We start from the raw sequence: 57,671 nt of genomic DNA, 5'->3' as shown, positions 1-57,671 counted from the left end.
TTCCTGGATAAGTAAAGCTAACATTTTCAAATCTAATTCCGTCGTCTAGCTCCACTCCCTTGGTGGCTTTACCTATTCGCGTTGGCACTTCCGCTTCCAAAAATTCGTATAAGTTAGATAGATATAAATTATCTTCGTACATTCCGCCTATCGATGTTAAGGCGCCGGAAAAAGTTGCTTGTCCTTGGCGAAACACAGTAATATACATCGTCATATCTCCCAAAGATATTCGTCCCGCTACTGTTTCGATAACTATCCACGCATAAGTTATATAAAAAGTAATGTTACTCAGTAACCCTAATAAGTACCCCCATAACCCTCGTCGCAACGTTAAATCTCTGTCTTCATAGAAAAGTTGATGGAAGTTATTCCTATAACGTCGCAGCAACATGTCTCCCAACTGGTACAATTTTACTTCTTTGGCAAAATCTTCGCGAGCTACCAGAGTTTCTAAATAAGATTGTTGCCTAGTTTCGGGCGCCCTCCAGCTAAAAAGGCGAAAAGCTTGAGAAGCGAATTTAGTTTCACCAATAAATGAAGGAATAGCGGCAATGACTAATATTATTACAGCCCATATCGAAAACTTGACTAATAAGGCGCCGAAAGTTAGTAGGGAAAGAGCATTTTGAACTAACCCAAAAGTCCGAGTCACCAAAGATAGCGGACGCGATGAAGCTTCACGACGCGCATTAGTCATCTTGTCATAAAACTCTGAATCTTCAAACTGGGGTAACTCTAAAGTTAGAGCCTTACTTAATATAAGCTCATTAACCCGTTGTCCAAGCATTGCCCGTAACAAAGACTGGCAAATACTTTGTCCACGTTGACTTGCTGCCAGCAATATAACAGCTATAGCTTCCAACCCAACAAACATCAACGGACGATAGATATCATTATTTGACTGTGATGCTGCGACTACTGCATCTACAATAAACTTACCAATATAAGCCATTGCAGCAGGCAATATACCTCCAGCCAGTGTCAACACTCCAAAAATAATAGTAAGATTTCTGCTCGTCGTCCATACCAAATTTACAGCACGCCCACTATAGCGAAAGACACCCAGAGACTGCCGCAGCACGTTCCCAATGTTACTATTTCTCATATCTCTAATTGTAGTACAAAACTTCAAAGAAACCGGGTTTCTACCCAAAATCCGCGTTTTTATTACAATTTATCAACAAAAACCCGGTTTCTGGGATTTAACCATTTGTTAGAAAAAATTTACAAAAATGAAAATATTGACTCAGTTTTTGTTTTATATTATTAATATATAAGCCTTAGTTTTTGACACAAAACTTCAAGTTTTAAGAATTTCACGAAATTAGTATCAGTTCTATAATAAAATAATTCAGTAATACTTAAACAAAAGTTGAATTTAAAATTCCTAATTTACAGAACCAAGCTTGATAATTAAAACCTTTTTTAGCTAAAAATGATGAAGAATATGTAATTATAAAATCTGCGGTAATTATCGATGTTATTTTTACACGGCAAATATAAAACAGAGATACAGACAAATTAGGGTCAATCCAAATGATTAACAAAATATTTAAATATTCGAGTTGTGATGTAGTTGTGAAGTATGTACTCGATGATTTAGGAGCAACTCTAGACCACACTAATATGACTTCTCGAACCAGCGATATGCTAGCTAAAGAGTTTGAGTTGTTTGAAGAAATCAAGCCAGAAGAGCGGTGTACTTGTTATCACATTATTTTTTCAATAGATTCTCGTGACCCTGAACATCATTTAGGAGAATGCAATCAGCACCTAAGTGAATATGACTACTATCAACTCGCACGCAGATATTTAGAACAGATGGGTTTTTTGAGCGGAGATGGAATGCACAAAAGTCAATATGTAATGGCACGAACACAAAGCGTGGATGAACAAGATATACATATTGTTGTTTCCCGTGTTCGCATGAATGGCACAGTTGTCTCGAATTATTTAGAAGAGCAGCGTAATGAATTTGTTGTAAACCGACTAAATCACGAGTTTGATATGCAAGATTTAACACACACATGTTAACTCTTTATTGTGTGATGCTTCTTGTGGGATGCTTCTTGTGGGATGCTTTTTGTGGGATGCTTTTTGTGGGATGCTTTTTGTGGGATGCTTTTTGTGGGATGCTTTTTGTGGGATGGGCATCCTTGCCCGTCCATAATACTAATATTTAAATTGCTCTTAGTACAAGTCAGAATTATTTTTAAAAAAGTAAAGGTACTTATTGACAATTAAAGAGCTTGTAAAGCTTGTTTTTGCGTAGGGTGGGCAGTGCCCACCTTACCCTTATTGATAAGGTGTATTGCGGTCAGGTAATTTAAAATCTAGCTCATTGAATCTAAATCTAAAGAACTCATTCCGCGTGTTTCAACGAAGGTCATCATGCTGCCAAGCTGTACCCACATAAGTAAACATGTCAACAGCGCAATAGGTAAACCTATAGCTAAAGCGAGACTTGGAGGAAACCCAAATATTTCTAAACCTGACACTAAAAACGACACTAAACCAATGGTTACACCCAAAAATGGGAATAATAAAGCTTTTTTCGATAAAGTAGTACCAGACTTCTCGGCGCCACTGCTTTGCCATTTAGTCACAACTGTTTTTAGAGTTCCAGCGAGTGCTGCACCCGATGTTATAGCCGCAAATAATCCAAATACAAGTACAAAATATGGCGGGTAGGTTGGATAATAGTACACGCAGGACTCCTGTTTAAATTCTGAACGTTAAATAAATTATGCCTTTGTAACAATAGTTTACTCTACAACCGACAACTTCACAAAAACCTGCCGTCACTCTTGTTACATCTCTATATTGCTTGGGCATACTAACAGCAGAATTTGTTATATAACTATGCTGCGTACTAAATTGGTGGCGCCACACCTTACTAAGCTATATAACAACTGGGTTGTAATAACCGTAATGCTTACAGCAACCCACTATGTTTTAGCTAATCTTTCTCAGTTTGTATCGTTCAAGGATGGAGCATCTGCTATTTGGCCCTCGTCAGGGTTTTACTTAGCAATGGTTTTACTACTCGGTAGACGAGTTGGACTACCTATTTTTTTGAGCGAACTTACCGTTAACTCCCTTTTATTCTATAAAGATATTCCAACAATTCTTGGTATATCTTTTATTAGTACTATAGAACCATTAATTACAGGATGGCTACTGAGTCGTTTTTTGAATAGTAACCGCTCAGGGAGGCGCCTGTTTGAAAGTTCACGAAATGTATTCAAGTTTCTGATTCTAATTCTGCCAAGTCCGATGATAACAACTAGCTTTGCTGTAGCTGTGTTGTGTCTGACTGGAAAAGCTTCTTGGGAATTTTATGGGGTAATTTGGCAAACTTGGTCTATTAGTGTAATTACTGGTAGGTTAATTATTACACCCTTTGTATTAGTTTGGGTAAGTCAATTTTGGCGCCGTATACAATTCAAATCCTCATCAGTAGCAGAATTTGCAGTGTTACTGATTTTACTCTTAATTATCAGTAGGTTTGCTTTTTGGGTTGGTAATCCTGTGGAATATATGATGATTCCACTATTATTATGGTCGGCTTTCCGGTTTGGAGCAGCACAGTCAACGCTGCTTGTAGTTGTAATTTCTGCTGTCGCTATTTTTGGAACTGCTCGTGGTTTAGGAGCATTCGTCCAATCTTCAGTCACAGAATCTTTAATGCTACTACAATCTTTTATTTGTGTAATTGCGTTGACGAGTTATTTTCTCTTGGCTGTTATTCATGAAAACCGCACGGCACAATTTAAACTAAAGAAAGCAAATGAAGAATTAGAACAGCGAGTTACAGAACGTACAGCAGAACTACAACAAGCGAAAGAAGTTGCTGATAGTGCAAACCATGCGAAAAGCGAGTTTTTGGCTAATATGAGTCATGAGTTAAGAACCCCGCTCAATGGTATTTTAGGATATGCTCAAATTTTGGCACGTTCTAAAGCTTTACCTCAAAAAGAGAAACATGGTGTTGATATTATTCATCAATGCGGCGCCCATTTACTGACGTTGATTAATGATATTCTAGATTTATCTAAAATTGAAGCTCGTAAATTAGAGTTATATCCTCAATCTTTTTACTTCCCGTCATTTTTACAAGGTGTCGTAGAAATTTGTCGTATTCGTGCTGACCAAAAGAATATTGAGTTTATTTATCAACCTGATGCTAGTTTACCAGAAGGTATTCAAGCCGATGAAAAACGCTTGCGACAAGTACTAATTAATTTACTAGGTAATGCTATTAAGTTTACTGATAACGGCGCCGTTACTTTCAAAGTAGATGTTATAGAATCAAGAGGAAAACACAGTAAATACATTAAATTCCAAATTATAGATACTGGTGTGGGTATTGCCGCAGACCAAGTTGGCGCCATATTTCAAGCATTTGAACAAGTAGGAGACCAAAAGCGTCAATCTGAAGGTACAGGTCTGGGACTAGCTATTAGTCAAAAAATCGTTCAGTTAATGGATGGAACAATTCAAGTTACAAGCCAGTTGGGTGTGGGAAGTAACTTTTACTTTGAAGTAGAATTACCTATTGATTATAACTGGGTACAACAAACTAACAGGTGCCTGCAAAAAATTATTGGCTATACAGGACAAAAACACTCCGTTCTAATTATAGATGACCGTTGGGAAAATTGTTCGGTAATTCGCCACCTATTAGAACCTATTGGTTTTGACGTTATAGAGGCACCGAACGGACAAGAAGGATTAAATAAAATGTGCTCCCAACAGCCTAACTTAGTTATTACTGATTTAGCAATGCCTGTTATGAATGGGTTTGAAATGTTAAAACAGGTGCGTCATTCAGAAGATTTAAACAACTATATAGTAATAGTATCTTCTGCCTCAGTTGCAAATATTGATAGACAAATGAGTTTAGATGCAGGAGGAGATGATTTTCTTCCTAAACCTGTACAAGCAGATGAATTATTCGCCATCTTAGAAAAATATCTAGATATAGATTGGCAATATGAATCTGAAGACAAGGGAATTTCCAATACCCTAGAATTAAATGATATAGCAATAATTACACCTCTAACCGAAGAATTACAGGTATTACTCAAGTTAGCTCAACAAGGTCGCTTGAAAAAAATCACTGAAATGCTTGAAGAGTGGGAACAACGTGATATTTCATATCAACCTTTTGCAAATTTGATTAAACCGCTTGCAAAACAATTTCAAGCCAAGAAAATAGAACAATTAATTGAATCTTATTTAAATCAGGGGGATGTATGATAGATAATGGATTAATCTTGATTGTAGATGATACACCAACAAATTTAGAAGTATTATCAGAAACTTTGTATGATGCTGGGTTTGAAGTCGCAATCGCTCTAGATGGAGAAAGTGCATTAGCACAAGTGCAAGTTGGCGACTTTGATTTAATTTTACTTGATGTTATGATGCCCGGTATCGATGGTTTTGAAACTTGTCGGCGCCTAAAAGCTGACTCAGTAAATAATAATATTCCTGTAATATTTATGACTGCTCTTTCCGATAATGAAAGTAAAATCAAAGCATTGGAAATAGGCGCCGTAGATTATATTACCAAACCCTTCCACGAAAAAGAAGTACTAGCAAGGGTAAAAACACATCTAAAATTACACAAGCTGACCCTGAGCTTAGAACAAAAAGTTACAGAACGCACCACTCAACTAACCGAAGCATTAGAAAACTTGAAAACCTCTCAACTTCAACTAGTAAATAATGAAAAAATGTCCGCACTTGGTAACTTAGTAGCAGGAGTCGCACACGAAATCAATAATCCAGTCGGCTGTATTAGCGGCAATATAAACCACACCGAAGCATATAGTAAAGACTTATTCCAAATAATTAACATTTATCAACAAGCTTGTCCCCTACTTCCCCAACATCTTCAACAAGAACTAGAAGCATTAGACTTAGAATTTTTACACGAAGACCTGCCAAAAACAATTCATTCTATTCAACTCAGCACCCAACGCATCAAAGAAATAAGCAACAGTCTCAGAACATTTTCCCGTGCAGATAGTGACCATCCTATTCTATGCAACATCCATGAAAGTATAGATAGCACAATTTTAATTCTCAAACATCGACTCAAAGCCACAGAAAACAGACCAGAAATTCAAATCATTAAAAACTATGGTATAATACCTCAAATTGAATGCTACGCTGGACAACTAAATCAAGTATTCATGAACCTGTTAGCCAACGCCATCGATGCATTAGAAGAGTCAAACACTGGACGTAGCTTTACCGAAATTGCAACCAACCCCAATTGTATAACCATCACCACCAACATCAGTGATGAAAAATTAATAATTAGCATTCAAGACAACGGTAAAGGAATAACAGAAAATATCAAAACACGTATATTCGACCAACTATTTACTACCAAAGAAGTTGGTAAAGGTACAGGGTTAGGACTAGCTATCGCACGACAAGTGATCGTAGAAAAACATCACGGAACCATAAATGTACATTCAACCCCTAAAGGTGGCGCCGAATTTACAATTACAATTCCACTATCTTAGAATTTTAGAAACCGGGTTTCTTTGTCAAGATTGTAATAAAAATGACTATTTGTCTGCGACAATGAATGCGTAGAAACCCGGTTTCTTGTTTATTTGCGTAAATTTCATAGGCGCCACTGTATATAAATATATGACAGGGTGCATAAACACAACAAGCCAAACATATAGAGAAGTGAATCCAAACAAGTACGTACAGTATCTAAAAATACAAGGTACCTAATATATGATTAAACAATTTGCAATAGGAATAGTTGTACTCCTGGGAAGCGCTACAGTAAGTTTTGCTGGTGAAGTTGCAAAAACCAATACTTTGCAGCAAGTACAAAAAGTCAATGTTGAGACCCATGTTAATGTTCCCATATCTACAGGCGCCAAGCTAGGTGGTGGAATATCAGATACAACAAGACCAAAACCACCTGGTCCAGGTGGAAGTGATGCATTACAAACACGACCAGGAATAGATTCAAAGATTAATACACGAGTACGTCCAAGACCAAAAGGTCCTGGTGGTACTGAAGCATTACCTCAAATTAATTCTATTATTAATCAGACACGATAGAACCCAATACTGCTCGGTTAAGAAAATTCTATAAACCCAAAACCTTGTAGAGACACGATTAATCGCGTCTCTACATGTCGGTAATCATTGCAAAAAATCCTTAAACGAGCAGTATTGCGATAGAACCTATATGGTGCGTAAAAGCAGCTTAATTTGCATTTTATTGATGAATAGTAAAGGCTTTTACGCACCCTACCAATTACCAATTCCGCAATCAGCGACGACATTGAGATTATATAATGATATATAATAATAATCCGTTACATCCGTTTTATCCGTTGCAAAGTTTATCTTCCAACATAACCTTAGAATTACTGCTTAAATAATCTTTGACCCATTCACAACCATTATCAATTAGCTGATTAACTTCTAAAGTCTTTATTTGATTATTATCAAACTGCCAAATTCTCACGCTATTATCTATACTACCTGATACTATTGTTTTATTATCAGGACTAAAACTTACGTTCATAACTCCGGCGCCTTGTTCTGGTAATGTAGTTATTAGGTGCCCATCGATATGCCAAAGTTTGATTGTTTTATCTTCAGATGCTGAGGCTATAGTTTTACCATCAACAGAAAAGTCTGCTTTATATACTTCTGCTGTATGTCCTCTGAGTGTACGAAGCAATTTTCCATCGGCACGGCGCCACAATTTTATCGTTTTATCTGCGCTCGTTGAAGCTATAATTTTATTGTCTGGACTATAGGTGACGCTATACACCCAGTCTTGATGACCTGAAAGCGTATTTAATAATTTACCATCACTGCGGCGCCACAATTTTATCGTTTTATCTACACTCGCAGATGCGATATTTTCTCCATCTCGACTAAAGCTAACTCCATATACTTCTGCTATGTGTTCTAATGTATGAAGTAATTTACCTGTACTAACTTCCCAGATTTTTACAGTGTTGTCTTTACTCGCAGAGGCAATTAATTTGTTGTCTGGACTAAAAGTTATATGATTAATTTCTGCATTGTGAGCGTTGATGCTTTGAATTAATTTATCATTTTGCCATATCTTGATGGCGCCGTCACTACCTGCGGTGGCAAATTTATCTTTACCAACAGCTATACTATATATTTCTTTACTATGTGCAGCAAAACTTTTTAATAATATTCCATTACGGTTCCATACTTTGACGTATCCATCACCACTGGCTGATATTATTTTACTACCGTCAACACTATAAGCAACTGCATAAACTCCATTATTGTGTCCACTCAATACATCTAATAGTGAAATGTCTCGGCGCCGCCATAGTTTTAGTGTATTATCTAAGCTAGCGGATGCGATATTTTTTCCGTCTGGACTAAAGACTGCATTATAAACACCGTTATTATGTCCTTTGAATTCTTCTAATATACTGCCGTTACGGTTCCAAAGTTTAATCGTTCTGTCCCGACTTGCTGAAATTATCATTTTATCATCAGGACTGAAACGGACACCCCAAACTGAAGCTGTATGTCCTGGTATGGTTTTAATTAACTTGCCGTCGGCAACGTTCCACAGGATAATATTTTTATCGGCACTTCCAGAAACAAGATTTTTACCGTCTTTAGTATAACTAAGACTATTTACCCATCCTTGGTGTCCTAATAACGTTTTTAGCAGGCGCCCATTGTTAATATCCCAGATTTTTATCGTTTTGTCTTCACCACCCACAGCTATATTTTTACTATCTGGACTAAATACCACGCTGATAATGGGGAAATTATATCCTGTAATCGTTTTGAGTAGTCGCCCATCTTGACGACTCCATATTTTTATCGTTTTATCTGAACTCGCAGATGCAAGAGTTTGTCCCGAAGGACTAAAAACCACATTATTAACGTTTTGAGTATGTCCTTTTAGGGTTGTTATCAAACTTCCATCTTCGACATTCCATAATTTAACCGTTTTATCAACGCTACCCGAAGCGAGAATTTTACCATCGGGCGCCAAGCTGACACTGTATACTGGTTCGGTATGTCCAGTTAAAGTTCTGAGAAGTTTACCGTTAATGCTCCACAGCTTTATCGTTTTATCTAAACTGCCACTCACGATAATTTGACCGTCGTTACTAAAAGCAATGCTGATAACTCCGTCTTCGTGTCCCTCAAAACGGTTTCGTTCTTGCATTTGCGAAATAGATTGTTCAAGTGTGGTGATTGTCGCTACTCTAAGATGAGATGGTAAGGCAAAAGTATTTTTTAACTGTTTTCCTGCTTTAATACTGGCAACTAATGCTTCTAACTGTTGATTCAATAACAGATTTGCTTTTGATGATTGATTTAATGCTTGAATTTCACTTATCCGTGCTTCACGACGTTGCCAGTAAGCTAAACCACCAAAACTACATGCGATAATACCTAATATACTGAGGGCAATTACTGCTCTTTGTGCTTGTCGCAGTCTTCTTTTTTCTTGATATTGCAGTCTTTTACGCTCAACTAAACAAGCTTCGATAAATCTTTGAATATCAAACGAAAGTTCCGAGGTATACTTAATATAAATATCTTCAGCTTCTGCTAAACGTACACCTTGCAGTAAAAAGTCATTATTTTCGTGATTCTGTAACCATAATTTTGCAGCTTGTTCAATTTGACGATGAATTCTAATTCTGCTGCGATTTTCTTCTAACCACCATCGTAAAGTTGACCAGTGACGTATTAATATTTCGTGGATAACTTCAACACTTGGTTGTAAGGACATTATATCTGGTTCGGCGCCTAATGATTCTTCAACATTTACAACTACTAATTTTGCCGTCGTTAAAGCTTGTAAAGTACTCTCTACCAAAGCTTGCGAAAACTTTTTCACTACTAACTCAGATTTTAATACACGTCGTCGCGTATCTTCGGTACCTTCACCCAACTGAGTTAAAGCAAGAAAAATCCATTTAGCACATTGTTTACTTTCATCATCTAAACCAGCATATACGGAATTGGCTTTTCTTTCTAGGGCGCCTGCAATACCTCCCAAGTGTTGCTGATATGCTGATAAAGTTAATTTACCTTCACAACGATGATGCCATAATTCTTCCAAGACAAATTCTAATAAAGGTAAATCTCCTGCTGAATGTTGAAGTTCTTGTAATAAAACTTCAACTAAGCTGGGTTCTACTTGTAGTCCCACTTTTTCTGCTGGGTGAATAATAACGCTACGATATTCGTCGTCATTGAGATGTGGGGGTACAAATACGCTCGATTTTTGGAGTAATGTAGCAAGGGTGGGAATTTCTAAGCTTGACCCGATAAAGTCAGCACGCAGTGTAATTACGAGTTTAAACTTATCGCTGGCATATTCCAACGCTCCCAAGATTAATTCTATAAAATGCTGTCTATCTTGATTTGGCGCCAGTGTAAAAAGTTCTTCAAATTGGTCTATAACTAAGACTACCATTGCTTCTTTACTTCGCAACCAGTAAACAAAACCTTCGACACCTTGATAAAGTAGTGCTTCGAGGATATTATTTTCGTTTTCTAACTTTTTGACTAAAGTATCGAGAGGATTGGCGCCGGGACGTATACTATAAATAAGCCAGTCACTAGAAGCTAAATGTTTACCTTGTCGTAGTTGTGCAATTAACCCAGCTTGAACGACCGAAGACTTTCCACTGCCAGAGGCGCCGACGACAGCAAGAAATGATTGCGATGCGATATGATTGAGTAGCTGCTGCGTTAAAGCTTCACGACCATAAAAGTATTGACTATCGTTTTCACTAAAAGCATGTAAACCTAAATAAGGACAAATTCCTAAGTCTGTATTTTGAATTAAACTATGTTCTTGTACGGGGACAACTTCGATAACACCCTGCATACCAGATAACCATATATATAGTGGAGCAGTGCTAATAATTTGTAATTGTGTCAACCATCCTGCTGCGGTTAACCCAGTGTAAGAGTCAACTGAAGAGAGAGTTTCGATTAAAGAATTGGCAAAATCGTTATTGCCAGAGGCGCCTGCTATAATACATAAACCTTTGTCTGTGTCCATCTGTAAATCATCGACCCAATCAGAAATATACGTTTTACTATCAGGACAATCTAAGATAATAATAAGATGTAAGCACGAAGAATGACGTAACTGTTGCCGTAACCAGTCACGACTCAAACAAATATTTTCCCCAACCGTTAATATTGCATCCTCTAACTTACCCCGTAAATATAATAGTACTGTAGTATTGAGATTATTTTGTAAACAAGCTTGGATAGAACTGGTTATATTTGTGGGCGCCGAAGAGTGTGTAGTATCATGTGCAGATAGATATTCAATATCGAAACTACCTTGAGTTCGTAACAGTTTACTCAAAGTCAACGTTGTATTACTCGTCAAACCTTCGATAACCAAAGCAACTCGACGAGAGTTTTCGATAATTGATTTTTTCCCTAAAATAATTTCTCCCACACCTTCGACTATACGCTTTGGTGTTTGCAGAGGATATTCACTATATAAATGTGTGTCTCCCTTGCTGCGTCGTTGCTGGTTAATTAAACGTAACTGTTGATTAGTCTTATCTATATATCTTAGAGTTTGATGATAAACGTAGCGATAAAGTCCATCTGCTGTCACAATACCACGATTATCTGCGGCTTCACCTCGTAACCCCCGCATCAGGTAGTATGTAAACACACCATGTCCTAACTCTGGAAACTCCCAGGACTGCTGATTATTATCGCACGAAAGCATGGCATAGAAACCATTACTAGCAGCAGCAGCGTTTTGTAAAACTTGTAATAACTGAGATGTCGGGTTTAAAGTACTTCCTCGTAGTGTCATTCCTCCACTATGACAAGCATCTAACCAAACAAGTTGATGACGTGCAGACGAAGTTTCTAGAAGCTGTAATAATTCGTGAAGTGCAAAAGCGGTATTTTCTAAATTATCCTTACGAGTATCGCGTAAACACAAATAAGTTTGTTGTGTCGCGGCATCTATTATACCATGTCCAGAGAAATAAAATAAAATAGTGTCAGCAGCTTTGGCGCCTTTGCTTATCATCGTTAAAGACTGTCGGACATTTTCTAAAACAGGTAACTGACCAAAGTCGTGATAAGTCGCAATATAAATATCAGAAAATTGTCGTGTCGCAGTTTCTAACGCTTCAGCTAAACCTTGACAGTCGAGTGCAGGATACCGCAAAGAAAGTAATTCATCCATGTACTCATTAACCCCCACTAACAACAGCCATATTTTGGGAGTTATATTTTGCTTACGCTTAGTACTGGCGCCTACACTTACGGGAGACATATTGAGTTAAATATTTGGTTTTACGTCTAATATATCTCTCTGTGAACTCTGTGTCTCTGTGGTAAAAATAAATTTTTATAGTTTTTTAGTACTCTATAGTAAAATTGATGCTTATAACTCCGGCGCCTAGTTCTGGTAATGTTGTTAGTAGGCGCCCATCAAAATGCCAAAGTTTGGTGGTTTTATCTTTTGATTTTGAGCATTAGTAGATTGGTCAATTTTATTTCAGTTTGCTTAACTTATTTAATAATTGAAAATTTTTGTCACCTTCATTAAGCTGATATTCTTCAATTAGCTTTCCATCTTCAGCCCATTCTTTTTTACTAACAATAATACCGTGCTTATATAAACATTCTATTTTTAATTGCCCACTTTCATACCATTCTTTACATAAACCATCTAAAGCTCCTGATTCATAGTAATATTCGTAGTGTAACTGTCCATTGGTATACCATTCCCTTACACTTTTAAGATTATTTCTTGAATATATTCTCACACTGAAAACAAAGCGTCAAGTCTTATCAACCTGATTTCTTGCTACGTTTATCAAGGAGGCATCTATTTATTAGTATGCAAGTACTTTTGCAAACTTTTGCATCACAGAAGTAGTAGAAACCCTACATTTTCGGAAATAACGCATTTATTGCCGCAGGCAAATCGTGAGAATGAGGGGTTATACCATTCGCTCTTCTGTATCCTTGCAGGAGAGTGGTTGGGGAGAGGTTTTTAACATGCAAATAAATTGACATTGCCAAAAGTAAGTATTTGAGTATTTGCCTAGAGGTAAATACCTATAAAAATAAAACCCCTTGTTAAGGGGGTTCATTATGAGCTATTAGGTTTTTGGTTTATCAAACACGGCAAACATCGGCGCCTTTGGTAAAATAGCAGCAACACCTTCGCGTGAAAACTCTGTTAACACTCCAATTGCTGCGCTCAATATTTTGTCAGGTTGTAAATCATCCTTGACTAAATTCCATAAACGTTGTACTTCTTCGGTATGTAAACGGTCGTCTTCGGTTAATGCTAACACCAACTGGCGCCGTAAAAACTTACCTTCATCCGACATTAAATATCGGATACCAAGTTTTGCTGTGGGTAATACGTCAAAGTTGTTATCAGTACGGGCAATACTAATTAAGTTTTCTAACCGTTCCCACTGGAATTTACCGTCTTTAAATAGTATATTCAACAGACGGCGCCGTAGTTGAGGTGATTCACCCGTTAATAATCTGCGTGCGACATATGGATATGCAACCTCGACTATTTTGAAGTTAGTATTGAGACTGAGAGCTATACCTTCCTGCGTTACTAACGAACGAATAATTAAAGCAAACTTCGCAGGAACTCGGAAGGGATACTCATACATCAACTCAGAAAACTGGTCGGTAACAGTTTTAAAGTTGAACTCTTCGACGTTTTTACCTATAGCATCTCCCAATACTGCTTCGAGTGCAGGAATAATTGGACGAATGTCTGTATCGGGTGTTAAGAAACCTAAATTAACAAAATCTATTGCTAAGTCAGTGTATTCTTTATTAGTTAAATGTACCACCGAATCAACCAGCGTCTCTTTTGTGGTTTCATCAAGTTGGTCCATCATCCCAAAGTCAATATAAGCCATACGACCATCGGGAGTTGCAAACAAATTACCTGGGTGAGGGTCTGCATGGAAGAAACCATGTTCGAGTAATTGTTGTAACCCAGCAGTTACACCTATTTGAACTATTGCCTCTGGGTCTAAACCAGCTTCACGAATAGATTTTGTATCGTTTAATTTAAACCCATTTATCCACTCTAGAGTTAAAACACGGTTAGTTGTTTGGCGCCAGTAAATTTTGGGAACCTTTACAGTGGGTTCGTTACGGAAGTTAGCAGCAAACTTTTCAGCGTTGCGTGCTTCGTTGAGATAATCGATTTCTTCAAATAACTTAGTGCCAAATTCATCTACTATTAAAGTTAAATCGTGCCCAAGGTTGAGAGGCAACCACGGAGATAGCCAACCTGCTGCCCACCGCATTAAATATAAGTCAAGCATTAGTGTGGGACGAAGGTTGGGACGCTGCACTTTTACCGCTACTTCTTCTCCTGTAGAAGCAAGGCGCCCACGGTATACTTGACCTAGAGAAGCTGCTGCAACAGCAGTTGGTGATAACTCACTATAAATTTTAGATATTGACTCACCAAGTTGAGCTTCAATAATACGATAAGCGAGATTACTGTCGAATGGTGGTAACTGGTCTTGCAGTTTTATCAATTCTTCGAGAAAATCCTTACGTATCAAGTCAGGACGAGTTGAAAGCGCTTGACCAACCTTGATAAAAGTTGGACCCAACTTTGTCAACATCATTCTTAACTGGGTTGCCCGCTTCAACTTATTTTGTTCAACACGGTCAAACCATTCATCGGACTTTAAACCAAGAATAAACCCAAGCATATTCCATATTATCTTGATTGCCCTTGCCCAAACGCGCCAAGGACGGAAGCGATAATAACTAGCTACAGCATCCGGACTGTAGCGAATAAGCTGAGTAGGTTGATACTGACCCACAAAGACCTTTGCCTCTCAAACCAATAAATTGACAATTAACAAAACGTACTAAACAAAATGCACGCTTCTCCCGAAGGATACTCGCTGCTTTTTTTTAAAACAACTTGAATATGTACATTTCCGGGTAATATACAAGAGGTAAGTAACAAAAATTAACTACCTACGTATATATATCTTCATTCTTAATTATACTTCATAAAAGTACAACTAATGCAGTATTGACAAAGGCTTTAAGTACAATTAAAAATGGCTTCAACTTAGCATCATCAAAAACCCCAAATGTAATCACTGAGGCATTTTTGAGTTTTGTGGCAGTAGTTGTTATATGCTGGAACTAGGCGCCTTACCATAAGGTAAGTATTTGTAATGTAAAGAAATATTTTTAACTTTTCTTAATATTTTGGGATATTAAAACAAACAGGATGTGAATTAATTTACTGTCAGCATAGATTTTATCTTATGGTATTATCATCAACGGACACAAATCCACCAATTGAATACGTACCAAACTTTTTAACACCAAGTCAGGCTTTGGAACTTCATAATCATTGCGAAACTTTAGCATGGCGCCAAAATACAATTAAAATTTTTGGTAAAACTATGCCCGTACCGCGATTAGAATGTATGTACGGTGATGAAGGATGTGATTATCTCTACTCAAAATCAGTATTATTGCAGCCAATTGCTTGGACACCAGAGCTTCAACAACTACGATTACATATTGAATCAAGTACAGGTTATCGATTTCATATAGTGCTATGTAACCGTTATCGAGATGGTCGCGACTCGAATGGATGGCACGCAGACAATGAGAAGAGTATGGGTGAGTCTCCAGCTATCGCATCAATAACGCTTGGGCAAAAGCGCAAATTCCAAATGCGACAAGGAAAAAAAGGTAAACCAGTAGATATTTGGTTAAAACATGGGAGTTTATTGGTGATGCACCCAGGATGTCAGGAAAGCTGGGTTCATCAGTTGCCTAAAACTACTCGACCTGTAGAAGAGCGTATTAACTTGACTTTTCGACCACATATAAATGGGAAAATTTGCAACGAAGAGACTGATTTGAAGTAGATTACACCCAAAACCTTGTAGAGACGCGCAAGCGTAAACGAAGTTTTCCCGAAGGGTAGCTTCACCGTAGGAAAATTTACCTTCGGTACACTCCGCTCTGCGCGTCTCTAAATGCCCGAAATCCTTGCAAAAATCCTTAACCGAGCAGTATTGGGAGCGATGGTTACTTGAGTTTGGCTAGATCATTCATCGTCACTCGCAGAAGAGAATCAGCGTCAGGACCCATTTTTTTGTAAAGCTGGATGGCGTTTTGCAGATCCTTAATTGCGGCAGCTTTATTCTTCAAGGCAAGGTAGCTATCAGCACGATAACGATGAATATCAGCGCTTTCCGGACTCTGAAGTTTTATGTCTACTGTAAAGTCAGCGATTGCCTTCCGATGATCGCCAACTTTTTGATACAGGCTACCACGCCAGAAATACAACCCTTTACTATTTTCTGATGTAGCCCCAAAACTAATGCGACTTCGCGTAGTCGTCTTGCGGTTCCACTGGGTTTTAAGTAAGCGTTCTCCTATTTCTGCTTTACTGGTAGTAGATAGTTCTAAGCGTTACTATCTATTACCTGTTCTTTGTATAATAGATATTTACCACAGAGGTACATAGTTCACAGAGAGAAGAGTAAGGAAAAAGTTCATTTTTGATTCCAATCCGTGCGTGGGAACGTTTATCCTAGGAAAAAGATGATAAAACTTTTATTCCTCGGAATTTATAAGCACAATGGCTAGCGGAAATTTATCAAGTTCACAGTCCGATGCACACAGTCTCCCAAAAGTCGATATTTTAACGATGTTTCGACTGGGCTTTTTTCAAATGGCTTTGGGGATAATGTCGGTTTTGACGTTAGGTGTGCTTAACCGCATCATGATTGATGAGTTGAAGGTTCCAGCGTTTATAACTGCACTGGCTATTGCAATGCATCAATTTGTTGCTCCAGTTCGCATATTGTTTGGACAGATTTCTGACTCAAAGCCATTTTTAGGACATCATCGCACGGGTTATATATGGTTAGGCGCCGCTTTATTTACTTCTTCAGCATTTTTAGCAGTACAAGTTGTTTGGCAGGTAGGTAATAGTTTAGAAAAAGGCGCCTGGACAAGTCAAACTACAATGTGGGTGGCACTGCTAGGGTTAGTATTTGCCATATATGGAGTTGCATTAAGCGCTAGTTCTACACCTTTCACTGCACTATTAGTAGATATCTCAGACGAAGATAATCGCTCCAAAATAGTTGGTATTGTTTGGTCGATGTTGATGGTGGGCATTATTATCGGCGCCATAACTAGTAGTGGCTTACTTAGACAAATTCAACTAAACGCACCAATTGAAGTTATTCAAACTCAAGTCAACCGCTTATTTACCATAATACCTCTTGTTGCATTTTTACTGTGCCTGATTGGGACAGTTGGTGTTGAGAAAAAATACTCGCGTATGAGTACACGTTCTACACCTAGTGTTAGAGAAGATAAAATTACCCTAGGTCATGCGTTGACTATATTAACAGCCAGTCGCCAAACAGGAATATTTTTTACCTTCTTACTGGTAATGACCATCAGCTTATTTATGCAAGATGCAGTAATGGAACCCTACGGTGGCGAAGTATTTAAAATGACCATTGCCGAGACAACTAAGTTAAATGCATTTTTTGGAACTGGGACACTGCTTGGCTTAGGACTAACAGGTATTTTAATCGCACCACGTATTGGTAAAAAAACTACTACTAAACTTGGATGTATTGGCGTTGCTATTTGCTTTATACTACTAATTTTTGCTGGAGTAACTGCTAACCCAAAAGTGCTGCAATTGTGTTTAGTATTATTTGGGTTTGCTTCAGGTGTCACCACAACAGGCGCCCTTAGTTTAATGTTAGACTTAACCGCCACCGAAGCCGCAGGAACATTTGTAGGCGCCTGGGGTTTAGCACAAGCAATGTCACGGGCATTAGCAACAGTATCAGGAGGGGCAGTATTGAATTTTGGGAAATACTTATTTAATACACCCCTAATGTCATATGGCTTAGTCTTTACAGTCCAAGCAGTTGGTATGATAGTAGCGCTATCATTTTTAGCGCGCGTCAACGTCAGTGAATTTCAACGCGACGCAAAAGGCACAATGGTGTCAATTTTGGAGCAGGAATTAGATTAAGATTTGCAACGGATGTAACGGATGTAACGGATGGTTTATTCGTTACAAACAAGGCTTGGTTTATTTAATCCATAATTATCCCTCTATCCGTTACATCCGTTGTATCCGTTGCCAGTTTTCTCCGTCGCATCAACCCAGCAAGTGCAATAACACCCAATGCCACAATTAAACCAGGTTCAGGAACAGAGATAGGTTTGACAGATGCACTTTTTGTAGGAATCCCTGTTACCTGACTGCTGCGCGCGATATTAATTCCAGACGAACCAGGCAAAACATCTATTTTTACACTCAAATTATCAACAACATCAGCTAATTTATAATCAAACCCAAATGCTGTAGGAATGGGTTTTGTAAGTAAATTGCTAACGAGGTTTTTATTGAGAATTTCCCAAAAATCGGTTTCGTTAGGGTATTGTACCAAGAATTTATCGATGTAGTTATAAATTTGCGTAAATTCAGGATATTCAAATGGGTCTGTTTTACCAATACCATCCTTATAGTCATAACTCACGTCCAAGTTGATAACTGCCCCACCTTGGTGTTGAATTGGATAGTTTTTAAAGGCAAAATTCCATGATTCATCAAGTTGAACTGTTGAACCTGGAGTTCCCGTAACTGTACTGGAGCGAGGAATATTAATTCCTGATGAACCTGGTTTAACGTCGATGTCAACAGTCAAGTTATCAACAACATCAGCTAATTTATAATCAAACCCAAATGTTGTAGGAATTGGTTTGGTAAGTAAATCAGTGACTAAATTCTTATTGAGAATTTCCCAAAAGTCGGTTTCATTGGGGTATGTGACGAGATAATTATCAATATAATTGTATAACTGCGTAAACTCTGGATATTCAAACGGGTCTGTTTTACCGATGCCATTTTTATACTTGTAACCAACGTTCAAATCAATAACGGCGCCTCCTTGATGTTCAATCGAGTAGTCTTTGAAGGAAAAAGACCATGATTCATTCAAACTTGGTTCAGATATGACGGTTAGTGCTTTTGCAGGTGCGGCGCCAACAGCAGCACCTAGGCTTAAAACAGTACCAAAGATTAAAGAAGCAAATCGATTCACACTATTATTAGCCATCTTAGTTTATATGTATTTATACTGTGCCAGTTTTATCAATTGGATTCAGTATACCAATATATATCTAAATATTTGTAAAGATATTATGCGATTGAACCTTACTATAGGTTTTATTCCCAACTCCTGTAGAGACGCGACATCGTCTCTATAACTCCTAACTTTAAAAAGATGATAGATTTTTGGACAACGGTTCTCGAATTCGCTGGAACAACCTGTGAAAAAGTTGGCAGTCAACTTATTCAAGATTTTGGACAAGTAAGCTCAGACCAAAAAGCTGATGGTAGCTTGGTTACGAAAGCTGATAAATGGGCAGACCAAGCTATCCGTGATACTATTATTGCTAATTTTAACGGTTACGGTATTTTAACTGAAGAAGGTAATAAAGTATTGCCTGATACTAATTGGTGCTGGGTAGTTGACCCGTTAGATGGTACTACAAACTTTGCGCGTGGGCTTCCACTTTGGTCAATTTCACTAGGGTTACTGTATAAAGGCACACCTATTTTTGGATTTGTTTATGTTCCAACATTGAGGGAATCATATCATGGATTTTACGCAGGTAATTCTGGATTAGATACACCTACAGGCGCCTTTCGTAATCATCATCCTATACATACAAGTAATGATGTACCAAGCGGCAATCATTTTTTCAATCTTTGTTCGCGCAGTACTTCTGTTATTCAAAAAGACTTCCCATGTAAAATTAGGATGCTAGGGGTAGCAAGCTATAATTTTCTTACTGTTGCAAAAGGCGCCGTGTTAGGCGGTATTGAAGCAACTCCTAAAATTTGGGACATCGCAGCAGCATGGGTTATTGTTCAAGCAGCAGGTGGAACCTGGATATCCCTAAAATCTGAACCTTTCCCCGCTGAACCAGGAGTTGATTATAGTAATATTTCTTATCCAACTCTGGTTTTAAGCCGTTCAGAATTATTGCCTACTTTTGAACCGTTTTTAAGCAAATAACCGTTCGTTGGGTAGAGGCTTTGCGGAACAAAACTTATGTACTAACTTTTGTTGGGTTCCGTTCCTCCACCCAACCTACTGGGCTACTGGGCAACATAACTCACATCTTGCACCAGTCCGAGAAACCGGGCTTCTGTACGATAAATTAGGGGTTTATAGCGAAAATTTTGTCAAGAAGCCCGGTTTCTTTTGGCTTGTTGACAATGCTGCAAGATGTGAGATAACCACCATCAATATTTAATGTGTGTCCTGTAACAAAAGATGATTGGTCTAAAAGTTGCTGCTACTACTATGGCACCTGCACTTGCTAAAGCTACTGCACAAGCTCTTCCAATTCCAGAACTTGCGCCTGTTACTATGGCAACCTTATCTTTTAAATTCATAATTTTAAATCATTTGTAAATACCGTATATTGTAGAGACGCAATTAATTACGTCTTTACATACATGAAAATTTAATAATCTGCTAGCTGATTATTTTTATCTAATAAGTTATTTAGCAGTATAAATACTTCTAAAGCAATAGTCCTTACGGTAGATACAATTATGAATTATGGATGGTTTTATTATTTAAAATATAAGTCTTAATGAGATGTGGAGTGAACGGGCAAGGATGCCCATTCCACAAAGTTAACCTCCGAGTTGTCGCAATGTTGCGTCAATACGGGTGACGTTTTCTTGTTTCCCTTGTTTTGCGTATATTTCGCGCGCTCTTCTAAACAAGGTGACTGCATCTCCTCGTTTACCTTGTTTCATTAAGAATGTACCGCGTAATTCAAAGACTTGAGGATTGTTTTTATCTAAGTTCATTGCTTGCTCGGTTGCCCACATTGCGTTAGTAGTTTCCCCTAAACGCAGTAACACTGTTGCTAGTCCTAAATAAGCATCAACACTATTGCGGTTGAGTTGAATAGCTTTACGATATGCATCCTTTGCTGTACGGTTATCGCCTAAGTTACCACTAATGTAAGCTAATGCATATTGATAATCACCGTTATTGGGATTGAGTGATACTGCTCGACGATAAGATGATAATGCAGCTTGGAGATTTCCTTGTAATGCTTGTAGGTAACCTATTCCTGACTGAATTGAGGCATTTTTTGGTTCTAAGCTTGCTGCTTGCTGATAAACGCTTATTGCCCCATTGTAGTCGCCCGAATCAACCATCCGGCGCCCATCCTCTAAAAGCTGTTTAACTTCTTGGTTGGTACGTTGCGCTACAACAACCTGCGCGGAAGCTACCGTGGGTACTGTTGCCGCAATGCTTCCTAGTAAGAGAACACTTAAAATAAATGCTGTTCGATTATACACAGTAAATTTCCTGAAAGTTTTTTGCCAATGTTATAATTCAAAATTTCCGTAATTGCTTGTACATTAAAACAAAAATATTCAGTTTTGAAAACTCCATTACTCAACTTTTACAAAAGATTTACTATTGAGACAGTATGTTCCCTGTTTCCAAATCTTAAATAAACGTTTGGGGAGTTACATGTTATACGGATGTAACAAATACTGATTTTCAGATTTTGAGTCAATTTGACTTAAAACCCAGCCTTATTTACATTTTCGAGGATAATGCGATGATTTTAACGACTACAGATGTCATCCAAGGTACGGTTGTTCAGTCTTACCTGGGTGTCGTTACTGCACAGGTTGTTTATGGCAGCAATTTCCTACGCGATTTTTTTGCTGGCATTCGCGACATTATTGGTGGACGCACTGCTAGTTATGAGAGGTTGTTTGAAGAAGGACAACAAAAAGCTCTGAATGAACTTGAACAACGAGCTAGGCGCCTGGGAGCTAATGCTGTTGTTGGTATAGAAATTGACACGGGTACTATTAATGTTGACCAATCTGGGGTTCTTTTACTTATAACTGCTAGCGGGACTGCGGTTAGAGTTTGATTGGTGGAATGATTTATTAATATTAATTAAGATGGTAAAATGGTGCGTGACGCTATAAGGTTATTTGCTTCGTTGTTCGGTTTTAATGGCGTCAGGCACCCTACGTATTAATTTTTTATTTTAATTTAATCAATTATTTTTTCTAACTCTGGATAGATTACATAAGTATTTCTAGTGATAGATTTGTTTGGACTTAATATAGCTTTAAATCATAGACATCATCGGAAAACAAGACAAAAAATTTACTTTAGAGGTAAGGAGAAAGGCGATGTCATATGTAAATCGAGTTGGTGATGATGTTATTCAGGAACCCGCTGTGGTAGGTCGTGTGGCCGATTATCATGACCGCGTTCGCTGGGGTCCTATCATATCTGGTTTATTGGTCGCATTAGCTACTCAGTTGATTCTAAGTGCGATGTTTTCTGCTATTGGCGCCGGTACTGTTGAAGGTTCTGGCAGACCTAGAACAATTGCAGGAGATGTTGCTGGTAATGTTGGTATTTGGTCTACTATTGGTTTATTAATTTCTTTATTTACTGGTGGTTGGGTAACAGCACGCGCTTGTGGTCCCATGAATCGTAATACTGCGTTACTTAATGGCGCCATTCTTTGGGCAACTACTTTGGCTGTTAGTTCTTGGTTGCTAGCAAGTGGTGTTTCTGGTGCTTTTGGTGTTGCTGCTTCAAATGCTGGCGAAGTTATTAACCAAGTGCAGCAACAAGGTGGTGTTAATGTTCCTCAAGCTAACGTCAGCGCACAACAAGCTCGCGAAACTGCTGCTGCTGTACGTCAAGGTTTATGGTGGTTCGTGTTTGGTTCGCTGCTTGGACTTCTCGCTTCTATGATAGGCGCCGCAGCTGGTACACGCAGTCCACGTACTAATAATTACACTTAAATATTTCTCTACAATCAGCAATCACTTCCTTAAAGCACCCGTTTGGGTGTTTTTTATGTTGTGGGAGTTAAAGATAGTGATTACCATTGTAAATACGCTGCTTCGATTCCTTGTTCGCGACGGATTTTTCCATCTTTTTCAAACCAGGCTATTATTTGCTGTGTGGTTAGTTCTTCAACGGGGATACCGTTTTCTTTGGCTATGTGTATGAGTAGTTTGTGGGAGGAGAGCGTTATGCGTGCTAGGAATTTTTCTGGCGAGGATAGTAAGGCTGCGTCTACTTTGCCGGAGTCTTCTAGCGTTAGAAATTGCGCTCCTGGTTGTGGTGTGTTCATGAATGTGTCCTTTAAGCACTGAAGTGCTTATTACGAAAGGGGGTAGGGGTGGGAATACGCAAAAACTGATGAGTGTAGTCAATCTGTAACCCAGATGACTAATTACTCAACAATCTTCACCTAAACTAAATATTTAGTAATGAATCTTAATTTATTTTATTTCATTTTATCTTTCGTGACTGTACTAAATAGCCACAGCGATGTTCACCATTGATTATCCAGTGGGTACGCTCGACTGTACAGTCTGGCAAAACTGCGGCAAACATTTCTAATTCGTGACCGCATACGCTGGGGAATGACTCTGCGACGTTCGATATGGCACAATTATGTTCTGCGATTATAAAGCGTTCATCCGATGAGTCATTTGATTCTACTGGATGCCACTCTGCCATATAACCTTCGGCTTTTCGCAACGTAACCAGCATTGCTACCCGGTCTTGTAATGGCGCCATCCCTAATTTTTGATGATATTCGACTGCTTTACGCTGCCACTGTAAGCGTAATATTGTACTTACTTGCTCGTGTCCCACTGTTTGAGCTAAGGTGTCTAACAGTGATACGGCAAAGTCCCCATAGCTATCGACAAATTCCTTTCGTAAGCTATCGCGTCCCTGCTGACTTAACTTATATATATGTTGCGGGCGCCCTGTTCCAGTTTGTACTGACGCTGAATTTACTATCAACTCCAAACCTTCTAAATCCTTTAAATGGCGCCTAACCGCTTGGACACTAATCTCCAACGCATCGGCAAGTTCTAGTGCGGATGCTTGGGTATGCTTTAAAAGATACTCTAGGATATCTTCCTTAGAGGACTGCTGCGCTGTTTGCATTGTCGTCCTGGTTGAGTTCAAAAATAAATTTCAGAAAATTGATCCAGAAAATTTGACTTTAACAACATTGTTGTTGTTAATTTAGCGTAAAATAAAGATATATTAAACAACAAAGATGTTGTTTTACTCTTAAATCTATTCTAACAGCCCTGTTGCCCCGTGGTAACAAAAACCTAAAAACAGCCTTAATAAAGCTGATTAGCCCGTCGAACACCCTTGAATAGAACGCATAGGACAAGAGAACTACCAATGAGTGCTACTGTCAAAACCCTAGTCAACCAACCCTACAAGTATGGCTTCGTTACCGATATAGAGGCGGACACTATACCGCGTGGGTTAAGCGAAGACATTGTCCGCCTCATCTCCGAAAAGAAGAATGAACCGGAGTTCATGCTGGAGTTTCGTCTGCGAGCGTATCGCCAGTGGTTAAAGATGACTGAGCCAGATTGGTCTGGTCTAAATTACCCACCCATCAATTACCAAGACATTATCTATTACTCGGCGCCAAAGCAAGCCAAGAAGAAATTAAATAGTTTGGATGAGGTAGACCCAACGTTGCTAGAAACGTTTGAAAAGTTGGGTATTTCTTTGACCGAACAGAAGCGTTTGGCGAATGTAGCAGTAGATGCAATTTTTGATAGCGTATCGGTTGCAACTACTTTTAAAGATAAGCTTGCCAAAGACGGTGTAATATTTTGCTCCATTTCTGAAGCACTACACGAGCATCCCGAACTTGTGAAGAAGTATTTGGGTAGCGTCGTTCCTCCTGCTGACAACTATTTTGCAGCTTTGAATGCTGCTGTGTTCAGTGATGGTTCGTTTGTATATATTCCGAAGGGTGTAAAGTGCCCAATGGAACTATCTACTTACTTCCGTATTAATAGTGGTGACACTGGACAATTTGAGCGTACCTTAATTGTTGCCGAAGAAGGTAGCTATGTATCGTATCTCGAAGGTTGTACGGCGCCGATGTACGACAGCAACCAATTACACGCCGCAGTAGTGGAGTTAGTAGCTTTCGACAATGCCGAAATTAAATACTCCACCGTGCAAAACTGGTATGCAGGAGATGTTAACGGAAAAGGTGGTATTTACAACTTCGTTACCAAGCGCGGTTTGTGTCAAGGTGTTAACTCCAAAATTTCTTGGACACAAGTAGAAACAGGTTCAGCCATTACTTGGAAATATCCAAGCTGTGTATTAGTTGGTGATAACTCCGTTGGAGAATTTTACTCTGTAGCATTAACCAACAACATGCAGCAAGCTGATACTGGTACCAAAATGGTTCACGTTGGTAAAAATACCCGCAGCACAATTATCTCTAAAGGAATTTCTGCCGGAAAATCTAGTAACAGCTACCGTGGTTTAGTCAAAGTTAACCCCACAGCAAAAGGCGCCAGAAATTATTCACAGTGCGACTCAATGCTAATTGGTGACAATGCCCACGCGAATACTTTCCCATACATCCAGGTACAAAACCACACCGCTAAAGTCGAACACGAAGCATCGACATCGAAGATTGGAGAAGACCAACTATTTTACTTTACACAGCGCGGCATTTCATCTGAAGATGCAATATCAATGATGATAAGCGGCTTCTGTAAAGACGTATTTAACCAGTTGCCAATGGAGTTCGCCGTCGAAGCAGACAAATTACTCAGCCTCAAACTTGAAGGTAGCGTCGGCTAAATTTTATCTCTTGTGGGGTGGGCATCCCTGCCCGCCCACAGTTCAACATCAATCACAGGCAGGGATGCCTGTTCCACAAGACAAGACAACAACAGGAAACATGATTATTGAAAACAGTGAAGTAGTGCTGTCAGTGCGTGACTTGACGGCAAGCGTTGATGAAACTCCAATCCTCAAAGGTGTAAATTTAGAAGTACGCGCGGGCGAAATTCACGCCATAATGGGACCCAACGGTTCCGGAAAAAGCACCCTCTCCAAAGTACTCGCAGGACACCCAGCATACGAAGTCACAGGTGGAGAAGTAATTTTTAAAGGGCAAAACCTACTAGAAATGGAACCGCAAGACCGCGCACGTAGTGGTGTATTTCTTGCTTTCCAATATCCTTTAGAAATTCCAGGTGTCACAAACTTAGACTTTTTGCGCGTAGCATACAACTCAAAGCTTAAAGCACAAGGTTTGGAAGAATTAGAACCTTTTGACTTTGAAGATTTGGTTCACGAAAAGCTAGATGTCGTCAAAATGGACGCAGCATTTTTAAACCGCAGCGTTAACGAAGGGTTTTCCGGTGGTGAGAAAAAGCGTAACGAAATATTACAAATGGCGCTTTTAGAACCAGCAGTAGCAATTTTAGATGAGACAGACTCAGGTTTAGATATTGATGCCCTCAAAATTGTATCAAGTGGGGTAAACCAATTAGCCAAACCAGAAAACGTCACAATTATGATTACTCATTATCAGCGCTTGCTTAATTATATAGTTCCTGATTATGTGCATGTCATGGCACGTGGAAAAATTCTAACTTCTGGTGGTAAAGACTTGGCATTGGAATTAGAAGAACGCGGTTACGACTGGGTTTTAGAAGAATTTGCTGAAACTGTGGGGGTGTAAGATGATAACACAAGTTTCTCCTAGTCCGATTCCAAATTCCAATGTTGTCAGTCTAACCTCTACTTTGTTAGATAGAGATAATTATTTAACAGAGTTATTAAACAACGTTGTCGTTGGGGAGACGCAACATTGGTTACAAGAAATTAAACAGCGTGCAGCAAATTCGGTACGTCATTCAACTTTACCAACCAACCGTGACGAAGAATGGCGTTTTACAGATTTATCCAAATTAAAACAGATAAATTTCAAAAATGCTGCTGTAGAGACGTTACATGTAACGTCTCTACAACCCCAAATTCTACCCGAAGCCCAAAACAGCCGTTTGGTCTTCATTAACGGTATATACGCACCAGAATTATCAGCAGTATCAGATTTACCCGAAGGAATATTAGTTACAAATTTAGTTAATCTACCTGAAGAATATACTGTAAAAGCACAAGAATACTTAGCGCAAGCGGAAGGCGCCTTGGAGGTATTTACAGCTTTAAATACTGCGGGTATGCAAGATGCAGCAGTTATTTGGGTATCGAAGAATGTAGTCGTAGAAACACCAGTACACTTGGTATATATTACTGCTGGTGAGGGTGCTATTTCTTTGCCGCGTTGTTTGGTGGTGGCTAATACTGGCTCACAAGTGAGTTTTGTGGAAGAATATGTAACAGGCAAGATGCCTGTTCCACAAGAGGGCAGTTATTTCACCAATGCTGTTACGGAAATCTGGATTTCTGATAATGCTAGTGTGAGTCATACTAGAGTGCAGAAGGAAGATTTTTCAGCTTTTCATGTTGGTAAGACTGCTGTTACTCAAGCACGTTATAGTCGTTATACCTGTAATGCTATTAATATTGGTGCGAGCTTAGGGCGCCATAATTTAGAGATTTTACAAACTGGTGAGCAAACAGAGACTACCCTGAATGGGTTGGCGATGATAAAAGGTATACAAGTAGCGGATATGCACAGCGCTATTGCTTTAAATCATCCTAATGGTGTTTGTAAACAGTTACAAAAGAATATTGTCGGTGATAAAGCGCACGCTATTTTTAACGGGAAAGTATTTGTTCCTAAACCAGCACAGCAAACCGATGCAGCACAACTAAACCGTAACTTAATGTTAACGAGTAAAGCACGAGTTGACACAAAACCTCAACTTGAAATTACCGCCGATAACGTTAAATGTGCCCACGGCGCCACAGTTAGTCAGTTAGAAGATGATGAAATCTTCTACTTACAAAGTCGAGGTATTGATGAGAATAGTTCGCGTCATCTTTTAATCAATGCATTTGCTACTGAAATAATCAACAACATTTCCGTTACCTCTTTACGCGATAATCTTTTAAACGAAGTCAAACAATTTTAAACACACAACTAGGAGTTACACACAAACAACCAATCTTAACTCCTAACTCCTAACTCCTAACTCCTAACTCCTAACTATTATGACTCTTGCAAAAGACATTACCATTGCCCACAGAGTACGTCGTGACTTTCCTATTCTCCACCAAGAAGTTAACGGCAAGCCTCTTGTTTACTTAGATAGTGCAGCTACTTCCCAAAAACCGCTATTTGTTCTTGATGCATGGCGCCACTACCACGAAGGTTACAATTCTAATGTTCACCGTGGTGCCCATACTCTCAGCGCTAAAGCAACAGACGCTTACGAAGCAGCACGTGATAAAGTAGCAGCTTTTGTAAATGCTAACTCGCGCAACGAAATCATTTATACCCGCAACGCTTCCGAGGCTATTAACTTGGTAGCATATAGCTGGGCAATGAATAATTTAAAAGCAGGGGATGAAATAATCCTCTCAGTAATGGAACACCATAGCAACTTGGTACCCTGGCATTTTGTAGCCCAAAAAACGGGCGCCGTACTCAAGCATGTGGAATTAACACCCGAAGAAACCTTTGATTTTGAAAATTTTAAAACATTAATTTCAGAAAAAACTAAATTAGTATCGGTAGTTCATGTTTCTAACACCTTGGGATGCATTAACCCCGTCCAAGAAATTTCTGCGCTCGCTCATAAATATGGCGCCAAAGTTTTAATAGACGCTTGCCAAAGTGTACCTCATATGCCTGTAGACGTACAAGAAATAGACTGTGACTGGCTAGTAGCCTCCGGTCATAAAATGTGTGCCCCTACTGGTATCGGTTTCTTATACGGAAAAGAAGAAATACTCAATGCTATGCCTCCTTTCTTGGGTGGTGGAGAAATGATAGCCGATGTATATTTAGACCATTCCACCTACGCGGAACTACCACACAAATTTGAAGCAGGTACACCCGCTATCGGTGAAGCTATTGCATTAGGTGCCGCAATAGACTATCTAAATAAACTAGGAATGGATCAAATTCACGCCTACGAAGCTGAATTAACATCATATTTATTTGAACAACTCGAAACCATCCCCGACATAAACATACACGGTCCCAAACCCAACGCCAACGGGTTTGGAAGAGCAGCACTAGCATCCTTCACAGCAGGAGACATCCACCCCAACGACTTATCAGCACTACTAGACCAAGAAGGTGTAGCAATACGTTCTGGACACCATTGTACACAACCCTTACACCGCTACTTAAACCTAACAAGCGGAACCGCACGCGCAAGTTTAGCCTTCTATAACACCCACCAAGAAATCGACGTATTCATCAAATCCCTAAAAGACACAATCGACTTCTTCACCAGCATGTTAGGGTAGGGTGTGTGAAAGCTTGAAAAAATCAGAACCGAAACGAAAAGTATTATAGCTTTCACGCACCATCAAAGTGAATATAAGCTTTATACAGTAGAGAAGTTTCCCAAAACCTCTCTACTGTATATTTGTGTAAAGCAATAAAAAATTTCTCTACTTTCATATATTTATTAAGTACTGCTTATAGTTAGAATAGAAACGACTGCTACTTACATTGTATGAGCGAAACCGTTTACATAGAAACCAGCATCTTAGGTTATCTCACAGCCAGATCAACTAAAAATTTAATTTTGGCTGCGAATATCGAGGTAACAAAAGATTGGTGGGAATCTCGTCGAAGTGATTTCACGCTGTACATCTCACAAGCAGTGCTAAAAGAGATAGCACAAGGAGATGCAGAAATTGCAGTTCAACGCCTAGAAAAAATTCGTGATGTTCCATTGCTAGAATTAAATCAAGCTGTACGAGACTTAGCTGCCCAATTTCTCACCCGTAGCAATCTTCCTCCTAAAGCAGATGTTGATGCAATTCATATTGCAGCGGCAACCGTTCACGGTTTGGATTATCTGTTAACCTGGAATTGTAAGCATATTGCTAACGCACAAATTCAGGGAAAGCTTGCGGAGATCAGCCTTGATTTCGGCTATCAATTACCAATCCTTTGTACGCCTTATGAACTGCTAGGAGATTAATATGTTTAAAGATGAGATTGTAGAAGATATCCATCGAATTCGTGAAGAATACGCCAAGTCATTCAATTATGACTTAGACGCAATATTTGCAGATTTGCAGAAGCTGCAAACTGAAAGTGGAAGAGAAGTCGTAAATTTGTTGCCAAAACGCTCACTAACAACACGTTGGAGCGGACGGAGCAAAACTAATCATTGATTTAACTAATGCTTGTGCTAACTACTTCAACAGCATCTAGAGAACCCTTTCTCATTGTTGTTGACGCAAGTCGCAATAATGAAGCGCGTGATGCTGTGATTGGACTGGATACTTGATGGAATTTGTTATATGTTGTTCAGATCGAGCGTGAGGAGAATATAATTCGGATTATTTCAGCACGTAAACCCACTCGTCAGGAGCGAGCAGAGTATGAAAATTGAAGCATTAAAAAAGCGGTTAGATAGAAATCGCCCTATGACCTATTCTAGTTTCTTTAGATGCAGCATTTGATTATTATAGAGACATAATAGAAATGGAGTACATGGGAGCAAGGTAAATATTTCTTCACTTTACAGCCGTTAAGCGTTGGTTTAAACAAATCAATATAATGTCGCTCAAATTCGTCTAACGAGTTCACTGGTACTTCTTGCCAATAGATTCGATGGCACAGTTTACGGTTGGAACGAATTAACTGTGGATACCTGTGGTGGGTTCTACCAGCCCACCGACTTTTAAGATTTGTAGCTTGTCCAATATACCATACGCAATTATTAGCATCGGCAATAACATAAATCCCTGAAATTGATGGCAACCGATGGCGTTCGGCAAACAAAACATTAAACCAACAAGACCATTCCATAGCAACTAAGATGGTAAGTACACTCTACTCTCGTTAGCATTCCCACTACTACAACACCTTGTAACGCACTTCATCAAAGATTTAAAACCCTAGCTGCAAGTCTAAACTTAAAACTGTATTGACAATGTAAATACGTATTATCTACAATATGAAGCATGGATGTGTATTTCGTGCTAAACGGCATCACCTTTGTTTGGAACGACGAGAAAGCTCAAAACAACCCAGGAAAGCATGATGGGATTACATTCCAGCAAGCTGCCGAGGTATTTTTTGATCCATTTCTCATTGTTGTTAACGCAAGTCGCAATAATGAAGCACGGGATGCTGTGATTGGACTGGATACTCGATGGAATTTGTTATACGTCGTTCACATCGAGCGTGAGGAGAATATAATTCGGATTATTTCAGCACGTAAAGCCACTCGTCAGGAGCGAGCAGAGTATGAAAATTGAAGCATTAAAAAAGCGGTTAGATAGAAATCGCCCTATGACCAGCGTGACGATTCGCATTCCCGAAGATGTTATTGAAGACTTAAAGCGGCTTGCACCGTTGTTGGGCTTTTCTGGGTATCAGCCATTAATTCGCGCTTACATCGGTCAAGGATTACGTGCGGATTTAGAACGATTTGAAAGCGAAACAGTGACAGCTTTAATTGCGAGTTTGAAACGTCGGGGAGTAAGTGATGAAATAATTCACGAAGCGTTAAACGAAGTCGTTCACAGTTAGTTTTTTGCTTCCAAGCGCAAAAACAACCTTTTTCAGGCGCCTTTTTAATACCTAAAAACTACCATGTCTATTTATTTAAGCATTTTTAGCAGCAAGTCGATGTGCGAGTACAGATGTACTTTAATATATTCGGCAAAAATCTGATAAAAACTGTTGATATCTCGTGCAGAAAAAGTACGATAACACAAACAACTATGCTTGCTACTTCTTCGACAGGCGCCGAACAGCGAACCGTACTACATAATATTAGCTGGGAAACCTTTGAAGCTTTGCTACGTGAAACAGGTAGCGGTAGAGGTTCAAGGTTTGCGTATGAAGATGGTACGTTAGAAATAATGGCGCCACTTTTTGCACACGAAAATCTTAAAATTCAATTTCGTCGTTTTATAGTAGTTATAGTAGAAGAAACGAACCGCAAAGGACGCAAAGGAAGAAAGGAAAGAAACAAGAGAAATATTTTACAAGCGATTTTGGATTGCTATATGTAAGTATACATAAGAATAGTAATGTATAAAGCTACAGCAATATTTACAATAATTCCGCAAACACTCAAAGATAACAAGTCCTACAATTCTTTCGGTAATGGAAATACATTTTTAATTTTATAATTTTTTTGCTTGATTAACCGCTGTAAATTTTTAACTCTTTGTTGCGGCGCCGGATGAGTTGATAGAAATGCTATATCTATATTTTTTTGTTTACTTAATCGATTAAAAAAGTCAGTTGCTCCAGCTACATGACCGTAGGTTTTATATAATAAATTTAATCCTATCTCGTCTGCTTGTGATTCTTGCGATTGTGAATACTTAGCATCGCTAAAGGTTGTAATACCAGAAGCGACAGATACTAGTAAATCATTATTTCCTGTTATGGAAGCTAATGCAATTGGTAATATTAGTTGTCTTAATATACTGCGTAGATGGTCGCGGTTAGCAAAATGTCCTAATTCATGACCTAAAATCATCATTAATTCATTTTCTGACTCTGCTTGTTTGAGTAAACCATCAAAAATTACAATGCGGTCACCTGGTAGTGCTAAAGCGTTTACTGTTTTATCTGGTACGTAGATTATTTGATAATCGCGCTTATGTTGTTCTGATGGTAAATTCGATTCTAGTTTGTTTAAAAGCTGGTTTAAGATATCTTGTGTTTGTGATGGTTGGGATAGTTTTTCATATGTTGGAGCTATTAAGGTGCCTAATTTTGTTTCTACATCTGGAGGTACTATCCAGACTAGGTTATCGATTAGTAAGCCTATTAACCAAATTATACATAGAATGATTGATAAAAATATGCTTAGAATTATTAATAGTTGACGGTTACTTGTTGGTGGGTTGCGATTTGTTGGCGCCATTTATTTTTAAGGTAGTGTTAAAATCGTAAGGTGGGCAGTTGCCCACCCTACACGCTTCGTTCCTTAGAGGATGTTTGAAAAGTGTTCGTGAATGTCATGCTGAGGAACGAAGCATCTGAGTATACGTGTTAAACCTAGATTCTACCCTTCGGGAAAGCTTCGCTTACGTTCCGCTGCGCTCCGCTCAGAATGACAATTTATACCTTGTCTGACTTTTCAAACATCCTCTTAGCATCACAAATAGATGCTTCGTTCCTCAGCATGACAAATAGATGCTTCGTTCCTCAGCATGACAAATAGATGCTTCGTTCCTCAGCATGACAAAAGTCTAGATTTTACCCTTTAGCAGTATAAAAAATAGACCGTTTATCACAAATCAACCATCCGTTACATCCGTTATATCCGTTGCCAGTTTACCCGTCGCTACTACTAGAACTAGAACTACTTTCAACAGGACGAAATACATTCAAGTAATTTATCAAATTATAAAGTTGACGCGACTGTATCCACAGTTTTCCTGTACCTGTAAACCTACAAACTAAACCTTCTCCACCTAAAACCCCTGTCTTCAGTCCTCTAAATGATAAACCGCCTATCATTTCGACTTTGTAGTTGAGTGTATCTTCAAATGCTACGATATAACCTGTGTCAACTACATATTCACCTGTTACAGGAATTTCTACGATACCACCGTAGGAACTAAACCAAATATCTCCTTCACCAATAGCTCTTAGCAAAAATAAGGATTCACCACTGAAGAAGCCTTTAAATCCTTGAAATTTCGTATCAATTTCTACAGTTACGCTCGATGCAAGGAATCCTGATGATTGTACCATTAAACCTTTACTACCATCTAGGTAATAGTGCTGTACATCTCCAGGTACACCAGGAGATATATATAATTGACCGGGTTTATCTTTGGCTGTAAAGTCACTTAAAAATAGTGATTCACCCGCAAACATTCGAGCTACACTTTTCATTAAACCCCCTCTCGTTTTGGCTTTCATTTCTATCCAGGGGTCCATTGCTGCCATCGCACCCGATTCTACTACTACAGTTTGGTGCGCTTGTAATTGAACTTTTAACGAAGCGTAAGCAGGTGAGTGTTCAATATTGTAGGCTATTTTATTCATGTTTATATTTGATGATGGTAATGTTGGGTGAAATTATGAGGTTTTGATAGCTGGTAGTTGTGAACTTACTAATTGACCAAAGGCGCCAGGGTTATGAGTTTGACAATATACTTTACCTTTGCCTTTAAATCGACAAATTAATCCTTCTCCACCAAAAAAGGCGCCTAGCCAAGATGTATTTGCTTTGCTGATACTAAATGTTAAGCTTTTCTCGAAGGCAACTATGTTACCTGTGTCAACCACATATTCACCATCTACATCTATTTCATAAACGGCGCCGAACGAAGTCAGTGCAACTTCACCATAGCCACTTATTGTTAACCAAAAAATAGACTCTCCAGAAAACATTGATTTAAAACCTTGAAATCCTAAATCAATATCTACACTCGCAGCACTAGCAAGATATGAACTAGCTTGTACAACTAACTCATTATTATTGACTTTGTAAAGTAAAATGTCTCCCATTAATTTTGGCGCCAGAAAAACTTCTCCCCCATTTACCGGAGAACGATAAACGCTCAAAAATAAAGATTCACCACCGAGCATTCGCTTCAGTCCACCGAGGATACCTCCTCCTTTTCCTTGTCTCAAAGTGGTGCTGGTGTTAATATTGTCGCTCATGGCAATCATACATCCTGCTTCAGCTACTAACTCTTCACCAGCCTGCATTGTTACACGTGCAATTGTACTGTCTGGCTGCTGTAATAATTTTATATCCATTGTTTAACTTTTATTTAATTTACTTTTAGCGAACTTTAGAACTTAGAAACCGAACTAAACCATCGATACTGCGGGACTGCAAATAAATATCTCCCTGACCGGAAAGTTTACTAACGACACCTTCCCCAGAAGTTACAGAACCAATTAAACCACCAGCAAGTTTAAGATTTAACTTCATATTTGCTGGATATGCAACTAAATGACTGCTGTCAACAATGAATTCACCGTCTACACGCTTCTTGGTGATACCACCATAGGCGCCAAAAAATACCTGTCCACTGCCGCTTAATTTGAGCTTAAATAACCCTTCACCAGCAAAAAAGCTCGAAAAACCAGCCCAAGCTACACCCATTTTGACACCGGGAGTATGAGCTATATAGGCGCCGGGTTGTAAGCAAATTTCGCCGTTATTCAAATCAAATTTTTCAATATCACCAACGCAAGACTGGTTTAACACTACCGTCAAGGGTTGAGAAGCTTTATTAGAGAACTCGTTGACAAATAAAGATTCACCACCGAGAAATTTTTTTAATAACCCAGAAATTAAACCACCTGAGAACTGAGTTTGCATGGATACCTGACCATCCATACTAGTCATGGTGCCTGCTTCTGCAATAATGCTGTCACCAGGGTTAAGCGTGACAAAAATAGACGCAAATGCAGGTTTATAACGGATTTCGTATTTCAATTGCTCCCACCTCTAATTATAGCCATTAAGTTAATAGATACAATTTTTCCACCGTGATATCACGTAAAAACTTATCTATTTGATGATGTATTTATATATTTCATCAATCCACGTCAGGTATAACTCATAGCCTAGGGTATCCGCAACATTACATCTGAAAAAATTTAATATCTGATTAAATATACGTAGAGACGTTACATGTAACGTCTCTACAACAGGTTTTATTTTGCGCGCGTTGGAAAACACAATTTATAATTCATCAGGATTTACTCCTAGCTGGCGTAACTTTTCTGCTAATTTTTGCGCGCGTTCTTCTGCATCGGTAGCTAATTCTTCGGGTGTTTTGTATCTAACACCATCTTGGTTGTACCAATATAACCACTCGCGCGTAATACCTTGAAAAGTTCCTCTTTCATGACCAATTGCTAAACTAAGTTCTGGTAGCCAAATACGATTACCTAATTGTAATATGTACTTTCCTTGAACCAGTCGATAAATTTCTAACCGTGCTTTGCGTTTTCGTAATGGATTATAAACAACATAGTATAAAATTCCTAATTGTTCGTAAATTTCTTTTTTCTTAGTATATTCACCCCGTCGTCTATGAGAAACAACTTCGATTGCTAAAATTGGCAAAACTAATTCTTCCCACAAAAGATAGCTCAAACGCAAATCTTCATCAATTACTCGCTGTACACCTAAACTCAAAAACCCATCTGGAACTACTGCTGGAATGTCAGGGTCGTAATAAATACCCATGTCGATGCCAAAGAACCAATCATTGCGACTGCTCCAAATCCAGGCGAGAATTGTTTTTAGTAGATGCGGAATATAATCTTGTAGTTCGTTGTCCACGGGTGTATCGTCAGAATCAGGTAGGTCTTCTGCTGAGGGTAAGCAGTGCAACGGGTTATACTCTAACATGGCGCCAGTTGGGGGGTATTATAGATTTATGATATCTATTTAAGGTTGCCATTTACTCGGTATTAATATCAGTGAGAAATAGGGTACTGTGTCTGGGTCAACTTTTTCTAAGGGCATAATTACTTGAGTGCTAGTTGTGGCACGTTCAATGTATTTTGCGCGTTCTGCTAAACCTAAGTCTTTTAATACGCCATATACTTTTCTAAAATGTTTGCCCAGTTTGATAATTACTGCTGCATCTGCAACTGCTAATTTTTCTGTTAATACTTCTGCGCTTAATATCGAAGATAGCACCATAAATACATCATTACGGTAGGTAAGCGGCGCCCCTAATGCTGATGCACTTGCCATGATAGAAGAAACTCCCGGTACTACTTCTACATGAAACTGTGGTGATAAGCGTGTGTAAAGATACATAAAGCTTCCGTAAAAAAACGGGTCGCCTTCGCATAACACTACAACATCTTGACCACCATTTAAATATTCGGCTAATTTTTCTGCGGCACTGTCATAATAAGGTTGAGCAGATTCCTCAAGTTTAAAAGGAAAAAGCATTGGGACTTCGATTTGATTTCCTGTTAAATATGGAGCAATAATTGAACGTGCTAGCGGTTTCTGTTTATCGGATATAGGATAAGCTACTACAGGTGAAGCTTGTAATATCCGTAAAGCTTTAATTGTTAATAGTTCTGGGTCTCCTGGCCCGATACCGATACCGTACAGGCGCCCAGTTGTTTGAGATACTAAAGACATGTTATATTTCCTCCTCTTTTGCCAGAGCATTTACTGCCGCTGCTGCCATTGCACTGCCACCTCGGCGCCCATTTAAAGTAATAAAAGGCACTCCTCTACTGTTTTCTGCCAACGCTGCTTTCGATTCTGCTGCGCCGACAAATCCTACTGGAAAGCCTAGAATTACCGCAGGTTTACTTGCTCCAGCATCAAGCAGTTCGAGTAAGTGAAATAACGCAGTAGGAGCGTTACCAATTGCTACCACTGCCCCCTCAAGGTAAGGTTCCCATAACTCTAAAGCAACCGCAGAACGAGTATTGAGCATCTTTTGCGCTAATGTAGCCACTTCAGGATTATTTAAAGTGCAAATTATTTGGTTGTTAGCAGGCAATCGTTTTTTAGTAATTCCTTCTGCGACCATTTGAGCATCGCATAATATTGGTTTACCGTTTTTAAGTGCATTGCGTCCTGCTGCGACTGCATCGAATGAGGCACTTAAATCATTTACAATATCTGTCATTCCACAAGTATGAATAAGACGCACAACTACGGTCGCTAAGTCAGTAGGTAATTTTTCTAAGTTAGCTTCCGAACGAATAATACTAAAAGAACGACGGTAAATTTCATTGCCATCGCGAATATAATCCATCATGTAATTCCTCCTGCATTTAACCAGTGCTGTATTTCACATACTGTATATTGGTCTACCCATTCCCCAAAGGAATCATGATTATGTTTACGCAGGAGTTTATATACTTGCAGTAACCGTAATATTACTTTTGGTAATTGAGTTTGATTAATAAAACTATATATTTCTCTGCCGAAATTTTGCTCGCTTCCGACAAAAATTTGATACCCTTCTGTAAGGATATTATTTTCAATTTTTTGGGCACCTAACAAAGTAATATCACTTTTACCATGATAAGCGCAGGATTTAGAACAGCCAGTAAAGTGAATTTTTACAGGTATATCAAGGGTAATGTGTTGCTGTAGATATTCTGCTAAAGCAAGAGCGTCACTTTTGGTATCGGTAGCAGAAGATGCACAACCCTTATTTCCTGTACAAGCAACTAGACTACTATATATATGATTTACTGACCAATGCAATCCTAAATTTTCGATATGTTCTTGAACTTCAGGTATAAATTCGTTTTTAATATCGGGGATGATTATATTTTGCCAAGGTGTTAATCGTAGTACACTGCTACCATAGCTATCTACTAAAGAAGCTAAGTTATATAATTGGTTTGTATTTAGCTTGCCTAGTGGTAAAACTATTCCAATGTAAGAGTAACCTTTTTGTCGTTGGGGATGGGCGCCTAAATGGTAATTAGTATTTGTATTTAAGGTATGTGTGTTATTTGAGACATTAAGTGAAAAAGGTAAATACTTTTGTGCTTGTTCTAAAGTCTTAGAAAGGCCTTTTTCTTGAAATAGCTTTTTTAAACGAGGTTTGCGTTTTTCGGTAATATCCACTTCGTTGAGGTAAAGTTGTGCGAAAGCGGCAACTACGAATATACACTCTTCTGGTTTTAATAAGATATTGGTTGCTTCCCCTCCTATTAAAAGGTGAAAATATATAGATGTATTTTCTTTAACAGCAGCAAATGTAATTTCATTTGGTTGTTGACATACCGACACTTTCCCACCACCATCAAACGCTACACTAAACTTAGGTGACAACCCTCCTAATTCTTTGTGCGAACATATATACTCATCTAACTCACGAACTAAATAACGAGTATCAATCAGTTCATCCTTATCAATACCTGCTGTCGGACTTGACATAATATTGCGAATATGGTCAACTTCGGGAATTCCAGCTAAACCCACAGAACGCAAAGTAATTAAAGCTGTTTCTGTACCCCTTATTCCTCGAACTTGTAGATTTGCACGGTTCGTTACGTAAACATTTTTATCGCTACCACCAAAATTAGTAGCATAATCAGCGACAATCCTTACCTGCTGACTAGTCAAAATACCAGAAGGAATGCGGATGCGAGAAATAACTCCATCAATAGCTGGTGTAGCGTAAAATAATCCTGGACAAGTTAGAGGATTATCTAATAAACGCAGGGGGTCATCAACTTGGTCAACAGAAATTTTGAACACAGCACTATCTCCTTCCCTGTGCAACGCAGGGAGTTGAGTTTAACACTGCTCAAGCTGGCATTCTGACTCTTCAGTGCTGAGTGCTGAGTGCTGAGTTATGAGTATAAATCTACTCAGCACTCAGCACTTTTAACTCAATACTGTTTACAGCTGCGGCACAGTCCCGGAATTTCACCAGAGTTTCCCAACTTTGAGCATATGAACTATATCACATGCTTGGTTCCCAAAACTTTAATTCTTACTTATCATTACAAAAATAATTGAAAATCAGTTTGCCTATGCCATCTTTGCTGCGCTTGTTTATCCTTTCTACAACCATCGCTATTTTCCCAACCTCTAGTGCCTTCGCATTCAACGACACTCAAAACTACTGGGCTACTGATTGTATTCAACAACTCAATGAACGTAAACTTATTACAGGATACTCTGATAATACTTTTCGTCCAAATGTAACGGTAACACGTGCAGAGGCAGCTGTCTTGATGCTAAATGCTTTTCCTACGGCGCCAAATAAACGTAGTTCTACAGCATTTCGAGATGTTCCGCAAACCCATTGGGCATATAAAGCGATATCTAGCGCGTTCCAAAAAGGCTTTTTTTCTGGGTATCCAGGAGGTATATTCCAACCTAACCAAGCAATACCCCGCGCGCAAATTATTGGTGTCATCGCTGGAGCAAAAAATTACAGTGCTGTAGCGAACCCCGCGCAAACACTACGAACATACTTTCAAGATGCAGCAGAAATTCCCAACTATGCTCAAACTTCGGTTGCATCTGCCGCAATTAATAGTATTGTGGTTAATTATCCTAACGTCAAACAACTAAGACCCAAAGTTGGCGCCACTAGAGGAGAAGTTGCAGCATTGATGTGTCGCGCGCTTAACATCTACACTATTCCCCCGCAATATATCGCTGGGGTCGAAGTACAACCGCAACAAGTATATCCATTACCAGGAAAACTCGATACTATACCCACCTTCAACAGCAACAGTCCAGAATTGGTAGAAACCGATGGAATTTTACTATCAACTTTTCCCCCAGAAGGTAAAAAAACACCTGCTGCACATTTAAATTACCCGTTTCAAGGCAGATTTGATATTTTTTCTCATCATATTATTAGAGCAGCAACACCATCTCGAAGCCGTACAGTCTACCAAGGAATAATCGTGTATAATCCTGGTGATAAAGCTGTTACGCTAGAAGTATTAAACGGCGCCAGCTATCTTACTCAACAAGCTCCTTTTATATCGTTACCCGACATTCAAGATAATCTCCAAAATACAGTTTATTCGGGTCCAGGAAGCAGAACAATGGGTGAAGTATTGCGAGGAGTTAGGCAAAACGTTTTCTCAGAAAAAATAATTATAGAACCCAGAAAAAGTCAAATATTAGCAAACCTACCAATCCCCGTACAAGCACCTTCTTCCAACGGTCGCACAACAATGATGCGGTTGAAAAGCGACAGTGTAATTCACGTTGCCAATTTAGCAATGACTTCCAATCGTCCACCAACTTTAAACGAATTACAAAATTTACTCAACACAGGTAATTTAGCAGAAAAACGTGACGCCATCCCCACCCCATTAGAACCACCCAGAGAACCAACAGTAATCGGTAGAGTAGCGGGTGTTTCCCAAGGTACAAAATGGGAAGCAGTAATTACTGACAACCCTGGCGCCGCAAAATTAACCATACCAGAACCAGGAAAAGCGATTTCCTATCCATTAGGAACAGTACATTTAGTCACATTAGCTACTAAACAGATACAGAGCGCTCCTATGTTAGCTCGCTACCCAGATACAGCATATTTTGCCCATAGTAATTACGGTGTAGAATATGATTTGACTTTGCCTTTACATAATCCAACAAACCAAACTCAAACAGTAAGTGTATTAATTCAAACACCACTTAAAGATGAGGGTGGAAGCGATAGATTATTATTTTTAAACCCGCAAGTCGAGCAAGTGTTTTTTCGCGGTACAGTAAAGGTTAGTTATGAAGATGGTTTGGGGAAAGTGCAAAGGTACTTACATTTGGTGCAAAAAAGAGGACAGCAAGGTGAAGCTTTGGTGACGTTAAAATTAGCAGCAGGCGCCACCAAGAAAGTAGAAGTAGATTTTATTTACCCCCCAGATTCCACACCACCCCAAGTTTTAACGGTAAAAACTCAAAATAATTCTATATGATAAATAATTTAGCGCAGGCGCCGATTCATACTGTAGCATAGGCGTCTCGCCTGTGCAGTCACATAATTATGTTTACCACAGAGACGCAGAGGATACAGAGAGAGAGGTGATATGAAAGCACTAAGTTTCAAATTTTACTTATTTATAAAGCAGTAATCCTAAGTTGATTATTAAATTAAACGCTGAGTTACAATATAAGTTAAAGGTAAATCCTCTCCGCCTTTAACAGGCACCTATTTTAGCATGAAGTTGAACTCGTATGGCAAAAGATAGATTTCATGGTGTTGTTAAAACAGCCTTAGAAAAAGACGGCTGGGAGATTACGGCTGAATGTTATAATATTAATGTAGATGATGTAGATTTCGAGATTGATTTAGCAGCAGAAGAAATTTTAGGAGCAGAGCGAGAGGGACGAAAAATAGCGGTAGAAGTTAAAAGCTTTATTAGTACATCGAATGTTTCAGAATTTCATACTGCGTTAGGACAATTTTTAAACTATCGAGACGCATTAGATAAAATTGACCCAGAGCGTCAGTTGTATTTAGCGGTTCGTTTACCGATTTATGAAACTTTTTTTCAACGAAAGTTTATTGTATCGGCAATTGCCAAATATCAATTACGATTAGTAATTTATGATGTAGAACAGGAGGTTATTAGTCAATGGCTGTAGAACAATATCGGCAATATATTCAACATCTTCTTTCTGAAAAACAACGGCGCTCTTCAATGCAAAAAAGAAATGCCGAAGAGTATGAGATACAAACAGTTTTCGATGAAAAGCAAGACCATTATCAATTACTTTATGTTGGTTGGCGTGGAAATAAACGTGATTTTGGTTGTGTTCTACATCTTGATATTAAAAATGGGAAAATTTGGATTCAGCATGATGGTACAGAAGAAGGAATAGCCAATCGCTTAGTTGAAATGGGAGTGCCTAAACAGGATATCATTTTGGCGTTTCATGAACCTTATATACGACAGTTTACTGAGTTTGGCACATCATAAGCGTCATCTCTCCAAACCTGCTTGTAATAACGCACGTTCTAGCAAGTCACCAAGTCCTAAATTTCTTCCCCAGTGTTGTAAATACGCAAAATCTAGCCTTAACGCTTGTACTTTTAATACTCCTAACAAGTCTCTCCACTGTCTGTCAGAGACACCCATTCCCATACGATACCATCGCAGCTTTTGTAAGATAATATCTTCTGCGGAGTATATATATATTGATGAATCTCCTTCAACAGATAAAGTATACAACTGTCGGCGCCTTAATTTCTCTCTTGAAAATTCATCGTTACCTAAAATAAAAAAGTCTGCTTTTTCTGTTGTTTCTAAATGTATAGCATTAAACGAAGCTTTCCGCTCAACTGCTTCTCTCACAGCATCAATGCTAATATAAAACTCTGTGGTCAGCGTATTAACTAGCGATTCGATTTGTGACGCACTCACATCAACAACTAAATCTAAATCTAAGGTTGCACGTGGTTCTCCTAATAACGAACTTGCCACTGACCCACCTACCAAATAAGGTATACGCAGTTCTTCTAAAATTCTCCCTAATTTAACTGCCAACCAAATAGCATCTTCCATTATTGCCGAAATTCCCTCAACACCCGTCAAATTTACCCAATTATCCTGATTACACAATACCTCAATCCACGTGGCGCCTAACTTTCTTTTAATAAATTCGCGTCGAATAGCTTGTGTTGCGGCGCCTGGTAAGTCGTGTAATATACCTATTAAACACAACTTCCAGCACCCAAGCGTTGATTTTTTAATTAACTTTGCTTTTTCATAAGGTAACATTTGCTGCCAACGTCCAATTAAGATACGTTCAATCTCAAATGACGTATCTGATGCTTGTGTTGCGTATCCTAACGGGATTTTACCAAGTGAAGTTTGCAGCATTTACATGAATATCCAAATAATTAAGATTTATATACTAACTTGATGCTGAAGTATGACTAAAGCCCAATTTATCTAACAATTCCTTATGAGAAACATTTTTGCTTTTCGAGTGAAGTTTTTCTTTCTTAACTTCTTTTGTAGGAATATCAGCAAGAGTCAGTACAGGTAGTGTTAAAGCCTGCTTAAAAGCTTCAATATCACTAGCTAATTCTTCCATTGTTCCTCCCATTGGTTCAACTGCATCTTTTGTACAACTAACAATTGAACCATCTTCAGCATAAATTACTTCTCGAATGACATAATCGCCATTATCTTCACAAAAAACGCGGTAGTTCCAACTTATTTTCATACATCCTCCTGTTGACCACGAAACAAAAAAGCGTTACCCTGCTTTTCACCAATACGCTGAACTTCAACAATTAAAACTACTTCATCAACATTATAGAGTATTCTAAATTTACCGATGCGTAATTCCCATGCAGCCAAATCATTTGGTCGCATTTGTTTACGATTACGTGTTTCAACTGTTGGTTCATATTGTAATTGTATTTCAATATTATCTAAAATTTGTTTCTGGTCATTTTTTCGGAAAAACTGAAGGTCTTCTATTGCTTGGGGGGTATATTCAATTTCATACATTAAGGTATACGTTCCTCCAATTTTTCCTATCTTTAGTTGACGCGCGATAATACAAAGCAGCATTCCCTAACTCTTGTAACTACCATACGTCACTGCTTATTAGTAACTCTATCTTCAGACACAGGTAGGGGGTGAATACTAAAATCTTGCATGACTTGAGTAAGTGATTGCTGTTTTAATTGAGCTAAATATTCGATACGTTTTGCATCTAAATCTTCAATTTGATCAGTAAGTTGAATTAGCTTTGTATGTTCTGCATCACTGAGTTTTTCTTTACACTTTAACTCGGTAAAGGTTCGGGGGCACTCACGTAACCGCTCCAGATATGATCTGCTTGAGTAGAAATTTTAAATCGGCTCATGGAGTTTTGTTCTGCTCTAATCTCTTGCGTCCTCGTGCTTTAATGTCTTCAAAAAAACAAAGGAGCGATTCTTCATCGTATTCGGTATACTGACCGTTATCAAGCTGCTCTATTCCAATGGCTATTTCTCGTCGCAATGTCTCTTTTTTGAGTATTTTTAATTCTTCCTCCGCACGATCAAGCCTATCCATCATATCTTGAAACGCTTGCGCCTCCTGAACTACAACCTCAGCTTTCCCGTTGACCGTCAGCACAAGCGGAGATTTTGTAGCCTTTATTCGTTCTACGTAATCCTTGGCGTTTCGTTTAAAGTCAGTCAGAGTTTGAATATTTTCGAGATTAATTTTAATTTGCATAGCATTTTATAAAGCATTTAATAAAACATCTTATTAGATGCTATAGTTTGTATCTGTTCTTGTCAAGAAGCAAATTTTTGAAATAACCGCAAGCGACGATCAGAGAACGTAAAAACTTAAGGATAGTGATGACAGTGGGATATGCATATCTTTTCACAACTCTGAAATAGTATTTAGTGAAAATTAGCTTATGGAGGATTGTGCAGTTTTGCGAAAAACCTGGTTTTTGACGATTTATCGCGTTAATCGTGCGATTTGTGACTAAACGATGATTGTTTTTGTTACGGAAACTGAAACCGGGTTTACTTATTCTTTGCTTTCGTTTTAAAGTATTCGTGTAATTAAGTATATTTTCTGAGCAAAAATATATCTTATTTATCTGCATTCCGTATAAATACGGTCGAGTTTCCATACAAATATTTAATAGTTGAGGCGTGAAAATGGCACGGTGCAAGAGAAGCAGGGAAATATTAGGTTACTTTCTACCAAAAATCATCCGTTACGGCTTGATTGGCTTGTTAAGTGTGGTTTTATTCTCGGAATCGGTGGGCGCAAGGGCAACATTCGCACAGTTGCAAATAGCACAGCAGACAGCACCCGCTCCGTCAGTTCCGTTAAGTGCGGATAAGCAAAAGCGATATCAAAATGCAGTTAAGTTAGTTCAAGAAGGGCAAGAGTTACAAAAAAAAGGGACAAAAGAAGGGTATCAAGAGGCATTAGGAAAGTATCAACAAGCATTGAAAATTAATCAGGAATTGGGATTACGAGCAGATCAAGCCGAAATATTAATGAGCATTGGTTTAGTTAATATTTTTCTTTCAGAATATCAACAAGCACTAGATTTATATAACCAAGCATTAATAATCTGGCAAGAGTTAAATCAACCTTTGTTTGAAGCAAGTGTACTCAGTATGATTGGTGATACCTACAACAACATGGGAAAACCACGAGAATCACTTGAATATTTGAAGCGAGCAGAATCAAGCTTTCGGATACAGAAACAATTTCGTCATTTAGCTATAAATTTATCTTCTATTTCTCGTGCCTATATGAGATTAGGTGAGACGAAGAATGCACTTAATTCCCTTAATCAAGCACTAGAAATTTATCGTACTACATTTAAAGATAAAGAAAAAGAAGCTGATACTCTTAATTCCATTGCTTTTCTATATTCTCAAATAGGTAAGTCCGAAATGTCCTTGAAATACTACAATCAAGCCCTAGATATTTATCGAGAAAGAAAAGACTTGTTAGGAGAGGCTGAAATATTCAAAAATATTGGCTCTCTTCACGGAAAATTGGGTAAACATGATTTAGCACTAGAATATTTAAATAAAGCGTTGGGAATACAATCAACAAAAGGTACATTAGTTGATCGAGGTTTAACTATTAATGATATTGCCAGTATTTATAGCTCACGAGGAAATTACGAAAAAGCAATTGAATACTACCAAAAAGCAAAATTACTCTTCCATCAAGCTGGGTGGACAACCTTAGAGTCTTTAAGTCTTGGATCGATTATCAGTATCTATCGAAATTTTCTAGGTAATAACCAATCAGCACTAAAATATACGGAAGAAGTACTTGAACTTAACCGTAAAACTGGCGAAAAGGACGAAGAAGCATCTACTTTTAACCAGCAAGGTGATATTTACATCCAACAAGGAGATTATCAGCTTGCATTAGACCGTTATAACGAAGCCTTGCAAATTGAGCTTTCCATAACAAAAAACCCTAAAGCAGCAGCTCGCACTCTTGGTAATATTGCATTACTCTACAATTCATTAGGTGATAGTAACTTAAGTATTAGGACTTACAATCAAGTACTAGATATTTACAGGAAACTTGATAACAAAGCTCAACAAGCTAGAATCCTTCTCTACATGGGTGGAGTTTATCAAAAAAATGCACAATTTAATGAGGCACTTACATCTTATAATGAAGCTCTTAAGTTATTAAATAAAGAGGATTACCTATCTGAAATAAATATACGTTATGGTCTAGCAAGAATCTATCGTGATAAAAAGGATTATCCCAGAGCTTTCGAGGCTGCTAATCTGGCGTTGAAATTATCGAAGAAACATAAATATTCTTTTCAAGAAATCGCGTCTATTGGAATTATTGGTAGTATATATCTCGTACAAGGAGATTATAAAAATGCTCTAGATAGTTATCAGAAAGCTCTAGATGGTTATAGACAGTCAGACTTAAAAATTAAAGAAGCTGAAACTTTAAGCACAATCAGCATGGCTTATAGTTTTCAAAAACAATACCAACAAGCAATAAATACACTCAACGAACAACTTAAACTCAGGCGAACTTTAAAAGACATTCAGGGAGAATCTGACGCACTTTATTACATCGCAAAAAATCAACGTAAACTAGGAAAGTTGGAAACTGCACTTACCAGCATTGACGAAGCAATTAAAATCGTCGAAAACATACGTGGTAACGTCAAAAGTTCAGATTTACGTACCTCTTATTTTGCCACAGTCCAAAAGTACTATAAACTCTACATCGATCTGTTGATGGAACTGGACGAGAAAAATCCAGATAAAAACTACGACGAATTAGCGTTAAATGTAAGCGAGCGCTCGCGCGCCAGAGGTTTAATAGAATTACTCAAAGAATCCAATGCCAAAATCCGTAAAGGTGCAAATCCAGAACTATTAGAACAGGAACGTAATTTATTACAACAAATAAATGCCAGAGAAACAACGCGAGGAAACTTAGAAAACTCACCCAATAAAAACGACCCTATCACCAAAAACTCTATCCAAAGACTCATTACAGAAGCCGAAAATCTTCGCAGTCAATACAAGGAACTACAAACTAAAATCCGCACAACTAGTTCTGCATACGCTAAATTAACAAACCCAGACCCCGATAAGGACATTTTAAAATTACCGCAAATTCAACAACAACTCGACAAAGACACCATCCTACTGCAATATTCCATAGGCGAAGAACGTAGTTATCTATGGGCTGTCACACCCAATTCCTTAAACACCTACAAACTCCCAGGACGGGAAAAAATTGAGATAGCGGCAGAGAAATTCAAATCTGCTATATCAAATACCACAGGTGTACCACCAAAAATAATTGAAGATACGAAGGAGTTTAGTCAAACCCTTTTAGGACAAGTGGCAGGTAAAATATCAGGAAAACGCTTGGTAATTGTCGCCGATGGTGCATTACAAACCATACCATTCGCTGCATTACATGATGTAAATTCCCCGCAGGCAAATGCAACAAAACAAACCCCATACCAACCCCTAATTATCAACCATGAAATCGTTAATTTACCCTCAATTACAGCCCTGGCAACCCAAAGAACAGAACTCGCCAAGCGCAACACGGCGCCGAAAACCCTCGCAGTTCTAGCCGATCCCGTATTTAAACCCGATGACGAAGAATTTACAGGTAAACCACCAACCGTTACCAAAAATCTTGACCTCAGCCAAGAAATAGACCAATCGGCCCTGAAAACATCTGCCAGAAATCTCCAGCGCGATGGTTGGGACAGACTTCCATTTACAGGAGAAGAAGCCAAAGCACTTCTAGGATTAGTCAAAAACCAATCCCATAAAAAACAAGCCTTGAGGTTTGATGCAACTTACGAATGGGCAACTAACCCCGAACTCAAACAATATCGCTTGCTACATTTCGCCACCCACGGTTTTGCTGACCCCATCGAACCAGAGAGATCGGGAATAGTTCTTTCCTTGCTAGATAAACAAGGTAAACCCACAACCAAAGGTTATCTCCGCTTGGGGGATATTTTCAACCTTGATTTTGCCGCCGATTTAGTTGTATTGAGTGCCTGCGACACTGGACTTGGTAAAGACATCAAAGGCGAAGGCTTAGTGGGGTTGACAAGAGGATTGATGTATGCAGGGGCGCCCAGAGTTGCCGTTTCTCTGTGGAATGTCAACGATTCGGGTACATCAATATTGATGCAGAAATTCTACAAACAAATGCTCGAACAAGGAAAAACCCCTGCTGCTGCCCTCCGAGCCGCACAGTTGGAAATGTTGCAGTCAGGAGATAAGCAAAACCCCTACTACTGGGCAAGTTTCACACTACAAGGCGAGTGGAAATAGGGTATTTCAATACATCAAATTCAGCTTTTCAACAAATTTGAAACTTTTACTAACTTTTACTTCAGGAGTACCAACAACATGAACACCAAACTTTTCTCGAAAAAATCTTTCGCTCTTTTATTCGCAGGAATTTTCACTGCTGCCAGCGTCCATACATTTGTAAACACATCAGTCCAAGCACAAAACAATCCCAAACCTCCCGAATTTACGAAATTTCAAGATGCAAGTCAATTAAAACTACCAGGAAACGGAAAACCCTTTATTCCCAATGGTTTGGGAAGCTCAGAAAAAGCAAATGGAGAACGCGGAATACCCGATGGTGTGGACGACCGCATTCCCATGACTAGTAACCAATACCCTTGGTCAACAATTGGCAAAGTGCAGGGAACAACCGCAGACGCAAAAAGCTATCATTGCACGGGTACATTGATTTACGATAATCTCGTCCTTACCAATTCCCACTGCGTTCTCGATCCAGAAACAGGTGTTTTGAGCAAAAAAATTGAGTTTATGCCCAACTTTATCAACGGTAGAGTTAGCAACCCCAGAGATATTGCTTCAGTACAAAGAGTTATTTACGGTACTGATTTCAAAAATGGATTTCAAGACAATTCCAAAGACTGGGCAATTTTGGTACTCGATAAACCCTTGGGTCGCAAATATGGTTATTTAGGATGGAAATCTCTACCTACCTCAACTCTTACTCGTAACCCGAAAAAATTCTTTTTTGTCGGATATTCCAAAGATTTCCCCAAATCAAATCCCGGAATGACAGCAGGATTTGAAGCAGGTTGCAGCATTACCTCAGAAGAAGCAAACCTTTTACTCCACGATTGCGACACTGCTGGTGGTTCTTCCGGTGGTGCAATTATCGCCACTATCGACGACCAATACTATATTGTTGCCATCAATAATATGGAATTTAAAAATCGTCGTACTGGACAAGATATTATAAATTCTGCCGTCAAGATTGATTTCTTAGATAGATTATTTAGCCAAAATTAATATTACGGATTGTATTTAGCCAATCATGACGCTTCCCGTTACTCAGTCACTAGTTATTGAGAACGGGGATTTTACATATGAAATTTTTTGGTATGAAGAGTATTTACCGCGCCTGGTAAGTCATGTAATATACCTATTAAACACAACTTCCAGCACCCAAGCGTTGATTTTTTAATTAACTAGTGAAGTTTGTCGCATTTACATCAATCTCCAGGCGGATGTTCTCCTGAAGCAAAAAGGACACGGCGTAGATTAACTAATCCTGGTCTATTTAAGAGTAACTCTTTTACCGTCGCACGCCCTGTTGGAGTCAATCCTACAATTTGCGTATAATCCTCATTCCAAGCAAAATGCTCTTGCCATGATTGTTGGCGAGGATGAAAGAGTGGGGCAATTTGTTGAGTTGTAGAGTCTAAAGCTTCTGTTTTAGTGTGCTTGTGATTATTACAACCTTGGCATGATAGTGCCAAATTTTCCAAGATTGTTTTACCACCCTTGTAACGAGGCGTAATGTGTTCTACAGAGAATGATTGAGTCGCAAACTTTACTTGACTGCGACAGTACTCGCAACATTCTTTAGCCCTCGCAACTACTATGCGTCGCTGCTCATTAGTAACTCTATCTTCAGACACAGGCAGGGGGGTGAATGCTTAAATCTTGCATGACTTCAACAAGTGATTTCTGTTTTAATTGAGCTAACTGAGCTAAATATTCGATACGTTTTGCATCTAAATCTTCAATTTGATCAGTAAGTTGAATTAGACGAGCGTGTTCTGCATCAGTGAGTGCCATTGAACGTTGTTTCTCAATTAGTTCATTAAACTGCTGCTGAATATCATCAGGGATGGATTGCTTAATTTTCAATATTAATTCAGACTCTGATAATGAAAGCGATTGAACTTGGCGTTGAGCGCGGAGTTTTAACACCTGTATTACAAATGTCTCAAAATCAGGTTGAGGCATTTGTTCAACGGCTTGTAAAAGTTGCTTTGTGTCCACTTGTGCTTCAACTTTGTACACAGGTATACCTACTAAGTGTTGATGAACGTCAGTTGTGGCTTTAGTTTAACGTTTTTTCTGAATTATAGTGCGAGGAGACGCATTATCAAGCATCATTAGTAATTGCTCTTGATTAGTTAACAGTTCCCATTAAAGAGCGCACTGCTAATACCGCGTCGCTAGCTAGTTTTTCTACTGCTGACATTGGAACCGCAAAAACAGCTATAGAATCTCCCGCAGCATTAAAAACTTCCAATATATAACCATCTTCCTCGTTGCCAGGATGGGTTACGTAGTCGATCAGCATCGCTACATCTCCACGCTTGAGGTTGTGTTCTGGAATATCTCGACACAGGGCAACGTACTGATAAAGTTCAAGCTTCATAACAATTAGTCCTTTTTAAATTTGAGGGTGATAAACCGAAAGCTTCCGTCATTTATTGATTGTAACCAAACTGTTACAACTGGTAACTTCTAACTTTATTTACCAATTTTATTATTATGCCCATACCCGCCTAGGGTTAAAACTTAAGTTCATTAAAATGAACTAAATTAATCAGTAATATTAAAAACATGCTTGTTGAAAATTAAAAATTTATACGTAGAGGTGCAAGATATCAGGTAAGCTACGACCACTAAGACCTTGTAAATCCCCCGTAACGGTATAAAATACTCCATATTCGTTAATGTTATCTTCTACTGCGTCGGTTATGAGTACAAGTTGCTTAATTGCATTTAATAAATCATTTGGGTTATAGCATTTTTCAATCAAGTCAGGTACAAATTAAGTTAATAAAACTCTTGTGGAACGGGCATCCCTGCCCGTGATTGTGTACTTCATTTGAATAGGAACCGCTATATCTTGTGTAAATCCTGCTTGTGCTAAAAACTTTGATTTATCATCTTTAATTCTCGGAACCAAAAGATAGCGTGTCAGCTTTTCTTCTGGTATCACTGCATCTTCTGGTATTTTCACAAAGAGAGCTATAATCCCTTACTTGCTTTTAAACATAATTTTTTTTATAAATAACATGTTTGAAACTTGAAACAGTAATGTTGTAATAAAAATAAATGTTTACCTACTTATAATAACGTACTAGATATACCTGGATTCGTTGAATGTTTTGAGCGTGCTAAAAAAGATATAGCTTTCTGTCGGGTTATTAATTGGAGAAGTGTAGGTACTGATGTATTGATTTGAGGACAATCGGCGCCGACTTTTGGCTAAATACTTTGTTAAAATAAGCAAAAAGACGGTAAAATCACAATGCAAACAAAAGAACCATACGCGCTTGTTGTAGTTAGCCTTATCGATAAGCATCGCTATGTGCTACAAGGTCGAGTTGAAGATGTAACAGAAGCAATATTATCAGATGACGTAGGTGCTATAACAAAAATATTACAAGAGTTAACACCCGAAGGCGCCGCAATTGTGCTAGAAGCGTATAGATGGTTTATAGAAAAGAAAACTATTGCAAGAGTTACGAATAGCTCAAGTCCTTGGGTAAGACGTTTACTTTACTCAAAGCCTCTTTAACGGATGTAAAAAAAGTTTTTATTTCCGCCGCTTTGATATGTGTTGGGAAGAGGGTGGCATTGACATTGATTATTTAAAAAATCTTGCGCCAACTTTAATATTGAGTCTTCATCTAGAGTTCCACCCATTTGCTTAAGAATCAAATGAGTGTCGTAAATAGCTTTTTCTCCAGAGACACCATTGGGTAAAAGTACAAATATCTGGTATTGTTCCAAAATGATTTTTTCCTTAGTTTCTTGTTTTAGGTAAGATAAATCTTCCATTGTCAAGTAAAAATTTTGTGCCCACTGAACAATTCCTTCTTTTATGCCTCTTTCCAAAAAATCTGGAATATTCCATTGTGTTAAGCTAAATAATTGTGAGGCTTTATATTCTCCTAACCTATCATATTCCCATATAAAAGCAACAGCTATTCTTCGTTGGATATCTTGTAAAGTATTCATTATCTAATTTATAAGTTTTTATTAAAGCATAACCTTTAAAATGGCGCCTATAAAGGTATTGTTCACTTGTTGATGGTGCGTTACTGCTATTATATTTTTCGTTTAATTTGAGTTTATTAAAGCAGTAACGCACCCTACATTCTATGCTGCTATTGCATTAAAGGCTTCTAAATAAAAAAATACCTAAAATTTTCTTGTGGGGTGGGCATCCTTGCCCGCCATTAGTTTGGAACGGGCAAGGATGCCCATTCCACAATTGCCCATTCCACAATTGAGCATTTCACAATTGAGCATTTCACAATTGAGCATTTCACAATTGCATATGGTGGAAATATTATTCTTGACGTATAGCTGATGCGATGACTGTGTTACCCAGGCGCCAAGCGGGATAAATTCCAGCTAAAATAGCGGCTATTACGGCAACGGCAAATGCTTGTAAAAAGTAACTTGGTTGTAGTTGCATTTGTAATGTCCAGCCGAACGAACGGACGTTAATTACATAAATTAATATCCATGCTAAGACGTATCCTAATGGCATTGCGAGTAATCCGGCTATTGCTCCCATTAGTCCGGTTTTGATAAATGTCATTACCCATAGTTGTAAGGGTGTCATTCCATTTGCTCGTAAAATTCCGGTTTCGCGGGTGCGTTCGAGTTGTAAGCTCATTAATGCGCTGAGTACACCAATAAATGCTACAACTATGGCTAAAAGTCGCAATGCGTCGGTAATGGCAAAGGTGCGGTCAAATATTTCTAATGAACCGTTGCGTAAGGTGCGGTTAGACTGAACGAGTAATCCTTGTTTGGGTTGAAAGTGGGTTTTTATTGCTTGTGCTATTTCTTCGACTGGTTCTCCTGGTTTTAAGAATAAACCGATGGAGGCAATATCTTTATCTTGCCAGAGGTCTACATATATATCGTTGTCGAGTAAAATTGTGCCTCGGTCGTTTGAGTAGTCGTAAAATACTGCTATTACCGGAAAACTTCGCCAACCTACAGGTGTTTCAATGGTTATTTGTTCGGGTGGAGTTGTGAGGTTGACTCTATTTAGTAATGCTTCGGAAACAATAACACCTTTTCCATCTGCTAAATATTGCCACGGGTCTACACCTTTATTACGTACCCAGCTATATGGGCGCCTACCATGAGAAACATCACCATCTGCTGAGATTAATTTTACTTGACGATTAAATTCTTTGACTACGGTTTCTGTTTCATTGTAGGTGACAAAATCATCCCAACCTCGCCAAGTTTTCATTTCATTGACGACTTCGGGTGATATTTTACCCAAGACACGGTTTGCTGTGGTGCTGGGAGGGGTAACGTAAATATCTGCTTGTAATGTTTGGCCAAGCCATTCTACAACGGTTCCTCTAAATGAACCAATCATTATGGATACCCCAACAATTACTGAGACAGCAACCATTAAGGCAGCAATTGCTACTGAGGTACGACTTAAAGACCGAACAATATCGCGCGTTGCTAATTTACCGACTATACCAAAAAGTAAATTTCCTACCGAGGTTAAAGACTCCATTAAAAATGCTGTAACAGGTGGTGTTAAGAATGCAGCAGCGAGTAATATTGCAAATAAACCTGCAAAACCAAGAATTAATCCACCACCTCCAATTCGTAATAGTCCGGCGCCGAGTATAGTAAATACAGCCCAAGCTAAAACCAACCAAGGTAGTAAACTACGAACTTTGCTTTCTAAGCTTGAACGTTGCAAGGTTGTTTGGGGTGAAGTTCGCATTGCTTCCACAGCAGGAATAGCAGAAGCAAACAGCGAGGCAAAAACACCTATTAATAAACCTTTTGCCAAGCTCAACGGGGAAATACTTACGTTTTGGACGTTGACGACGAAGTAAAAATCGTTGATGCTTTGGGTAATTAAACCAACTATTGCACGTCCCAGAATTATCCCTAAACCTAATCCTAGTAAGGAACCAATAATACTGAGTACAGCAGATTCACTGATGATTAGGGTAAATAATTGACCTGGTGTTACACCCAAACACCGCAATACACCAAACAATGGGCGCCGTTGAATTACACTAAAAGTAACGGTGTTGTATATCAAAAACATCCCAACGACTAAAGCAAGCAAACTCAATGCGGTTAAATTGAGTTCAAATGCAGCGGTCATTTGTTGTACTGCATTTTTTTGCGCTTCGGCAGTATCTAGCTTGACACCTATTGGTAAAATTTTCTCGATATCAGATTGCTGTTGCTGATTATCTAAAATTAAATCAATATGGCTAAGATGACCAACTGTACCTAAAATTTCTTGGGCTGTAGCAATATCTGTAAATAGAATACTGCTTAAAGCACTGCGGGTAAGATTATTCGCAGGGTTAATTAAACCAACAACTTTAACGTTGATATCATGTCCTGATAACTCTAGAGCTATATTATCTCCAGCTGATATCTGGTATTGCGTTGCTAGTTCTTGAGGAAGGATGATAGTGTTAGGTTGAGTTAAAAAAGCAGTGGCGCCTTCGGTATTTTTAGGGCTATTATCATTAAAATAGTTACGAAATGGTGGTTCTGCAAATAAGTCCACCCCTACTAACCGCAAAGGTTGAGAACCAAGCTGCTTAGAATTAACATAACCTTCAACGATAGGCGCCGCTTTTACATTACCAATATTTCGCCTCAACTGACTATACAAACTTTCATCAATACCACTCGGTGAAACTGCAACTATTCTATGTGTCGTATGTCCAATAATTGCATCAGTAGATAGCGAAAAAGCTCGCTGTGCCGAACCATTCGCTAAATCAATTGATACCATCATCGCCACACCCAACGCTACACCCAAGATAAATAACAGGTATTGAAAAGCGTTTTTGCGGATACGGCGCCAAGTTAGCAGCAATAAAGGTTGATTAGATATTACCTCACTCATGCCGCCACCTCTCTAGTTATTACTTCCTGTAGGCGCCCATCTTGCATCCGTAATACTCTATTTGCTAAACTCGCAATTGCTGGGTTATGCGTTGCCATAATCAGAGTTTTATTGGCACCGCGCGTAAGTTCCAACAGTAAATTTAAAACTTTTTCCCCTGTCTCTTCATCTAAATTACCTGTTGGCTCATCGGCGAGTAGTAACATTGGTTGATGTAGTAAAGCACGCGCTATCGCGACTCGTTGCTGCTGTCCTCCCGAAAGTTTGTCAGGAAAAGTATTGTATCTGTCTGCTAACCCGACTTTCTCTAGTAAACTTAAAGCCTGTTTTTCTAAGTCTTTCCCTTTTTTCCCTGCTAACTCTAGAGGTAGGCTGATATTCTCCAATACCGTTAAAGTGGGAATTAAATTAAAAAACTGGAATATAAACCCTATATTATCGCGACGGAATAAGGTACGCGCCCGCTCCGAAAGTTCGGTAATAGCGGTGTTTTTAATTAAGACTGTCCCCGCTGTTGGCTTTTCGATACCGCTAATGAGGTTTAATAGCGTACTTTTGCCGCTACCGCTCTGACCCAAAAGAACTATAAACTCTCCCTCGCTGAACTCTATATTCAGGTCATGAATAACCGTGCGAGTACTGGCGCCTTCCTCAAACTCCTTACGGAGGTCTTTTATTTGTATTAAAGAACTCAAGCTAGACTTCCCCTCATTGTCGTTACAAAGCTTTACAATCTAGCCTATCTCATAATTCAGTGCTGAGTAAAAAGTGCTGAGTACTGAGTAAAGTTAGGAGTTAGGAGTTAGGAGTTAGGAGTTAATAGCAAAAAATAAAAACCTTACTATTCAGCACGAGCGCACTTTCACACTTTGGGGAATTTTGATGATAAAGGTGGCGCCTGCTCCGGGTTTAGAGATACATTCTAATATACCGTTGTGTTTTTCGGTTATAATTTTGTAGCTTAGAGGTAGTCCCATACCTGTACCTTTACCTACTGGTTTGGTGGTGAAAAATAAATTAAATAGTTTTTTTTGTATATTTGGACATATACCATTACCATTGTCTGTTATACTAATTGATATTAAATTATTTTTCGTTAAACTTGTGGAAATAATAATTTTTGGATGCGCTATTTCGGCTTCATCTAATGCATCAATCGCATTTAATAAGATATTCATAAATACTTGATTCAGTTGTCCAGCATAACATTCAATTATAGGTAATTTACTATAATTTTTAATCACTTCGATTTTGGCGCGTTTACTTTGCTGTTTCAGCCGATAATCTAATAAATCTAATGTACTATCAAGTCCAATGTGAATATCTACTTTTTTATATTCAGCTTCATCCATATGAGCGAAAGTGCGTAATGAAGAAACTATTTTGATAATTCGTTCAGCGCCGACTTGCATTGAACTAAGTATCATAGGTAAGTCAGTCATGATAAAATCTAGTTCAATCGCGCTTATTTTATCTTGAATAATCTTTATAGGTTTTGAATAATATTTTTGATAAAGCTTGATTAAATCAAATAAATTATTTGTATATTCTTGGGCAAAATCTAAATTACCAAATATAAAATTTGTAGGATTATTTATTTCGTGAGCAATACCAGCAACCAATTGCCCTAACGATAACATTTTCTCGGTTTGAATAAGTTTAGTTTGAGTTGAAGCAATTTGAGTTAGTGCTGCTTCTAACTCAGTAGCTTGAGCTTGAAGTTGAGATTGTGTCTTTTTTAGTTCTGTAATTTCAGTTACAGTCCCAACTAACCGATAAATTTTACCTGTATTATCTCTAATGGGGTTAAGCGTCGTCAAACCCCAAATATTCTCATTATTGACAGTTATATATTCTTCGTAAGTAATCGCAGTGCCTTTAGCAATACAATCCAAATAATTCTTACATAT

55 protein-coding genes, 2 pseudogenes and 1 riboswitch (1 of these 58 cut by a window edge) are annotated in these 57,671 nt (G+C 38.6%); of the genes and pseudogenes, 24 read left to right on the top strand and 33 right to left on the bottom strand.

Going from position 1 to position 57,671, the window contains the following annotated elements; genetic code table 11:
- On the bottom strand, positions 1–1,105 hold the 5' portion of the coding sequence (locus tag DSM106972_RS20130; protein WP_127082383.1) for an ABC transporter ATP-binding protein. 710 nt of this gene lie to the left of the window's left edge; only the first 1,105 of its 1,815 coding nucleotides appear in the window; the start codon lies at positions 1,103–1,105; its stop codon lies off the left edge, out of view.
- Between the two features lie 431 nt (positions 1,106–1,536).
- On the opposite strand from DSM106972_RS20130, the gene DSM106972_RS20125 reads away from it, so the two are divergent.
- On the top strand, positions 1,537–2,034 hold the full coding sequence (locus tag DSM106972_RS20125; protein WP_127082382.1) for a relaxase/mobilization nuclease domain-containing protein: 498 nt from the start codon (positions 1,537–1,539) through the stop codon (positions 2,032–2,034).
- 299 nt (positions 2,035–2,333) lie between these two features.
- On the opposite strand, the gene DSM106972_RS20115 is transcribed toward DSM106972_RS20125, so the two are convergent.
- The gene (locus DSM106972_RS20115) at positions 2,334–2,708 is read right to left on the bottom strand and encodes a hypothetical protein (RefSeq protein WP_019497409.1); all 375 of its coding nucleotides are present in this window, start codon (positions 2,706–2,708) and stop codon (positions 2,334–2,336) included.
- 154 nt (positions 2,709–2,862) lie between these two features.
- On the opposite strand from DSM106972_RS20115, the gene DSM106972_RS20110 reads away from it, so the two are divergent.
- The 3 genes from DSM106972_RS20110 (at position 2,863) to DSM106972_RS20100 (ending at position 7,101) form a co-directional block, all read left to right on the top strand.
- Positions 2,863–5,262: an MASE1 domain-containing protein gene (locus DSM106972_RS20110; protein WP_127082381.1), complete on the top strand. Its 2,400-nt coding sequence runs from the start codon at positions 2,863–2,865 to the stop codon at positions 5,260–5,262.
- Complete coding sequence (locus tag DSM106972_RS20105) at positions 5,259–6,542, top strand: sensor histidine kinase (RefSeq protein WP_127082380.1); 1,284 nt, start codon at positions 5,259–5,261, stop codon at positions 6,540–6,542. The genes DSM106972_RS20110 and DSM106972_RS20105 overlap by 4 nt, the downstream gene beginning before the upstream one ends.
- A 223-nt stretch (positions 6,543–6,765) precedes the next feature.
- Complete coding sequence (locus DSM106972_RS20100) at positions 6,766–7,101, top strand: hypothetical protein (RefSeq protein ID WP_127082379.1); 336 nt, start codon at positions 6,766–6,768, stop codon at positions 7,099–7,101.
- Between the two features lie 271 nt (positions 7,102–7,372).
- Here the strand turns inward: DSM106972_RS20100 and DSM106972_RS20095 are convergent, their stop codons facing one another.
- From DSM106972_RS20095 to DSM106972_RS20085, 3 genes are all read right to left on the bottom strand, one after another.
- Positions 7,373–12,337 carry an nSTAND1 domain-containing NTPase gene (locus DSM106972_RS20095; protein WP_127082378.1) on the bottom strand — a complete coding sequence of 1,655 codons (4,965 nt, stop codon included), beginning with the start codon at positions 12,335–12,337 and terminating at the stop codon, positions 7,373–7,375.
- Positions 12,338–12,557: 220 nt separating this feature from the next.
- Positions 12,558–12,833 (bottom strand): toxin-antitoxin system YwqK family antitoxin, encoded by a 276-nt coding sequence (locus DSM106972_RS20090; protein ID WP_127082547.1) that lies wholly within the window; start codon positions 12,831–12,833, stop codon positions 12,558–12,560.
- A 339-nt stretch (positions 12,834–13,172) separates the two neighbouring features.
- Entirely contained in the window at positions 13,173–14,888 is a 1,716-nt protein-coding gene (locus DSM106972_RS20085; protein ID WP_127082377.1) for an ABC1 kinase family protein, read from the bottom strand.
- Positions 14,889–15,347: 459 nt separating this feature from the next.
- On the opposite strand from DSM106972_RS20085, the gene DSM106972_RS20080 reads away from it, so the two are divergent.
- On the top strand, positions 15,348–15,962 hold the full coding sequence (locus DSM106972_RS20080; RefSeq protein ID WP_127082376.1) for an alpha-ketoglutarate-dependent dioxygenase AlkB family protein: 615 nt from the start codon (positions 15,348–15,350) through the stop codon (positions 15,960–15,962).
- A 163-nt stretch (positions 15,963–16,125) separates the two neighbouring features.
- On the opposite strand, the gene DSM106972_RS20075 is transcribed toward DSM106972_RS20080, so the two are convergent.
- Positions 16,126–16,386, bottom strand: coding sequence for a tetratricopeptide repeat protein (locus tag DSM106972_RS20075; protein WP_158632852.1), 261 nt, complete (start codon positions 16,384–16,386; stop codon positions 16,126–16,128).
- Positions 16,387–16,681: 295 nt separating this feature from the next.
- On the opposite strand from DSM106972_RS20075, the gene DSM106972_RS20070 reads away from it, so the two are divergent.
- Positions 16,682–18,106 (top strand): BCD family MFS transporter, encoded by a 1,425-nt coding sequence (locus DSM106972_RS20070; protein ID WP_127082374.1) that lies wholly within the window; start codon positions 16,682–16,684, stop codon positions 18,104–18,106.
- Positions 18,107–18,170: 64 nt separating this feature from the next.
- On the opposite strand, the gene DSM106972_RS20065 is transcribed toward DSM106972_RS20070, so the two are convergent.
- Positions 18,171–19,196, bottom strand: a complete 1,026-nt coding sequence (locus DSM106972_RS20065; RefSeq protein WP_127082373.1) for a PEP-CTERM sorting domain-containing protein — start codon at positions 19,194–19,196, stop codon at positions 18,171–18,173.
- A gap of 168 nt (positions 19,197–19,364) precedes the next feature.
- Between DSM106972_RS20065 and DSM106972_RS20060 the strand changes: the two genes are divergently transcribed.
- Positions 19,365–20,162 carry an inositol monophosphatase family protein gene (locus DSM106972_RS20060; protein WP_127082372.1) on the top strand — a complete coding sequence of 266 codons (798 nt, stop codon included), beginning with the start codon at positions 19,365–19,367 and terminating at the stop codon, positions 20,160–20,162.
- Between the two features lie 284 nt (positions 20,163–20,446).
- Here DSM106972_RS20060 and DSM106972_RS55835 read toward each other — a convergent pair.
- A pseudogene (locus tag DSM106972_RS55835) lies at positions 20,447–20,545 on the bottom strand (SDR family NAD(P)-dependent oxidoreductase); the annotation flags it as partial.
- 246 nt (positions 20,546–20,791) lie between these two features.
- On the bottom strand, positions 20,792–21,472 hold the full coding sequence (locus DSM106972_RS20050) for a tetratricopeptide repeat protein (RefSeq protein WP_127082371.1): 681 nt from the start codon (positions 21,470–21,472) through the stop codon (positions 20,792–20,794).
- A 269-nt stretch (positions 21,473–21,741) separates the two neighbouring features.
- On the opposite strand from DSM106972_RS20050, the gene DSM106972_RS20045 reads away from it, so the two are divergent.
- Positions 21,742–22,065 carry a YbjQ family protein gene (locus tag DSM106972_RS20045; RefSeq protein WP_073621909.1) on the top strand — a complete coding sequence of 108 codons (324 nt, stop codon included), beginning with the start codon at positions 21,742–21,744 and terminating at the stop codon, positions 22,063–22,065.
- 268 nt (positions 22,066–22,333) lie between these two features.
- The gene (locus tag DSM106972_RS20040; RefSeq protein WP_127082370.1) at positions 22,334–22,960 is read left to right on the top strand and encodes a hypothetical protein; all 627 of its coding nucleotides are present in this window, start codon (positions 22,334–22,336) and stop codon (positions 22,958–22,960) included.
- An 80-nt stretch (positions 22,961–23,040) separates the two neighbouring features.
- On the opposite strand, the gene DSM106972_RS20035 is transcribed toward DSM106972_RS20040, so the two are convergent.
- Positions 23,041–23,295 (bottom strand): NDH complex assembly factor CRR9, encoded by a 255-nt coding sequence (locus DSM106972_RS20035; RefSeq protein WP_127082369.1) that lies wholly within the window; start codon positions 23,293–23,295, stop codon positions 23,041–23,043.
- Between the two features lie 161 nt (positions 23,296–23,456).
- Complete coding sequence (gene sufR, locus DSM106972_RS20030; RefSeq protein WP_127082368.1) at positions 23,457–24,125, bottom strand: iron-sulfur cluster biosynthesis transcriptional regulator SufR; 669 nt, start codon at positions 24,123–24,125, stop codon at positions 23,457–23,459.
- Between the two features lie 249 nt (positions 24,126–24,374).
- On the opposite strand from sufR, the gene sufB reads away from it, so the two are divergent.
- The 6 genes from sufB to DSM106972_RS20000 all read left to right on the top strand — a co-directional run bounded on the left by sufB (position 24,375) and on the right by DSM106972_RS20000 (position 30,287).
- Positions 24,375–25,814: a Fe-S cluster assembly protein SufB gene (gene sufB, locus DSM106972_RS20025; RefSeq protein WP_127082367.1), complete on the top strand. Its 1,440-nt coding sequence runs from the start codon at positions 24,375–24,377 to the stop codon at positions 25,812–25,814.
- A gap of 100 nt (positions 25,815–25,914) precedes the next feature.
- Positions 25,915–26,703: a Fe-S cluster assembly ATPase SufC gene (sufC, locus tag DSM106972_RS20020; protein WP_127082546.1), complete on the top strand. Its 789-nt coding sequence runs from the start codon at positions 25,915–25,917 to the stop codon at positions 26,701–26,703.
- Between the two features lies 1 nt (position 26,704).
- Complete coding sequence (gene sufD, locus DSM106972_RS20015) at positions 26,705–28,060, top strand: Fe-S cluster assembly protein SufD (RefSeq protein WP_127082366.1); 1,356 nt, start codon at positions 26,705–26,707, stop codon at positions 28,058–28,060.
- Between the two features lie 79 nt (positions 28,061–28,139).
- Positions 28,140–29,405 carry a SufS family cysteine desulfurase gene (locus DSM106972_RS20010; protein WP_127082365.1) on the top strand — a complete coding sequence of 422 codons (1,266 nt, stop codon included), beginning with the start codon at positions 28,140–28,142 and terminating at the stop codon, positions 29,403–29,405.
- Positions 29,406–29,617: 212 nt separating this feature from the next.
- Positions 29,618–30,091 carry a type II toxin-antitoxin system VapC family toxin gene (locus tag DSM106972_RS20005; protein WP_127082364.1) on the top strand — a complete coding sequence of 158 codons (474 nt, stop codon included), beginning with the start codon at positions 29,618–29,620 and terminating at the stop codon, positions 30,089–30,091.
- A gap of 1 nt (position 30,092) precedes the next feature.
- Positions 30,093–30,287 carry a hypothetical protein gene (locus DSM106972_RS20000; RefSeq protein WP_127082363.1) on the top strand — a complete coding sequence of 65 codons (195 nt, stop codon included), beginning with the start codon at positions 30,093–30,095 and terminating at the stop codon, positions 30,285–30,287.
- A gap of 274 nt (positions 30,288–30,561) precedes the next feature.
- On the opposite strand, the gene DSM106972_RS19990 is transcribed toward DSM106972_RS20000, so the two are convergent.
- Positions 30,562–30,927, bottom strand: a complete 366-nt coding sequence (locus DSM106972_RS19990; RefSeq protein WP_127082362.1) for a GIY-YIG nuclease family protein — start codon at positions 30,925–30,927, stop codon at positions 30,562–30,564.
- Between the two features lie 155 nt (positions 30,928–31,082).
- Between DSM106972_RS19990 and DSM106972_RS19985 the strand changes: the two genes are divergently transcribed.
- The 3 genes and pseudogenes from DSM106972_RS19985 to DSM106972_RS19975 form a co-directional block, all read left to right on the top strand.
- Positions 31,083–31,379 (top strand): BrnT family toxin, encoded by a 297-nt coding sequence (locus DSM106972_RS19985; protein ID WP_127082361.1) that lies wholly within the window; start codon positions 31,083–31,085, stop codon positions 31,377–31,379.
- Entirely contained in the window at positions 31,369–31,653 is a 285-nt protein-coding gene (locus DSM106972_RS19980) for a hypothetical protein (protein ID WP_127082360.1), read from the top strand. Before DSM106972_RS19985 ends, DSM106972_RS19980 begins: the two co-directional genes overlap by 11 nt.
- A gap of 194 nt (positions 31,654–31,847) precedes the next feature.
- A pseudogene (locus DSM106972_RS19975) lies at positions 31,848–32,060 on the top strand (Uma2 family endonuclease); the annotation flags it as partial.
- 158 nt (positions 32,061–32,218) lie between these two features.
- On the opposite strand, the gene DSM106972_RS19970 reads toward DSM106972_RS19975, so the two are convergent.
- The 8 genes from DSM106972_RS19970 to cobG all read right to left on the bottom strand — a co-directional run bounded on the left by DSM106972_RS19970 (position 32,219) and on the right by cobG (position 39,316).
- On the bottom strand, positions 32,219–33,007 hold the full coding sequence (locus DSM106972_RS19970) for a M48 family metallopeptidase (protein WP_127082359.1): 789 nt from the start codon (positions 33,005–33,007) through the stop codon (positions 32,219–32,221).
- Between the two features lie 413 nt (positions 33,008–33,420).
- A complete protein-coding gene (locus tag DSM106972_RS19965; RefSeq protein ID WP_127082358.1) occupies positions 33,421–34,140 on the bottom strand; it encodes a TIGR00266 family protein in 720 nt (239 codons plus the stop codon).
- A 33-nt stretch (positions 34,141–34,173) separates the two neighbouring features.
- Positions 34,174–34,860 carry a TIGR00266 family protein gene (locus DSM106972_RS19960; protein WP_127082357.1) on the bottom strand — a complete coding sequence of 229 codons (687 nt, stop codon included), beginning with the start codon at positions 34,858–34,860 and terminating at the stop codon, positions 34,174–34,176.
- Between the two features lie 25 nt (positions 34,861–34,885).
- Positions 34,886–35,548: a TIGR00266 family protein gene (locus tag DSM106972_RS19955; protein ID WP_127082356.1), complete on the bottom strand. Its 663-nt coding sequence runs from the start codon at positions 35,546–35,548 to the stop codon at positions 34,886–34,888.
- 249 nt (positions 35,549–35,797) lie between these two features.
- Entirely contained in the window at positions 35,798–36,472 is a 675-nt protein-coding gene (locus DSM106972_RS19950; RefSeq protein ID WP_127082355.1) for a Uma2 family endonuclease, read from the bottom strand.
- A gap of 39 nt (positions 36,473–36,511) precedes the next feature.
- The gene (locus tag DSM106972_RS19945; protein ID WP_127082354.1) at positions 36,512–37,225 is read right to left on the bottom strand and encodes a precorrin-2 C(20)-methyltransferase; all 714 of its coding nucleotides are present in this window, start codon (positions 37,223–37,225) and stop codon (positions 36,512–36,514) included.
- 1 nt (position 37,226) lies between these two features.
- On the bottom strand, positions 37,227–37,856 hold the full coding sequence (locus DSM106972_RS19940; protein WP_201800756.1) for a precorrin-8X methylmutase: 630 nt from the start codon (positions 37,854–37,856) through the stop codon (positions 37,227–37,229).
- Positions 37,853–39,316, bottom strand: coding sequence for a precorrin-3B synthase (gene cobG / locus DSM106972_RS19935; RefSeq protein ID WP_233787441.1), 1,464 nt, complete (start codon positions 39,314–39,316; stop codon positions 37,853–37,855). The genes DSM106972_RS19940 and cobG overlap by 4 nt, the downstream gene beginning before the upstream one ends.
- Positions 39,317–39,351: 35 nt before the next feature.
- Positions 39,352–39,547, bottom strand: a riboswitch (cobalamin riboswitch).
- 47 nt (positions 39,548–39,594) lie between these two features.
- Between cobG and DSM106972_RS19930 the strand changes: the two genes are divergently transcribed.
- The 3 genes from DSM106972_RS19930 to DSM106972_RS19920 all read left to right on the top strand — a co-directional run bounded on the left by DSM106972_RS19930 (position 39,595) and on the right by DSM106972_RS19920 (position 42,507).
- Complete coding sequence (locus DSM106972_RS19930; RefSeq protein WP_127082353.1) at positions 39,595–41,502, top strand: DUF3370 family protein; 1,908 nt, start codon at positions 39,595–39,597, stop codon at positions 41,500–41,502.
- A gap of 259 nt (positions 41,503–41,761) precedes the next feature.
- Positions 41,762–42,172: a XisH family protein gene (locus DSM106972_RS19925; RefSeq protein ID WP_127082352.1), complete on the top strand. Its 411-nt coding sequence runs from the start codon at positions 41,762–41,764 to the stop codon at positions 42,170–42,172.
- Positions 42,163–42,507, top strand: coding sequence for a XisI protein (locus tag DSM106972_RS19920; protein WP_127082351.1), 345 nt, complete (start codon positions 42,163–42,165; stop codon positions 42,505–42,507). Before DSM106972_RS19925 ends, DSM106972_RS19920 begins: the two co-directional genes overlap by 10 nt.
- A 3-nt stretch (positions 42,508–42,510) precedes the next feature.
- On the opposite strand, the gene DSM106972_RS19915 is transcribed toward DSM106972_RS19920, so the two are convergent.
- From DSM106972_RS19915 to DSM106972_RS19900, 4 genes are all read right to left on the bottom strand, one after another.
- Entirely contained in the window at positions 42,511–43,410 is a 900-nt protein-coding gene (locus DSM106972_RS19915) for a hypothetical protein (protein WP_127082350.1), read from the bottom strand.
- 34 nt (positions 43,411–43,444) lie between these two features.
- Positions 43,445–43,759, bottom strand: coding sequence for a hypothetical protein (locus tag DSM106972_RS19910; protein ID WP_127082349.1), 315 nt, complete (start codon positions 43,757–43,759; stop codon positions 43,445–43,447).
- Entirely contained in the window at positions 43,756–44,112 is a 357-nt protein-coding gene (locus DSM106972_RS19905) for a type II toxin-antitoxin system RelE family toxin (protein WP_201800755.1), read from the bottom strand. The genes DSM106972_RS19910 and DSM106972_RS19905 overlap by 4 nt, the downstream gene beginning before the upstream one ends.
- Positions 44,113–44,406: 294 nt before the next feature.
- Positions 44,407–44,766: a type II toxin-antitoxin system prevent-host-death family antitoxin gene (locus tag DSM106972_RS19900; RefSeq protein WP_127082348.1), complete on the bottom strand. Its 360-nt coding sequence runs from the start codon at positions 44,764–44,766 to the stop codon at positions 44,407–44,409.
- A 440-nt stretch (positions 44,767–45,206) separates the two neighbouring features.
- Between DSM106972_RS19900 and DSM106972_RS19895 the strand changes: the two genes are divergently transcribed.
- Positions 45,207–48,869, top strand: a complete 3,663-nt coding sequence (locus DSM106972_RS19895; RefSeq protein ID WP_127082347.1) for a CHAT domain-containing tetratricopeptide repeat protein — start codon at positions 45,207–45,209, stop codon at positions 48,867–48,869.
- Between the two features lie 78 nt (positions 48,870–48,947).
- A complete protein-coding gene (locus tag DSM106972_RS19890; protein ID WP_127082346.1) occupies positions 48,948–49,874 on the top strand; it encodes a trypsin-like serine peptidase in 927 nt (308 codons plus the stop codon).
- 203 nt (positions 49,875–50,077) lie between these two features.
- Here the strand turns inward: DSM106972_RS19890 and DSM106972_RS19885 are convergent, their stop codons facing one another.
- From DSM106972_RS19885 to DSM106972_RS19870, 5 genes are all read right to left on the bottom strand, one after another.
- Positions 50,078–50,506 carry an HNH endonuclease gene (locus DSM106972_RS19885; RefSeq protein WP_127082345.1) on the bottom strand — a complete coding sequence of 143 codons (429 nt, stop codon included), beginning with the start codon at positions 50,504–50,506 and terminating at the stop codon, positions 50,078–50,080.
- A complete protein-coding gene (locus DSM106972_RS19880; protein WP_201800754.1) occupies positions 50,499–50,894 on the bottom strand; it encodes an STAS/SEC14 domain-containing protein in 396 nt (131 codons plus the stop codon). Before DSM106972_RS19880 ends, DSM106972_RS19885 begins: the two co-directional genes overlap by 8 nt.
- 112 nt (positions 50,895–51,006) lie before the next feature.
- Entirely contained in the window at positions 51,007–51,258 is a 252-nt protein-coding gene (locus DSM106972_RS19875; RefSeq protein ID WP_127082343.1) for a DUF4926 domain-containing protein, read from the bottom strand.
- A gap of 210 nt (positions 51,259–51,468) precedes the next feature.
- The gene (locus DSM106972_RS51460; RefSeq protein WP_158632851.1) at positions 51,469–51,645 is read right to left on the bottom strand and encodes a hypothetical protein; all 177 of its coding nucleotides are present in this window, start codon (positions 51,643–51,645) and stop codon (positions 51,469–51,471) included.
- Between the two features lie 12 nt (positions 51,646–51,657).
- Positions 51,658–51,849 (bottom strand): hypothetical protein, encoded by a 192-nt coding sequence (locus DSM106972_RS19870; protein ID WP_127082342.1) that lies wholly within the window; start codon positions 51,847–51,849, stop codon positions 51,658–51,660.
- A gap of 291 nt (positions 51,850–52,140) precedes the next feature.
- On the opposite strand from DSM106972_RS19870, the gene DSM106972_RS19865 reads away from it, so the two are divergent.
- Complete coding sequence (locus DSM106972_RS19865) at positions 52,141–52,410, top strand: hypothetical protein (RefSeq protein ID WP_127082341.1); 270 nt, start codon at positions 52,141–52,143, stop codon at positions 52,408–52,410.
- On the opposite strand, the gene DSM106972_RS19860 is transcribed toward DSM106972_RS19865, so the two are convergent.
- The 4 genes from DSM106972_RS19860 to DSM106972_RS19845 all read right to left on the bottom strand — a co-directional run.
- The gene (locus DSM106972_RS19860) at positions 52,407–52,853 is read right to left on the bottom strand and encodes a hypothetical protein (protein WP_127082340.1); all 447 of its coding nucleotides are present in this window, start codon (positions 52,851–52,853) and stop codon (positions 52,407–52,409) included. The two genes, DSM106972_RS19865 and DSM106972_RS19860, sit on opposite strands and share 4 nt — an antisense overlap.
- Positions 52,854–53,187: 334 nt before the next feature.
- On the bottom strand, positions 53,188–55,761 hold the full coding sequence (locus tag DSM106972_RS19855) for an FtsX-like permease family protein (protein ID WP_127082339.1): 2,574 nt from the start codon (positions 55,759–55,761) through the stop codon (positions 53,188–53,190).
- A complete protein-coding gene (locus DSM106972_RS19850) occupies positions 55,758–56,456 on the bottom strand; it encodes an ABC transporter ATP-binding protein (RefSeq protein WP_233787442.1) in 699 nt (232 codons plus the stop codon). Before DSM106972_RS19850 ends, DSM106972_RS19855 begins: the two co-directional genes overlap by 4 nt.
- Before the next feature lie 150 nt (positions 56,457–56,606).
- Positions 56,607–57,671, bottom strand: a 1,065-nt coding sequence (locus tag DSM106972_RS19845; RefSeq protein ID WP_233787901.1) for a sensor histidine kinase, incomplete at its 5' end; no start/stop codon positions are given.

Source organism: Dulcicalothrix desertica PCC 7102 (assembly GCF_003991905.1).
GTDB classification, from domain to species: Bacteria; Cyanobacteriota; Cyanobacteriia; order Cyanobacteriales; family Nostocaceae; genus Dulcicalothrix; species Dulcicalothrix desertica.
The sequence above is the reverse complement of the archived record's forward strand: the minus strand, read 5'-3'. Positions and strand labels throughout refer to the sequence as shown.

What these genes read in the sequence shown, in the direction of transcription:
- DSM106972_RS20065 (WP_127082373.1), bottom strand. Translation starts at nt 19,196, where the DNA reads ATGGCTAATAATAGTGTGAATCGATTTGCTTCTTTAATCTTTGGTACT.
- DSM106972_RS19910 (WP_127082349.1), bottom strand. Translation starts at nt 43,759, where the DNA reads ATGAAAATAAGTTGGAACTACCGCGTTTTTTGTGAAGATAATGGCGAT.
- DSM106972_RS19960 (WP_127082357.1), bottom strand. Translation starts at nt 34,860, where the DNA reads ATGGATATAAAATTATTACAGCAGCCAGACAGTACAATTGCACGTGTA.
- sufC (WP_127082546.1), top strand. Translation starts at nt 25,915, where the DNA reads ATGATTATTGAAAACAGTGAAGTAGTGCTGTCAGTGCGTGACTTGACG.
- DSM106972_RS20095 (WP_127082378.1), bottom strand. Translation starts at nt 12,337, where the DNA reads ATGTCTCCCGTAAGTGTAGGCGCCAGTACTAAGCGTAAGCAAAATATA.
- DSM106972_RS20045 (WP_073621909.1), top strand. Translation starts at nt 21,742, where the DNA reads ATGATTTTAACGACTACAGATGTCATCCAAGGTACGGTTGTTCAGTCT.
- DSM106972_RS20125 (WP_127082382.1), top strand. Translation starts at nt 1,537, where the DNA reads ATGATTAACAAAATATTTAAATATTCGAGTTGTGATGTAGTTGTGAAG.
- sufB (WP_127082367.1), top strand. Translation starts at nt 24,375, where the DNA reads ATGAGTGCTACTGTCAAAACCCTAGTCAACCAACCCTACAAGTATGGC.
- sufR (WP_127082368.1), bottom strand. Translation starts at nt 24,125, where the DNA reads ATGCAAACAGCGCAGCAGTCCTCTAAGGAAGATATCCTAGAGTATCTT.
- DSM106972_RS19985 (WP_127082361.1), top strand. Translation starts at nt 31,083, where the DNA reads ATGGATGTGTATTTCGTGCTAAACGGCATCACCTTTGTTTGGAACGAC.
- DSM106972_RS19915 (WP_127082350.1), bottom strand. Translation starts at nt 43,410, where the DNA reads ATGCTGCAAACTTCACTTGGTAAAATCCCGTTAGGATACGCAACACAA.
- DSM106972_RS20060 (WP_127082372.1), top strand. Translation starts at nt 19,365, where the DNA reads ATGATAGATTTTTGGACAACGGTTCTCGAATTCGCTGGAACAACCTGT.
- DSM106972_RS19945 (WP_127082354.1), bottom strand. Translation starts at nt 37,225, where the DNA reads ATGTCTTTAGTATCTCAAACAACTGGGCGCCTGTACGGTATCGGTATC.
- DSM106972_RS19865 (WP_127082341.1), top strand. Translation starts at nt 52,141, where the DNA reads ATGCAAACAAAAGAACCATACGCGCTTGTTGTAGTTAGCCTTATCGAT.
- DSM106972_RS19860 (WP_127082340.1), bottom strand. Translation starts at nt 52,853, where the DNA reads ATGAATACTTTACAAGATATCCAACGAAGAATAGCTGTTGCTTTTATA.
- DSM106972_RS19920 (WP_127082351.1), top strand. Translation starts at nt 42,163, where the DNA reads ATGGCTGTAGAACAATATCGGCAATATATTCAACATCTTCTTTCTGAA.
- DSM106972_RS20105 (WP_127082380.1), top strand. Translation starts at nt 5,259, where the DNA reads ATGATAGATAATGGATTAATCTTGATTGTAGATGATACACCAACAAAT.
- DSM106972_RS19855 (WP_127082339.1), bottom strand. Translation starts at nt 55,761, where the DNA reads ATGAGTGAGGTAATATCTAATCAACCTTTATTGCTGCTAACTTGGCGC.
- DSM106972_RS19980 (WP_127082360.1), top strand. Translation starts at nt 31,369, where the DNA reads ATGAAAATTGAAGCATTAAAAAAGCGGTTAGATAGAAATCGCCCTATG.
- DSM106972_RS20010 (WP_127082365.1), top strand. Translation starts at nt 28,140, where the DNA reads ATGACTCTTGCAAAAGACATTACCATTGCCCACAGAGTACGTCGTGAC.
- DSM106972_RS19890 (WP_127082346.1), top strand. Translation starts at nt 48,948, where the DNA reads ATGAACACCAAACTTTTCTCGAAAAAATCTTTCGCTCTTTTATTCGCA.
- DSM106972_RS19950 (WP_127082355.1), bottom strand. Translation starts at nt 36,472, where the DNA reads ATGTTAGAGTATAACCCGTTGCACTGCTTACCCTCAGCAGAAGACCTA.
- DSM106972_RS19930 (WP_127082353.1), top strand. Translation starts at nt 39,595, where the DNA reads ATGCCATCTTTGCTGCGCTTGTTTATCCTTTCTACAACCATCGCTATT.
- DSM106972_RS19900 (WP_127082348.1), bottom strand. Translation starts at nt 44,766, where the DNA reads ATGCAAATTAAAATTAATCTCGAAAATATTCAAACTCTGACTGACTTT.
- DSM106972_RS20005 (WP_127082364.1), top strand. Translation starts at nt 29,618, where the DNA reads ATGAGCGAAACCGTTTACATAGAAACCAGCATCTTAGGTTATCTCACA.
- DSM106972_RS20100 (WP_127082379.1), top strand. Translation starts at nt 6,766, where the DNA reads ATGATTAAACAATTTGCAATAGGAATAGTTGTACTCCTGGGAAGCGCT.
- DSM106972_RS19925 (WP_127082352.1), top strand. Translation starts at nt 41,762, where the DNA reads ATGGCAAAAGATAGATTTCATGGTGTTGTTAAAACAGCCTTAGAAAAA.
- DSM106972_RS19895 (WP_127082347.1), top strand. Translation starts at nt 45,207, where the DNA reads ATGGCACGGTGCAAGAGAAGCAGGGAAATATTAGGTTACTTTCTACCA.
- DSM106972_RS19970 (WP_127082359.1), bottom strand. Translation starts at nt 33,007, where the DNA reads ATGGCGCCAACAAATCGCAACCCACCAACAAGTAACCGTCAACTATTA.
- DSM106972_RS20040 (WP_127082370.1), top strand. Translation starts at nt 22,334, where the DNA reads ATGTCATATGTAAATCGAGTTGGTGATGATGTTATTCAGGAACCCGCT.
- DSM106972_RS20035 (WP_127082369.1), bottom strand. Translation starts at nt 23,295, where the DNA reads ATGAACACACCACAACCAGGAGCGCAATTTCTAACGCTAGAAGACTCC.
- DSM106972_RS19965 (WP_127082358.1), bottom strand. Translation starts at nt 34,140, where the DNA reads ATGAATAAAATAGCCTACAATATTGAACACTCACCTGCTTACGCTTCG.
- sufD (WP_127082366.1), top strand. Translation starts at nt 26,705, where the DNA reads ATGATAACACAAGTTTCTCCTAGTCCGATTCCAAATTCCAATGTTGTC.
- DSM106972_RS20110 (WP_127082381.1), top strand. Translation starts at nt 2,863, where the DNA reads ATGCTGCGTACTAAATTGGTGGCGCCACACCTTACTAAGCTATATAAC.
- DSM106972_RS19990 (WP_127082362.1), bottom strand. Translation starts at nt 30,927, where the DNA reads ATGGAATGGTCTTGTTGGTTTAATGTTTTGTTTGCCGAACGCCATCGG.
- DSM106972_RS20000 (WP_127082363.1), top strand. Translation starts at nt 30,093, where the DNA reads ATGTTTAAAGATGAGATTGTAGAAGATATCCATCGAATTCGTGAAGAA.
- DSM106972_RS19940 (WP_201800756.1), bottom strand. Translation starts at nt 37,856, where the DNA reads ATGATGGATTATATTCGCGATGGCAATGAAATTTACCGTCGTTCTTTT.
- DSM106972_RS19905 (WP_201800755.1), bottom strand. Translation starts at nt 44,112, where the DNA reads ATGCTGCTTTGTATTATCGCGCGTCAACTAAAGATAGGAAAAATTGGA.
- DSM106972_RS20070 (WP_127082374.1), top strand. Translation starts at nt 16,682, where the DNA reads ATGGCTAGCGGAAATTTATCAAGTTCACAGTCCGATGCACACAGTCTC.
- DSM106972_RS19875 (WP_127082343.1), bottom strand. Translation starts at nt 51,258, where the DNA reads ATGAAGCTTGAACTTTATCAGTACGTTGCCCTGTGTCGAGATATTCCA.
- DSM106972_RS20080 (WP_127082376.1), top strand. Translation starts at nt 15,348, where the DNA reads ATGGTATTATCATCAACGGACACAAATCCACCAATTGAATACGTACCA.